The following is a 57,671-nucleotide window of genomic DNA, read 5'->3' on the forward strand; positions in this document are numbered from 1 at the left end:
TCCAATAAAAACAAGCATAAGAACCATTGCGAAAATTAATGCGGTTGTAGAGAAATTAGCCGGAAGAATAAACATTAAAGTAATAAATACAGGCAACCAAAGTTCCAAAATTGATGATTTGAAAGTAATAGGAACTGCTCTAGTTTTAGACAAATAACGCGCTACAAAAATAAACAAAACCATAGATGCCAACGTCGATGTTTGAAACGTGATTCCTATGAACGGTACTTGAATCCATCTGCTGGCATTAGCACCTGCAATTACTGTACCTTTAATTAGTGTATATGCTAATAATACCCAAACAACGTATAAAGCTCCTTTTGAAATAGCTTTAAAATAATGATAAGGCACTTTGTGAACAAAATATATTATTGCAAAACCAATACAAATATGTGCCAAATGTTTCACCAAATAGCCCAACGTATTCCCAGTTCCGTGGCCAATATAAGCCAAATTACTACTAGCACTAAAAACAGGCATAAACGAAAACAGCGCTAATAAGGCCACAAATGACCATATTACCCTATCCCCTTTTAATTTGTTTACTAACTGTTTCATTCTTCATTTTTGTTTAAGGTTAATCAACTTAACTAAAAAACTTTTTATAGACTCTTTACCGCTTGTTTAAATTGAATACCTCTGTCCTCATAGTTTTCAAACAAATCAAAACTAGCACAAGCTGGCGACAATAAAACCGTATCTCCTTTTTCTGATAATCGTTGTGCCATTTTCACAGCATCATTCATATTCGTAACCTCAATCATCATATCGACCACATTTCCAAAAGCATCTATGATTTTTTTGTTGTCTACACCAAGGCAAATAATGGCTTTCACTTTTTCACGAACTAATGACATTAATTCGTTATAATCATTTCCTTTATCAACACCACCAACAATCCAAACAGTAGGTGTATTCATACTATCTAAAGCAAAAAAAGTAGCATTTACATTCGTTGCTTTTGAATCATTAATATATTGAACGTTCTGGATTTTTAAAACTTTCTCAAGACGGTGTTCTACTCCTTGAAAATTAGAAAGACTCTCACGAATTGTCGCCTTTCTTATTTGCATTAATTTTGCCACAGAGGTTGCTGCCATTGCGTTTTTCATGTTATGTTTTCCTTCTAAAGCAATGTGTTCTGTGTCCATTGTAAACTCTTCTTGGTTAATTTTTATTTCCATTTTATTGTTTTTTATATACGCTCCTTCGCTGAAAATTTTAGTCAATGAAAAAGGAATTAATTTTGCTTTTGTTGTGTGCGTTTTGAACCATTCGTTTATTGCTTCATCATCCGAATCATATATGAGGTAATCGTCCTCCGTTTGATTCATCGTAATTCTAAACTTTGCATCAATATAATTTTCATATTTGTAATCGTATCGGTCTAAATGATCCGGACTGATATTCGTAATAATCGCAATATGCGGTTTGAAATTTACAATTCCGTCCAGTTGAAAACTACTCAACTCCAGTACATAAGAATCGTATTTATTATCGGCAATTTGCCACGCAAAACTCTTTCCAATATTCCCACCCAATCCTACATTTAACCCTGCTGATTTTAACAAATGATGTGTGAGCATGGTAGTGGTTGTCTTTCCATTACTACCGGTAATCCCTATTATGGTTGAATCTGTAAAAGGAGCTGCAAATTCAATTTCAGATACTATTGGAATTCCTTTTTCAATAAGCTTTTTCACTATCGGAGATTTATCTGGAATTCCCGGACTTTTCATCACCACATCCGCGTTCAAGATTAAATCTTCGGTATGCTTTTCCTCTTCCCACGCTATTCCATTAATGATAAGAACTTCTTTGTAATTGCCTTTTATCTTTCCAAAATCAGATACAAAAACTTCATATCCTTTTTTCTTACCCAGAATAGCAGTTCCAACACCGCTTTCGCCTCCACCTAAAATTACTAGCCTCATACTATCTTAATTTTAAAGTAACAATTGACAATATGGCCAGCATGATGGCAACAATCCAAAATCGAGTTACTATTTTACTTTCATGATATCCTTTTTTCTGATAATGATGATGCAAAGGAGACATTAGAAATATTCTTCGGCCTTCGCCAAAACGTTTCTTGGTGTATTTGAAATAACTTACTTGAAGAACCACAGATAGATTTTCGACAAGAAAAATTCCGCATAATAAAGGAATCAGCATTTCTTTTCGAACGGCAATTGCAAGAACTGCAATGATTCCACCAATAGTCAAACTTCCTGTATCGCCCATAAATACCGATGCCGGATACGAGTTATACCAAAGAAATCCAATCAATGATCCCACAAATGCGGCAATAAATACTGTCATTTCCCCAGAATTAGGGATGTACATTATATTCAGATAATTGGAGAAAATAATATTTCCCGATACAAACGTAAATATTCCCAGCGCGAGCACTGAAATTGCCGAGGTTCCTGCTGCCAAGCCGTCAATACCGTCTGTTAAATTGGCACCGTTAGAAACTGCTGTAATGATAAAAATCACCACTGGAATAAAAATCAGCCAAGCCCATTTTTCATATCCTTCACCTGTCCATGCCAATAATTCCGCATAATCAAATTCATTATTTTTAAAGAAAGGGATTGTAGTCGCAGTGGATTTTTCTTCCATTGGCGCAGGCATAATCACTGTTTCTGTTGGCACTTTAAAAACATCCGATGTAGAGGTATCCGTACGAACCGTCACACCTGCATGAAAATAAAGAACTATACCCACAATTAAACCCAAACCTACTTGTCCTACAACTTTGAATATTCCTTTTAAACCTTCTTTATCTTTCTTGAAAATTTTGATATAATCATCTATAAAACCAATTGTTCCCATCCAAAGTGTGGTTACAATCAACAAAACAATATAGATGTTATGCAATTTTGCAAAAAGCACAACTGGAACCAGAGTCGCAAAAATGATAATTAATCCGCCCATTGTTGGCGTACCCGCTTTTTCGTTTTGACCTGCTAAACCAAGTTCACGAACGGTTTCTCCTACTTGTTGTCTTTGCAAAAAACGAATAATTCTTTTTCCATAAATGGTTGACAAAAGCAAAGACAGCAAAAATGCTAATGCCGATCTAAAAGTGATGTACTGAAAAACACCTGTTCCAGGAACATCTAATATTTTGTCTAAATATTCAAATAAGTAATACAGCATATTTTTCTATTTATGGAGTTGATCTAAAATTTCTTTAACTATTTTCATATCGTCAAAATCATGACGAATACCATTTATTTCCTGATACGTCTCATGCCCTTTTCCAGCAATTAAAATAATATCATTCGGCTGAGACAATTGACATGCCGTTTTTATAGCTTGTTTTCTATCGGTTATGGTCAATGTTTTTTTATAATTCTGAGGGGCAACACCTATTTCCATTTCATTAATAATAACTTCTGGATCTTCATTTCTTGGATTATCCGAAGTGAATATCGCTTTGTCACTTAAATCAGATGCAATGCCAGCCATGATTGGTCGCTTGGTTTTATCTCTATTACCGCCACAACCTACAACCGTAATTAGTTGTTCATTTTTGGTACGAATGTCATTGATGGTTTTCAGTACATTTTCTAATGCATCTGGTGTATGCGCATAATCCACAATTGCCGTAATATTTGAAGCAGAAACAATAAATTGGAAACGTCCAGAAACACTTTCTAAATCTGACAGTAAACGAAGTACCTCCAAACTTTCCATTCCAAGTTCAATCGCAGTTCCATAAATAGCCAATAAATTATAGGCATTAAATGTTCCGATTAATTTTACCCAAACTTCATTTCCGTTTATTTTTAACAACAAACCTGACAATTGATTTTCCAGGATTTGTGCTTTATAATCGGCATACGATTTTAAAGCGTAAGTCAATTTTTTGGCTGCAGTATTCTGCAACATGACCTGCCCATTTTTATCATCAATATTGGATAATGCAAATGCCGTTTTTGGCAAATTATCGAAAAATGATTTTTTTACATCTCTGTATTCTGCAAAAGTTGGGTGATAATCCAAATGGTCGTGAGACAAATTGGTAAAAATTCCACCTACAAAATGCAATGCTTCCGTTCTTTTTTGATGAATCCCATGAGAACTCACCTCCATAAAACAGTATTCAACCCCGTTCTCAACCATTTCATTTAAATAATGATTTATCGTAATCGAATCTGGAGTCGTGTGTGTCGCTTTGTATTCTATTTCGTCAACCAATATTTTAACTGTCGAAAGTAATCCTACTTTAAAACCTGCTTTTTTGAACAATTGGTACAATAAAGAAGCAATGGTCGTTTTACCGTTTGTTCCTGTTATTCCAACCAATTTCAAGTTTTGAGATGGATCTCCAAAATAATTTGCAGCCATAAATGCTAGGGCTGAATTCGTATCTTTTACCTGAACATAGGTAATTCCTTTAGCAATAATTTCTGGAAATGTATCGCATATAATAGCAACTGCTCCTTGCTGAATTGCTTTTTCAATAAAATCATGACCATCCGAAATGGAACCACGAATAGCAATAAAAACATCATTGGACTCGATTTTTCTAGAATCAAAATCCATTTTATTAACAGTAATATCCGTCGAACCTTTTACTGCTTCAATGGCTACTTTATACAATATATCTTTTAGTATATTCATGATAATTCCAATAGTATAGTTGTGTTTTTCTGAATATTTTGACCCGCCTGAAGGGATTGTTTTTTCACTTTTCCTACTCCTACGGCTTTTACTTTTATTCCTAAATTTCCCAATAATGCTACCGCATCCATACCTGACATTCCTTTAACATTTGGAATTGTTTTTTGTTTATTTTGAGATTTCACATAGAATGAATCGTAGTTATTCTCTTGTTTAGGTATCTTTCTATTTAAATTTTTAATCTCATTTGTTGAAGGCGCATCGGTAAATATTTTTTGTGCAATTCTCTTAAAAACTGGGCCAGCTACATCAGCGCCATAAAAATTATTAAGAGCCGTTTTTGGCTTATGTACTACAACTATACAGGAGTATTTAGGCTGATCCGCAGGAAAATAACCCACAAAAGAAGAGGCATAATACATTCCTGATCTACCACTTTTCCCATAATTAACCTGAGCAGTCCCTGTTTTTCCTGCCATTGAAAAATCTTTCGAATACAATTTTGAGCCAGTACCTTTTTTAACCACATTTTCTAAAACTGCTTGTAGTTTCAAAATAGTTTCCTGTGAGCAAATCTTTGGATTCAATACTTCTTTCTCGTATTTTTTGATGGTTCTGTTCCATTCTTTGATTTCAGAAACAAACTGAGGCTTTACCATTTCACCATCATTAGCAACTGCGTTATAATAAGCTAATGTTTGCAATGGGGTAATATGGACTCCATATCCAAAAGCCATCCAAGGCAGTGAAATTTTCGACCAATTTTTATCACTTGGTTGCGGAATATAAGGTATGCCTTCCCCTTTGATGGAAAGTCCTAAAGTTTTATTTAATCCAAAATTATTAAGATGATTTACAAATTGTGAAGGATTATTCTTGTAAGCATCATAAACTGCTTGAACCAAAACAGTATTAGATGATAGTTCGAAACCTCTTGCCAATGAAATTTTTCCATAACCCCCTTTATGGGAATCTTCCACTTTTTTCCCAGAATACATAACCACTCCGCCTTTACTGTCATAAACTGAACTGGTATCCGCTTTTTTATCTTCAAGAAGCGCCATCAAATCAGCTAATTTATAGGTAGAACCTGGCTCATGAGATTCCGCTACGGCATAGTTTGTGGTTTCATAATAGGTTCCGTCGCCAGCTCTTCCTAAATTAGAAATTGCTTTCACATGCCCGGTTTTTGTTTCCATAACAACAACACAACCATGATCTGCTTCATATAATTCTAATTGTTTAAGTAAAGCGTGATGCGCAATATCCTGAATATAAACGTCAATTGTAGATATGACATCATACCCGTCTTGAGGATCTACTTCATTAATATCACGGATAGGCTTCCACTGCCCTTTTGCTATTTTTTGCTTTAAAATCTTACCATCTTTTCCATTCAGATATTTTCTAAAAGCCCATTCGATTCCTTTTCCATCGAGTGATTCACCATTAGAAGTCCGTTCATAACCTACAGTACGCTCAGCAATTTTACCAATAGGATGTTCCCTTATTGTTTCTTGCTCAACAATAATTCCTCCCTTGTAAGCTCCAAGATTAAATAAAGGAAAGCCTTTAATTTTTACATATTCTGTATAACTCAAGTCTCGCGCTACCAGATAATATCTATTCTTATTTGCTCTCGCTTTTCTTAACTCATTTTCAAAAAAATTAGTTGATTTTCCCAAAAGTTGAGCCAATGAATCTGACAATATTTTTATGTTTTTTTCAAATGCTTCTGATTTAGGCGCAACCGCATCAAAACGAATTTCATAATTTGGAATTGATGTAGCTAAAAGACTTCCATCAGCAGAATAAATATTCCCTTTATTTGCAGGGATAACAAAATTTCTAACGGTTCTTTCTTTAGCTAATTTTCTGTAATAATCCCCTTCAACCCATTGAAGATTTGTTAACTTAACAGCAATAGCGATTGCCATCAAAAAGATAGCAAAAGCGACCAGATAAATTCTGTAGGATATGTATTTATCTTCTACTGCCATATTTTTTTAAAAAAGTTTTTTTCTTCTTCTTTTGATACTTTTATTTTTACTGGAGGAACTGTTGACGGAAATATTTGTTTTATTTCCATTTTCTGAGAAACAGTTGATTCCATCTTTAGCTTCATTAATTCAGAGCGTCTGTCTACAAATTCTGAACGCAATTCTTTTACTTGATTCGTTAAATCCGAGATCATAAAAACCTTCTGCTCAAAACGCTGTGTATTTGCAATCATAACAATAGCCAAAAGAATAACAAAAACGATAAAACGCCAATTCTTCATGGCATCATCGTCAATAAGGAATCGCGCTTTTAATATACTGTATACTCTCTTTTTCATTTTTTCCTCTTTACAAAAATCAAAAACACAAATTACTCTACAATTCTATTTTTTCAGCAATTCTTAATTTTGCACTTCGTGCCCTATTATTTAGTTTAATTTCTTCTTTATCTGGAACAATTAATTTTCCAATTGTTTTAAATGGAACTGAAAAATTTCCAAAAAAATCACGTTCAGGTTCTCCTTCGAACATTCCGTTTTTCATAAATCTCTTTACCAACCTATCTTCTAGTGAATGGTACGATATCACGCTTAACCTTCCGCTGGGATTTAATATTTCTAAAGACTGTTCTAAAAACTCTTTCAAAACATCCATTTCTTGATTCACTTCAATTCGAATGGCCTGATAGATCTGTGCCAATATTTTATTTCTAACTCTTTCAGGTAAATATCGCGCCAAAACTTCTTTCAATTCATCTGTTGTTTTGATTGACTGCTCCTCTCTGGCTTCTATAATTGTCCTTGCTAATGCAGGTGCATTTTTCAATTCACCATAATCCAAAAACACTCTTCTTAAATTCGCTTCATCATATTCATTGACAACTCGGTAGGCATTCAAATCATTTTTCTGACTCATTCTCATATCCAACCCAGCATCAAAACGAGTTGAAAAACCTCTTTCGGCAACATCAAACTGATGTGAAGAAACCCCTAAATCAGCTAAAATTCCATCAACACTTTTCACTCCATAAAAACGCAAAAAACGTTTTATATGCCTAAAGTTTTCATTGATGAGAACAAACCTTTCATCGGGCAAAGCATTCGCTAAAGCATCTTCATCCTGATCAAAAGCAAACAACTTTCCGCTTGGCCCAAGTCGTTTTAAAATTTCTTTCGAATGACCTCCTCCACCGAAAGTTACATCTACATAAATGCCGTCAGGCTTAATATTTAAACCATCTACTGATGCCTGAAGCAAAACCGGATTATGATATTCCATTGTTGTCGTCATTTAAATTCCCCATTACTTCTTCCGCTAAATCCGCAAAATCCATATCTTCACCACTTATTGATTTTTCGTATAAATCTTTATCCCAAATCTCAACAATATTAACAGCTGAAGAGAACACCACTTCCTTAGCAATGCTTGCAAAAACCACTAAATCTTTAGGCACTAATAAACGTCCTAATGCATCAATCTCGACCACTTTTACCCCAGCGGTAAATCTGCGTATAAAGTCATTGTTTTTTTTAACAAATCGATTTAATTTATTGATTTTTTGCATCATCAAATCCCACTCCTGCATAGGATACAACTCCAAACATGGCTGAAAAACGGAGCGCTTCAAAACAAAACCGTTTTGAAGAGAAGTGGCCAACTGCTTTTTTAAAGGCGCTGGCATAAGCAGCCTCCCTTTAGCATCGACTTTACATTCATATGTTCCGACAATTGTATCCAAGAAAAAGTATTAAATGGTGTAGAGCAAAAATATAAAAAATATTACCACTATTTACCACTATATACCACTTTGTTAATAAGTTTAACCACTTTTGGACAAAAACCCTTAATTTTTGGACAATCAGAACGTTAGCTCTCTTTTATTTCTTTGTAAGAAAGATAATTATATAAAAAAAAGACACAAAAACATAACGGATTATAGATTAAAAATGCTATGAATAAAAGTCGGAAAATCCAAAATAAGAACTCAAATATTAAAATAAAGCCATTTCATTTTTTACATCAATCAGTATATTTTACAATTAAAAATTGTTGTAAAAATTCATTTTTATTTATTAAATCCTATATTTGTCGAAATTGAAATCCGGATTCAAAAAAAATGGAAAAACACTATAAAAAAGAAGGTAGATACAGCTATTATGAAGCTGGTGAGGGAACTCCGATTGTCATTTTACATGGACTTATGGGAGGACTTAGCAACTTTGACGCGGTTGCAAATTACTTTTCTACAAAAGGATATAAAATAATTATTCCAGATTTACCTATATACACTCAAAACATTTTAAAAACAAATGTAAAAAGTTTTGCAAAATACGTTAAAGACTTCATCACTTTCAAAGGGTTAGACAGGGTTATACTTTTAGGAAATTCATTGGGCGGCCATATTGCCTTATACCATACTAAAATGTACCCAGAAAAAGTGGCTGGACTAGTAATAACAGGCAGTTCCGGGCTTTATGAAAGTGCCATGGGCGACAGTTATCCAAAAAGAGGCGATTATGAATACATCAAGAAAAAAGCTGAAGATGTTTTTTATGATCCAAAGATAGCTACCAAAGAACTTATTGACGAAGTATACGAATCTGTAAATGACAGAATCAAATTGATAAAAACATTGACGATTGCAAAAAGTGCTATTCGTCATAATATGGCAAAAGACTTACCAAAAATGCATGTTCAAACCTGCATCATTTGGGGAAAAAATGACAAAGTTACTCCGCCGGATGTTGCGGAAGAGTTTAATAAATTATTACCTAATTCTACCTTGTATTGGATTGACAAATGTGGTCATGCGGCCATGATGGAACATCCTGAAGAATTTAATCGTTTACTAGAAGAATGGTTGATAAAAACTAATTTATAAACCCTTTAAAAAAAGGTTTTTTCACATACTAAGAATATGAAAATAAATACTGCCGAGTTCATAATTAGTAACTCAGATGTAACCAAATGTCCGAAAGACTTTTTGCCGGAATATGCTTTTATTGGTCGCTCAAATGTTGGTAAATCTTCTTTGATCAACATGCTAACGAATCATAAAAAGTTAGCTAAAACATCCGGAAGACCAGGAAAAACACAGTTAATTAATCATTTCTTGATTAATAATAATTGGTTTCTTGTAGATTTACCCGGTTATGGTTATGCCAAAGTATCGAAGAAAACAAAATCTATTTTTCAAGAATTCATTACTGATTATTTTGAAACTAGAGAACAATTAGTTTGTGCATTTGTTTTGATTGACATTCGTCATGAAGCACAAACCATAGATATCGAATTTATGTCCTACATGGGAGAAAGCGAGATTCCTTTTTGTATTGTTTTCACCAAAGCGGATAAAATTAGTAAGGTAAAAATTGACTCTCATATTGCAGCATACAAAAAGAAAATGTTTGCTAATAACTGGGCCGAAATGCCACACTATTTTGTTACCTCTGCGACTGAATCAACCGGAAAAGAAGAATTACTAAGCTATATTGACGAAGTAAATCAAGAGGTTTTCAAGAATAACAGTCAGTTTTAGAAGTGTTTTAAATCAAGAGAAAAACAAAGTATGCATAAAAAAACCATTATTTCTTTATTAAAACAGTAGTTATTTTAGTAGTTTTTATTTCTTGCAAAAGCAATACGTACATTTTAACCAACAACAATTATAAAACAGGAGTTGACTTTACAAAAGGCAGATGGCTTTTAAACCAATTAGATTGTCCTGGCACTAATATCGAAAAACTCAATGAGGAGGCGATTGTTTTCTTTAAAAAAAATTTAAATGATCGTTATTACTACAGAGAGAATACCAGCGGCTTATTAATTCCCTATCAAATACCATTAAATCCTAGTAAACAAAAACTCAAAGAATTAAAAATAGGAACAGGTTTTGATTTTTTCATCAATATATCTTCTAAAAAAAATAAAGACGAACTTAGCACTTTAGGATTATATGAAGATGAAAATTCAAGAGGTAAAAACCAAAGTGAAGTTAGCTTAGAAATATATGATTTAAATCTTCAAGAAATTATTTATTCACAAAGAGCCATTGGCACTGAATCCGCAACAAAAGAAAAATCAGTTTGGGAAACTAAAAAATCTAATAAATTGATTGATAATATTTCTTTTCACAGAAGCTCGAATAAATTAATGATGGGCTCTTTAAAAAAAATATTAAAAGATTTAGAAAAAAAATCTATTACAAACTAAAAAAAGGAGCTTATTAATTATAGCTCCTTTTTTTAAAAACTACTCTATTTTGTCAACTCTAGTTTTTCTGCAAAATAATCACAGAAATCTTTCATAGTATCCGCCATTTTTTCATCATCTGTAGCACGCTTGAAGGTTTCAGACATAGCTACCAAAGTCTGGTGAAAGAAAATTTTCATTTCATCAACGGGCATATCTTTTGTCCATAAATCAATTCGCATACTTTCTTTTGCTTTGCTATCCCAAATAGACAACATGATAGCCTTTGCCTCTTCCTGCTCTACTCCGCCGTCTTTGGCAGACCACATTAATTTTTCTGGAACACGGTTTTCATCTAATTCGATTAAAAACTTAATTTCTGATGTATTTTTATTTGACATTACTTTTTAGGTTTGTATTTTGATTTCAAAAATATTTCTTTTGCATCTGTTTTTAATAAATCAGGAACAGGCACCTCATTGTTTTCCATGTAAGAACGCACCATTTGCCAACCAATCCAAGCACCAACCTGTCCTGGAGATTCATTATCAATTTCTAAATAAAATTTAGAAAATGGAGCTGGATTTATAAATCGTGTTATTAGTTTTTGATCATCACTATACAACATCTCTTTTTCAATAAAGTAACGCCACATGTAACTTTCATTTTCTTGACACCATGTAATTTGCTCAGGAGTATACCCCATTTTTTCTGCATCACTGTAATTTGGCAAAAACAAATCTTTTAAATACAATTGCTTTCCCTGATAAATCATTTGACTTAACAGATCTTTGTCAGTAACTGGTGGTATTTTCCGTGATGAAAAACTTGAAACAATATCCGGCATAATCTGTTTTTGCTCAAAATTTTGTTTGATATAATTGGGAAACTGATAAAATTTATGGTTTTTTCCTAAATACAATTCAAGCGAAATAATAACCAGACTATCCGCATAAATAGCCTTGTTAGTATAATCCATTTCAGAGATTATGGTAATCACTTTTGGAGTTTTTGTATTAGGAAAATAATATTTTATATGTTTAAAAAGCAATTCTAATTCCGATTTAACAGGTTCAAAATCAGCATATTTTTTTTGGACCTCTGTATAAACTTCTCTCCAGATTGGATCTTGCATTTTATTTAACCAAATACTATTATCATTTCCCGCAGGAAAAAAAAACGGAAAAGCTGATTTTACTTTTTCTAAATCCTTTGGGGGAGTTTCAAAAAATATTTTATCAAAACGTTCAACCTTCAATTCTAAAGGAATTGCCGTGACAGCATTTTTTGTTTTATTTTTCTTATCGCACGATAAAAAAAAGAGACAAAAGACTACAAGAAATGGATATATTTTCATATTTATTAATTAAATTTGTTTCCAAAGAATTAAAGGAAACGAATGCACAACTAATTGATTTTGCAAATATACATTCCTGCTTTTTAAAACGTAAACTATTATGATTAAAAAAAGAACAATCCAGGTTGAAAAAGTAAATGCGCATATTGTGAATTGGTTGAAGACGTATGCCGAAAATGCAAAAGTAAATGGATTTGTTATCGGGATTTCTGGCGGAATCGATTCTGCAGTTACCTCAACACTATGCGCACAAACAGGGTTAAAAGTTTTATGCGTTGAAATGTCCATCCATCAAGCGCAAAGTCACGTAACTCGTGGACGCGAACATATTGAGCAATTAAAAAACAGATTTCCAAACGTAACCAGTATTGAAGCTGATTTAACCTCCGTTTTTGAAACTTTTAAAAAAGCAGTACCCGACGATTCAGACACTTGTAAACTAAATTTATCCCTGGCAAATACTAGAGCTAGGTTAAGAATGACTACTTTATATTACTTCGCAGGCTTACACAGCCTTTTGGTTGCCGGAACAGGCAATAAAGTTGAAGATTTTGGGGTAGGTTTTTATACTAAATATGGCGACGGCGGAGTCGATTTGAGCCCGATTGCTGATTTAATGAAATCCGAAGTATATCTCTTAGGTAGTTATTTAAAAATACCGGAGTCCATATTAAAAGCATCACCAACAGATGGTTTATTTGGTGATGACAGAACTGATGAGGATCAGTTAGGAGCCAGTTATGATGAACTAGAGTGGGCTATGTTAGAAAATGAAGCGGGGAAATCCGCAAATGATTTTTCAGGAAGAGAAAAAATTGTTTTCGATATTTATAAGCGATTAAATACTATTAATCAGCATAAAATGATTGCAATTCCCGTTTGTTTTATCCCAAAAGAATAAAGAAATCACATTTTATATTGATTTACAATTAATTACAGAATTTATTTATTAATTTTACAATTCCAAATAACAAATAATTCTAAAAAATTTAAAATCATGATTAAAGTATGTATAGCCGATAATTATCCTGTTGTGCATTTTGGAGTAAAATCTTACTTTAAAGATAATGCAGAGATCTCAATAGTTGCCAATGTTGGTAATTTTTTGATGGTACGGGATATCCTTCAAACAAAAGAAATTGATGTATTAATATTAGACTTGGAACTGGAAGGTCTTTCCAGTATTTTTGAGGTCAAAGCACTCTTAAAAAATTTCCCAAAAACTAAAATTATTATCTTCAGTGGTCTTTCTGAACAAATTTATGCGCCAAATGCCATAAAAGCCGGAGTTTCTGGCTTTGTGCATAAATCAGAGAAATTAGAAACTTTAGGTCAATCGATTATTAAAGTCCACCAAGGAAAAATAATCATGAATGAGACCGTGAAGAAAAACTTAGCTTTAATTGCTAAACAAAGCAAAAGCGAACGTTTATACCGCAAACTTTCCAATCGAGAAGTTGAAGTTTTACGCTATTTAAGTGATGGAAAAAAGAATCATGAGATTGCTGATATCCTGAAACTTAATGAAAAAACTATTAGTACGTACAAATTACGATTGCTAACAAAACTGAATGTTACTAACTTAGTAGATTTAGTAAACAAAGCAAAAACTTTAGAGATCGTTTAATACCGCGACATAACTCTCCCTAATTTTTTTGAAAAAGAATGGATTAATACATTATAATCCATAACCATAGACAAAGGCTCTGTATTATCTGAATCAACTTCAGATGATAGAGAGCTTTTTAATTCTTCGATGATTTTGCCCACCAAATACCAACGTAAAGTCAAAATAGTCTCCGAAACATCCTGTCCTATCGTATCATTTTTTGATTTCGGAAAAATATTCTGTCCTACCCAATCGTGCAACACCACTCGTTCATCCTCCATCAAAATATCAGTTACTTCTTGTGCAAAATCAACCTGTAAGCGCATTAAATACTGCTCTAAACTAAAACTTTCGTTGTGATGATAATAGTTAATTAAATCATTAAATATATCTCTAAACAATGGATTTGCCAATTCTACTTCATCCTCTTGTAAACTGAGATAGATTCGTTGATATACTTTATACTCTTTCTTTTCAGTTACAGTTTCTATTTTCCCTTCTTCATTTGTTCTCAAGAATGTATCTTCAAACTCTTCATCTTTGTTTCCGTATAACAAAAGAATCTCAATGATTTTTCTTTCCAGACGATATAAAATATCTACTTTTTCTGCATCAATTGGATTTTCGTTTTTTACAACTTCAAAAGCTTGTTGTTCCTGTTTTTGTTTTTTTCCAACTTCAGCAACATCTTTTTGAACTAATTGCGCCAAGGTACTTTGTAAAACTTGCTCCGAAATATCCATAATTCGGGAACATTCCTGAATATAAATTTCACGCTGAATTCTGTCCGGAATTTTCGAAATGCTGACAACCATATCCCGAATCAAATCCGCTTTTTTTATCGGATCGTTTTTGGCTTCATTCATCAAAAGCGAGGCTTTGAACTGAATGAAATCTTTAGCATTATTCTCTAGGTATAAAACTAAATCTTCATAGGATGTTTTCTTGGCAAAACTATCCGGGTCTTCTCCGTCAGGAAATGTACATACTTTTACATTCATTCCTTCTTCAAGAATCAAATCGATTCCTCGAACTGACGCCCGTAAACCGGCCGCATCTCCATCAAAAAGTACCGTTATATTCTTTGTTAGTCTATTGATTAATCGAATTTGGTCGGGTGTCAAAGCTGTTCCTGAGGAAGCCACAACATTTTCAATTCCAGATTGATTGAACTGAATTACATCCGTATATCCTTCGACTAAATAACAATTATTCAACTTAGCAATGGATTGTTTGGCTTGAAAAATACCATACAATACTTTACTTTTGTGGTAAATATCACTCTCGGGTGAATTCAGGTATTTTGCCGCTTTTTTATCATTGGTAAGAATCCTTCCTCCAAAACCCAACACTCTTCCTGACATACTTTGTATTGGGAACATCACACGTCCTTTGAACCTGTCAAAAGGCCTGTCATCACGGGGAATTGTGAGCCCTGTACTTTCCAGAAATTCTAATTTATATCCTTTGCCTAATGCTTCTTTGGTAAAAGCATCCCAAGCTTCCGGTGAATATCCTAAACTAAATTTCTTTATAGTTTCATTGGTAAAACCACGTTCTTTAAAATAAGAATAGCCAATAGCTTTGCCTTCTTCAGAGTTTAAAAGTGTATCATGGAAATAGATTTTCGCAAATTCCGAAACCAAATACATACTTTCCCGAACATCCGTATTGGCTTTCTCTTCATCTGATTGTTCCGTTTCCTCAATTTCAATATTATATTTTTTAGCTAAATAACGAATGGCTTCCGGATACGTAAATTTTTCATGTTCCATCAAGAAAGCTACAGAATTCCCTCCTTTACCAGAACTAAAATCTTTCCAAATTCCTTTGGCAGGAGAAACCATGAACGATGGGGAACGTTCTTCAGAAAATGGACTTAGCCCTTTGAAATTACTTCCTGCACGTTTCAAGTTTACAAAATCACCGATAACCTCCTCTACTCGGGCAGTTTCGAAAACAGTATCAATAGTGGCTTTTGAAATCAATTTTTTTTTTTAAAGGTCAAAGTTACAAAGTTTAATTTTACAAAATTATCTTAAAAACAAATAAAATTTAACTGTAATATAAACAACTGAACATGTAAAAAATATAGTAACTAACTTAGAGAAGAAATATCTTATTTTATAACTAAAAGTAACCCCAAGAATCCATTAATTTTTTACAAACTTTTATTTATGCCAAAATAAGCGTTACTTAGTATCTGATAGCCCCAAATCACGTACGCAATTTGTTGCCACATAATTAATTACTTACTTAAAAAAACCTATGCCTTTATTACAGAATAAAAAAAAATAAGGAAATTATTTGATAACATGGATTTTCAGCAAGAATTTAATAGTATTCTATTATTTGTATCGGAAATATGTGAAATCCCTTGTGTCTTTATATCATTAATTGATTTAACTGGCCTAACTGTAAAAGCAAAAATAGGCTTAAATCTTATGCCTATCTCACCTAAGATATTAGCATTTAATGAGAATATTATTCAGCAAAATAAAATTAAAATCGTTTCAGATATTAATAATGACGTTTCTAATCAATCCGAAAACTTAGTAGATTTTTTCGCTGGGCTTCCAATCTGTCTTAATGAAAATCTAGTTATCGGAACTATTTGTATTATGGGCACTAAACCGAAAGAGCTTTCCTCAATACAATTAAAATATCTGGATCATGCTGTACAACAAATTCAATCTTTATTGCAATTACATATTGAAAATAAGGAATTACAAGAAACAATCAAACAGCAAGAAAATCAATTTCAACTGACTATAGATAATTCAAATGAAATTATCTACGAGATCAATTTAGAAGGAATAATTAACTATGCCTCAAACAACTGGACAAAATATCTGGGTTATGATATTAAAGAGGTCTTAGGCAAAAGCAACGCTTCCTTTTTACACCCTGAAGATTTAGAAAATTGTATTAATTTTTTAGATAGAGTCATTAAAACCGGAGAAAATGAAGGGGAATTAATCTATAGAATTCTGCATAAAGAAGGGCACTATGTTTGGCATGAAACACGTTTGAAATTATCCCTAAAAAATGGCTCTCCATTTTTTATAGGAAACTGTAGAGACATTACTGAACATATTGAGGTCCAACAGAAGCTACTGCAACAAAAAGATTTCTATGAAACCATATTAAATAATTTACCAACCGATGTTGTAGTATTTGACTCTAATCACAAATACATCTATGTAAATCCAATAGCAATCAAAAATGAAGAGTTGCGCAAATTTATAATTGGAAAAGACGATTTTGAATATGCACAACATATGCAACGAGATCCCTCCATCGCTAGAAGTAGAAGGGAAAAATTTCTTGCAGCACTTCAAATAGAGAAAACCTTGCTTTGGGAAGAAACTTTACATTCTGAAGTTGATGGTATTACGTACCATGACCGAAAATTTACTCCAGTTTTTAATAATGATGGAAGTTTTAAAATGATGATCGGTTTTAGTGTTAACATCACTGAAAGTAAAAAAATTCAAGAGGAAATTCTCAAAAGCCGACAACTAACTGCCAGTATTCTCCAAAACGTAGCTGTTGGGATTTTAGTTCAAGGACCACAATCAGAGATTTTAGAAAATAATAAAGCAGCTTGCGAAATGTTAGGACTTACGGAAAATCAACTTCGTGGTAAAACCTCTTTTGATGATACATGGAAAGTAATTCACATAGATGGTTCACCTTTCCAACCCGACGAACATCCTGTTCCGCAGGCGATACAAAAGTTGAAACCAATAAATAATATTGTCATGGGTGTGCATCGTCCAACGTATAATGATTTGGTTTGGTTAATGGTTGATGCCATACCTGTATTTGGAGATCTTAATGAATTACTCTATGTAATATGCTCTTTTAATGATATAACTGCACAAAAAAAAGCAGAAGATTCCTTAAAAATCAGCAATGAGCGCTTTACCTATTCCAGTAAAGCTACTTCAGATGCGCTTTGGGATTGGAATATGATTACGGATGAAATATTTGTAGGAGAAAGCTATTCTATTCTTTTTGGACATCAATTTGAGAATAACATTATAACAGGTCAAGAATGTGAGAATTATATTCATCCAGAAGACAGAGAAAACTATTTTGCATCTGCAGAAAAAGCCGTAAATACAGATGTTTATAGATGGACAGAAGAATACCGTTATCTAAAATCAGATAAAACTTATGCCTTTGTAAAAGACAAGGCCGTTATTATACGAAACGATGAAGGTAAGGCAATCCGAATGATTGGAGCCATGCAAGACATCACGAAAGAGAAGAAATTAAAAGATGAATTACAGCAAAGTGAGGAACAATTTAAAGGAGCTTTTGAGAATTCAGCAGTAGGAATGGCTTTGGTTAATGTATATGGTTATTATACAGAAACGAACGTAAGACTTTGTAAAATGCTTGGTTATTCCAATCAAGAAATGAAATGCCTGAAATTCCAAGAAATCACTCATCCCGAAGACTTGACTGTTGATTTGGATTATAAAGAAAAATTAGACACCGGAAAGATATCTAACTTCAGTTCAGAAAAAAGGTTCATTCATAAAAATAATTCTATCATATGGGCACAGATGTCTGTTTCGTCAGCAAAAAACAATAAGAATGAAATTAAGTATTATATCGTCCAGGTAATAGACATTACCGAAAGAAAAAAAATCGAAGAGGAAAACAAAGTGTTAACTGATGAAAATAACAGGAATAAAACTAGTCAGTTAAATGAGGCGAAGAGTCTTTATCGTCTATTAGCAGATAATACGGTAGATTTAGTTTGTTTACATAACGCAGATACAACTTTTAAGTATATTTCACCATCAATACAAAATTTGCTAGGGTATTCTTCCGACGAATTACTAGGAAAATTTCCTTTGGATTATGCTCATCCAGAAGATAAAAATTATCTTGAAAAAAAAATGGATAATTTCCTCACCCTGAAAACGGATGAACTAGTAATTGCAAGATTTAAAAAAAGTAACAATGAATATATCTGGATTGAAATAAAAACAAGTTTAATCTTAGAGAACAAAGTTCTAATTGAAATTCAAACAAGTTCAAGAGATGTAACTTCTAAAAAAATAGCCGAAGAAGCAATTGAGAAAGCACTTGCAAAAGAAAGAGAATTAAATGAATTACGCACCAATTTAGTATCCACAATTTCTCATGAATTCAGAACGCCTATGACTACAATTAGAACTAGCGCGGAATTAATATCTATGTATTTAGAAAATCAAAATGTAGTAAACGGAAATCGTTTACAAAAACGAGTTACTATTATTACTGAGGAAATCGATCGAATTGTTGAACTAATGAATGCTGTATTAACTATTTCTAAAGAAGATTCCGGAAAGACTAATTTCAACCCTACATCATTTGATTTGAAAGAGTTTTGTCTTGAAATAGTTGACAATAACTATTTAAATAATCTAAATCTTCCAATGGTGATTACAAATTTTAATGGCTCAACTTTCACAGTTAATGCTGATAAAAAGCTAATGGAATATGCTATTCTTAATATTTTAAATAATGCTTTTAAATATTCCGAAAAATCTGCAAAGGTAATTCTTAATCTTTCTTCAACGAGTGATACAATTGTCCTTGAAATTATTGATTTTGGTATCGGTATTCCTAAAGAAGACCACGTTAAATTATTCAACACTTTTTTCAGAGCAAGTAATACCGATGGTTTTCAAGGAACTGGTTTAGGATTATATATCGCTAAAACATTCACTAAAAAAAATTCAGGAACAATTGCATTAGAAAGCGAATTAGGAAAAGGTACAAAAGTAACCATGAAATTTCCTTTAAACAAATAATTAAAAACGATGGCTAGAATATTAATTATTGACGATGAACTAAGACTGAGAGAAACTATTTGCGAATTACTTTCCTACGCCGGTTACGATGTCCTTGATGCTCATGACGGAATTGAAGGATTAGAAAAAGTCAAGCAATTTATACCTGATCTTATCCTCTGCGACATTATGATGCCTATTCTTGACGGATACGGATTCATGGAAAAACACAAAATTTCTGATTACTCTGATATCCCAGTGATCTTTCTTACTGCCAGAATAGAACTTAAAGATCAAAAAAAAGGTGATGCTTTAGGAATTAAAGCATATTTAAAAAAGCCATTTATTTTTAAAGAATTAAAAAGTATCATTGAATCAGAATTAGCAAAAACTTCTAAATCAAACAGATAATTAATAATTTTTTATTCTTACTTGTAATTATGCAATGTGCTTTTTAAAGTTCTGGTAATAAAATTCAAATCCCTGTTTAACTTTGGTTTTTAATATTGTAGAAGCTGGAAATTTAGAAAGAAATCTTTTGGTAAAGTGAAGGTTTTCTTTATTGATGATTATTTAGTTAAAATCGTAATGAGTTTTATTTATAAGTAATCTATAAGAATTATTCTCTATGCAACTCACTACAAAAATTAGAATTAGTCCTAAAATTAAAGATACCATTATAGTACTTAAATATAAAGATTATAAAACCACAACATAAAATAAAATCTAAAATACTAGTACTATAATATTGGCTGTAAATTCTCTATTTTTTATTAATCTACTATTTGAAATTTGATTTAAGGTGATTACAGCATGACAATTTTTAAAAGTTACTTTTGACTCTGAAATTACAAAAAGAGAATTTTTCTCTAAAAATTTTTTCGTATTTTGTTGTATTTGTGCTCATATCTCTCTAATTGGATTAAATTTAAAGAATCTTACCAAAAACAGCTTACACCTACTAAAGTATAGTTCATTGCCCCAAATAAACATTTAAATAAGCTGCTTGGTAAGAAGTACCCCAAATCTTTTATAAAAATAGATTCTGAAATTATATAATACTCTATTTTTAGTTATAGCTTAAAAAAAAGTACTAATAATTTATATCCCAAAAAAAGTCAACTATTCTTTTTAGAAACTAAACTCTCCTTTATAATAATATTTATACATATACCCTATACTCTTAGCTAAAGAGAAATTCCCACAATAAAGACAACTACAATTAATCCGATTCCAATAACAAAGAGACTAAACACAACTATATTATTTTCCGTTACTGTTTCCTTATTATCAGGAAACAATTCCTTTAAATCATCCCAATCAAATTGTGATAGTCTTGTTTTAAGTTTCATTAAAAGATCATTTAAAATTCTAAACATTACATTTTTTTGAAGAAAACTAATCTATTTCTTTAGAATTGATTTACTTATTACTTCTGATTTAAAGAAAAGAGCCAATAATTTAAAATCAAAAAAAAAACACTCTTTTAAAAGAGTATTTTTTTTTAAAATTATTTATTCAGCTTGTCTTTACAAAATTTAAAGCAACGATTGTTTTTCATTTTGGATTGATTTTATATAATCCCGAGGAGTTACATTAAGATATGATTTAAAGCTGGTAGAAAAATAAGAGAACGAGTTGAATCCCGTTTCATCGACTAAATATTGTACATTTCTTTCTCCTAAATCAATGAGTTTAATAGCATATTCTAATTTAAACTCTCGTACATATTGACTCGCATTTTTATTAGTGAGTTTCCTCACTCTTTTATCTAATGTTGATTTACTTATGAAAAGCTGACTTGACAATTCATTCATATCAATTTTTGATTTTAAATATTTAACTAGAACTTCATTTAACGAGGTTAAAAAATCTTTTTCAGATAATTTAATAGTAACTTTTGAAAACGGATCAGGAACATATTTCTTTTCTATATTATTTTTAAGTTCAATCACATTTTTTATTTTATAGACCAATTCCTTCACTTTAAAGGGTTTCATTATAAAATCATTTACTCCATTTTCTAACTGCTTAAATTTTATATTATCATCCATATTAGCAGTAATTATAATAAACGGAACTGTTTTAAATTTAATGTTTTTCTTGATTTTTAAAAATAGTTCTTCGCCACCCATAATAGGCATCATTAAATCACTTATAATGACATCAGGAATGTTTTTTTGAAAATATAGTAAAGCTTCTCCCCCATCTTTTAGCCATTTTACATCAAAATCACTCAGAATCAATAATTCTAAAATTGAATTTCCGAGCGCTTTATCATCTTCAATTAATACTATTTTTATTTTTTGATTTCTCATTGTACTAAACTAATTATTTACATTTTAACTTATTGATTTTTTTATTTAAATTATAAGTACTTGTATTCCTCCAAAATTAAAATTAAAATACCTTTATTTTTTTTTAATTTCTTCAAAAGAATTCAGGCTTATTTATTATTTCTTTTTATAAAAAACATAATTTAAGTAATTTAAACATTAGTAAATCAATGAAAAATATTTTATTGAGCATTTCAAAAGCGAATAATCATCTTTTAAAAGAGGATTCAATCGACGATGCATTAAATTTTTGTATTACTGATATTGGCAAAACCCAAGAAATTGACAGATGTTATATTTTTAAAAATCGAAATGATAATGACGGGCTAAAACTTTACTATACCCATGAATGGTGCAATAACGATATTGAACCTTACATTGATAGTCCAAATCTGAGCGGCCTTACTTATGATGCTTTCCCGGGACTTTATGAAACATTAGTAAAAAACGAACCTCTTTATGGACTTGTAAAAGATAGTAAAAATGATTATTTCCGGGAACTTATGGAAATGCAAGGCATAAAATCCTATTTATTCACTCCAATCTTTTCCAACAATCTCTTTTGGGGATGGATTGGTTATGATGATTGCAAAACGGAAAGAAAATGGGCGAATGAAGAAGTATATGCCTTACATGCCGTTTCTAAAAATATTGGGCTCCGACTCAATCAAGACAAAACCATTTTAAAATTAGAAGCTACTTTAGAAAAATTTGACTTCTACATGAAAGGTTCTAATCAAGCTATGTGGGAATTATATATTAGCACCAATAAAAATGTTTTTTCCTATAATTGGGTAAAAATATTAGGTTACACAAACGATGAGATCACAGATGATGCTGAATTTTGGAAAAACAGTACTCATCCTGAAGATTTCCTGAAAATTGCAATAGATTTAGAAAACTTCATATCTGAAAAATCCCTTAATTATTATGGAACAGCAAGAATGATTCATAAAGATGGACATACTGTTTGGGTAAAATATTCCGGTTTATTAAAAAAAAACAAACAAGGTAGACCCATAAAAATTATTGGAACCTATATCGACATCAGCGAAATTAAAGAAAAAGAAAAACAACTGGAGTTGTCAGAAGAAAAATTTAGATTTATTGCCGAAAACACCACTGATTTAATTACACAACATTTAAAAAATGGAGATTATAGCTATGTTTCAAATTCTTCAACAGAAATTATCGGATACACCCCAGAAGAATTAATCAATAAAAGTCCTTGGGATTTTATTCATAAAGATGACTTACCAAAACTTCAAAAATATCATAATAGCAGCATCAAACATTTACAAACTGAAATAATTACATATCGTTATAGAAAAAAAAACGGAAGTTACATCTGGCTAGAAAGCACATTCAAGGCTATTTTTGAAATTGAAAATCAGTTTGCAAAAATTCAATCCTCCAGTAGAGATATCAGTAAAAGAATAAAAGCTGAAAAAAAAATTAAAACAGCGCTATTAAAAGAAAGAAAATTCAACGAATTGAAATCTAATTTTGTAGCGATGGCATCCCATCAGTTTAGAACACCTTTAACTGTTATTTATTCTAACGCAGAACTTATTGATATTAAAACAAATAGTTTTGAAAAAGAAGCAACTAATAATCTGGAATCCATCACTTCAAGAATTAAAACTGAAGTGGACAGAATGACTCAGTTAATGAACAATATTTTAATTTTTGGGGAATATGAGTCCACAAATATTAAAAAAAATATAAAGTCCATTGATTTCGAAAAATTCATTGAGACATTAATCAGTACTTATTTTAATAATTCTAATGATGGGCGAAAAATTGAATTAGAAATCGAAGGTAAAAAACAAGTTCTTTTTACTGATGAAACATTAATGGTGCACATTTTAACAAACTTAATCAGTAATGCATTTAAATATTCTGCAGGTAGACCTAATCCGCTTTTAGTCATAGCCTATTTGGCGAACGAAATTGAAATAGAAGTAACTGATTTTGGAATTGGAATTCCCGAAAAAGAAATTCAATATCTTTTCACCTCTTTTTTTAGAGCTTCAAATACAAATACCATAATTGGTTCCGGTCTGGGTTTAGCTATTGTAAAACAATTTACAGATTTTTTAAACGGAAAAATCGAATTACAAACCAAAGAAAATTTTGGAACAAAAATAAAATTAATTTTCCCTTATGAACAAAACTAAAATTCTCTTAGTTGATGACGAAGTAAGTTTAAGAGAAACTATTAGCGAGTTGCTTATCATTCAGAATTACAACGTCAAATCTGCCTGTAATGGACAAGAAGCATTAGACTTTTTAGAATATTGGATACCAGACTTAATTATTTGCGATATAATGATGCCGGTTATGGATGGTAGTACATTACTTGAATTAATAAAAGATAATAATTCTTTGAACTCTATACCCTTTATTTTTTTGACTGCAAAAAAAGAAAACAATCTAATGAGAAAGTGTCTGTTGGACGGCGCTGATGATTACATAGCTAAACCATTTAAAATAAGAGAATTAATATCTATTATAGAATCAAAGATAGAACGATTTGAAAAAATAAAGAATTCTCATAGTAATTTATATCTGGGTAAAAAAAAGGTTTTTTTACATGAAATCAATACACCACTAAATGGAATTTTAGGACCTATTGAGCTTCTAATGGAAAATCAAGAAAAACTAGACAAAAAAGAAATATCCGCATTTTATGAATCGATTAAAATATCGGGTGAGCGACTAAATAGAACCATGCAAAATATAATTTTTTATCAAAATCTTAAAAACAACTCCATCGAATTTGACCCTAATTCGAGTTCTGAAATATTAAATGCATTTTTAAAAACAAAAGAAAAAATTTTTAAGATTTATGAAGGGCAGGAAAAAAGAATCAGTTTTGAAATTGATAAAGCAATAATTAAATTTAGTCAAGAGCATTTGGAATTCATTTTTTTTGAATTAATAGACAATGCCTTAAAATTCTCTTCAAATAATAAAATCATTATTGTTTCTGGTGAACAGTTTAATAATGAATATTATGAATTGGTAATTAGAGATTTTGGGATTGGTTTAAGTGAACAAGAATTAAATAAAATTGGTGCTTCTCAACAATTCAATCGGGAAAAAAGAGAACAACAAGGGTTAGGATTAGGACTTTTCTTAAGCAAAATTATTATAAAAAAATCAGAGGGTGTTTTTACCATCATTTCAAAAGAAAATGAAGGGACTACAATAAAAATATTCCTCCCTTTATATAAAAACTACAAATCTTGACTAAAATTATATCAATAATAATAAAAGCGCCTTTTTCAAAGCGCTTCTCAGATTAAAAAACTAACTCAAACAATTTTTAATTGAAATCAAAACGAAGCCCTAAAGAAACATTGTTTTGTTTCACTGCATTGTCTTTAAACAAAGGATTCAAGTCGTATTTCAAGTACAAACTAGTGGATTTATATCCAATATAAGAACTCAAACCATAGATAAAATTACTGGCATTAAAATCCCCTTTGGTTCTTTCAGTAGCTTTCAAATCATTGTCATCATACTTGATAATTTGCTTTGATTTCAAATTGATTCCTGCATAACCACCTATTCCAAAACGAACACTTTGATGCGTTCTGAAAAATGGTTTATCCTCTTTCATTTTTTTACCCGAAAAATCAAACTCTAAATGAACTGGCGCCACTAAATATATATTTCTGAAACGAGAATCACTGATATCAATAGGATTAACCGCCAGATTAGTTTGATTACCATTGATTACAAAAATGCGATTATCAGTAGGTCGAAGATTATTGTACATTACAGACAAGCCGTATTTAGCATGAAGCAAATTGTTGTTTTTTGCAATTCTGCTGTTATAAGAAACGCCTAATTCATAAAAATGAGAACCTAAATACCTGAAATCTGATTTTTCGACACTTTTATTGGTTACCACATTATTTAATCCCGCAGCAAAAACCACCTGACTTGTAGTTCGTTTTGATTGTCGATCTTCTTTGTCTTTTTGGCCGTTGTAAACTTTCATTGAGGTAATGTTAATTTCTCTTTTATTCATCCCAATGGCATCATTGCTACCTCCTATAATTATACTTGTACCGCCACTTTTGTTTCCTTTTTCTTCTTCAAACTTACCATCAACTTTATCTTGAATTAATTGATTTAATTTTCCTTCTTCAATAGCAACTTTTTTATCGATATTAGCTGCACGTTCTTCTGCTTTCTTTAATTTAAGTTCATCCGCTTTTTCTTTAGAAATAATTCCTTTGACAACATCTTCATCTATTAGAGCGATTTCGGCTTTCAAAGCTTCTTTTTGACTGTCAGTTATTGTTTTAATTTCATCAGAAATTGCTTTCGCTCTTGTTTCAAATGAAATTACCTTTTGTTCTCTTCCTTTAATCGAACCCGTTTCAGTAAAGGAATCATCAACTACTTCAAGCGTTACGTCCTTAAACCAAATTTGACCTGTTTCATCTAATAAAACGCCATAAGAAATTGATGTTGCTTCTTGAGGAACAAATAAAACCACTTCATATTTTGTCCAGTCAGCGGTTCCTTTTATAGCTCTTTCTCCCATGTTATCAAAAGAGAGAACAGCAGCGGTATAATAATCAACACGCATCCAAAGTCCAGCCCAATATTTTACATTTTCACTTTTTACATAACCCGTCATTTTAACTGTTTTCCCTACATACAAATCAGATTTGATGGTTTTCATAATATTTCCAAAACCATTAATCTTCTTTTTAATTGATTTGATTGTTAAAACATTTTGATTGGCAAATTCAGGAGTTTTATCAAGACCTATTTCATAACTCCCTGGCACCGTTTGTTTATAACTCCAATCTAATGGAAATTCTAATTCTTGAGCATTTACTTTAGCTACCATAGCAACCAACAGTAATAGTGTAAATAAAATAATTTTTTGCATGATTTTCGTTTTTTGATTGATGATTGATTTTTATTTATTATTCGTAATTTCTATTAACTAAAACTGTTTTTATAGCATTAAAATTTTTATTGAATTTGTCCAATGCAGATTTTTTAAACGATTGACTTAATTCGCTTTCAGCATTTGACAATAAACTGTTTGGATTTACCGAAATACCTATTCTAGTATTTTCAATTGTTTTATCAGAATCTTTTGTTTCAAATTTAGTATTACTAACCTCTGCTAATAATTTTTCTGCTGAAACGTATCTATTGCTAATTGTTTCTGGGTAATTCTTGTTTTCAGAAGAATTAACTATGGGGTCATTCTTTTTTGCTAGAGTGATAATTGCAACTTCCTCCTCTTTCGTATTAAGTTCCTTTGACTGCTTTTTTTGAATAGTATTGTCAGCAGTAACTTCATGCTCCTTAAATGTTGGTTTTTGAATTTGGCCAAGCAAAACAGTTTCATTGATTATTTCTGGCTCATTTAAATTATCCCTATCAGTTTTTTGTTCCAAAACTACCGGAGTATCTTTATTTATTTTTACAGTTTCAGAACTATTAAAATAAACTGTTCCTATCAATAGAAATCCAACAAAACTTGCCGCCATAAACAACCAAGGAAACTTTGTTTTTGTTTTTTGCTTCGCCTGTTCGCTATTGCTCGGGTCAGCCGCCGTAAGCATCGCATCCAGTTTACTCCAAGCCATTTGTGATGGTTTGATCTCCCTAGAATTCAACTGCTCTTTGAACTGTGTTTCTAATTTATTCGGTTCCATACTCGTAATTTTTTAACGTATTAATCTGCCCTTGCAACATTTTTCTGGCATGTGATAATTGCGATTTTGATGTTCCTTCCTTAATCCCTAACATACCTGCAATTTCGTGATGTTTGAATCCTTCAATAGCATATAAATTGAAAACCATTTTATAACCATCCGGCAAATTATCAATCAGAAATTGAATATCGTCTATTGAAAATTGGCTTTCGATGTTGTTGAAACTTTCTTCAAAATAGATTTCATCTTCACTATATTTTAGCTTTTTTTCAACTCGAATAAAAGAAATACATTCATTGACCATGATTCTTCTAATCCAACCTTCGAAACTTCCTTTGTGCTGAAAATTCTTCAGATTGGTAAAGACTTTCATAAAAGCAGTAATCATAATATCTTCGGCCTGATGGATATCTTTTATGTATTGGCGGCAAACGCTTAACATTTTTGGAGAAAACTTGGTGTAAATCTGCTGTTGCGCCTGCCGATTGTTTTCGACAGCTAACTGGATTAATTCATTTTCTTCCTGATGTAAGTTGATTACTTTCAAAATCTTTATAAAGTGTTTCTATAAGTATAGACGATTGACTATGCAAAAAGGTTGCATCTTGAATAGAAAAATTTTTGATTTTATAAATTTAAAATCAAAAAAAAGTCAATAAATTCAATAGGTAACGAGAGAAAATTATTTGAAAAAATAATTATTTTTTTCTTTCAATCACATAATTTACCATTAAAATAAGTGCTTCTTTAAACTCCGAATCAGAATAACTATCTAAAAGCAAAAGTGCTTCTTGCTGGAATTCTATCATTTTTTGTTCTGCATAAAGCAATCCATTATTATTTTTCACAAAAGCAATAACTTCTTTGACGCGTTTTTTATCTTTATTATGGTTTTTAATGGAATTGATAAGCCATGTTTTCTCTTTTGAAGTACACGTATTTAAAACATGAATAAGAGGCAGCGTCATTTTTTGTTCTTTGATGTCAATTCCGGTAGGCTTACCAATGGCATCATCAGTATAATCAAATAAATCATCTTTTATTTGAAAAGCCATCCCGATGAGTTCTCCAAACTTGCGCATGTTTTCTACCTGAACTTCATCTTCGATAACGGATCTTGCGCCCAGAGCACAACAGGCAGCAATAAGTGTCGCTGTCTTTTTTCGAATGATTTCGTAATAAACATCTTCTGTGATATCAAGTCTTCGGGCTTTTTCAATTTGAAGTAATTCGCCTTCACTCATTTCGCGTACAGCGACAGAAATAATTCGTAGTAAATCGAAATCTCCATTATCAATGGAAAGCAACAATCCTTTGGACAATAAATAATCACCCACAAGTACTGCAATTTTATTTTTCCAAAGTGCATTTAGGGAGAAAAAACCTCTTCTGCGATTACTATCATCCACTACATCATCGTGAACTAATGTCGCCGTATGTATCAGTTCGATAACACAAGCACCACGATAGGTTCTTTCGTTTACTATTCCGGCTGAAACCATTTTGGCAGTCAGAAAAACGAACATAGGACGCATTTGTTTTCCTTTTCTGTTGACGATATAATACGTGATTCTATTTAACAAAGCCACTTTTGAAGTCATCGATTCATAGAACTTTTTTTCAAAAAGTTCCATTTCATTGAAAATGGGCTGTTTTATTTGTGAAGTAATGTTCATTTAGAATTCAAAGATACTATTTTAATAAAATAGTTTATATATTTTTTAACTAAGAGTTTAAAATAACAAGTGATTTTTTTGATTAATTTTATACAAATGATCATACAAAAATTGTATTACCTACAGACAATTATTGTTTTTTAAATCCCTACGAATACCCAATATACCCCAATTAGTTAGAAACCGTTTTATTAATACTAAAAACCTTTAAATTATTAGAGGACTGCACCGTTATTTTAAGCATATAATGAAATCAAATAATACAATTGGATTAAATTTAATTATTAGTATAAATTAAAAATTATGTATCATGAAAACAAAAATTTTATCAGGTATGGCATTTATATTGCTGAGTTTTTTTATCAGTTGTGATTCCAATAATAATGATAATGATCCTAATCCGTCTCCGGTACTGACAACTGCGGATGTTGCGATTGAATCAAAAATTGATGTCGCTATTGATGATGTGGTATTCATTGTCGAGGACCAATATACCGCTCAACAAAATTCATCCAATAAATCCAGCGCCACTTCAAAAGGATTTTTACCCACCTGCGCAACCTTTACAACAGTATTAGCAGATGGAATTTGGACTAGAACAATTGATTTTGGAACGGAAGGTTGTTTACTTCCAAATGGAAACCTAGTGAAAGGAAAAATAATTATTAGTTTTTCTACTGATTTTACCAGTCCCATAAGAACCATTTCCTATACTTTTGTCGACTTTTATCATAACAATAAACTTCTTCAAGGAAACAAAACAATCACCTACGAATTGAAAAGCACGGCCTTACTAGCTGAGGTTCATCCCGTAATGACTTTTACTGTTGATATGAAAATTACCTTTGATGACGGCAGAATTTATACAAGAACAGGCACAAAAGTTAAAGAAGCCGTTGAGGGAAATGGAACACCACTTATCTGGGATGACAATGTTTTTTTAGTAACTGGAAACAGCACAACAACTTTACCTGACGGGACCATCATAGTAAAAACAATAACCACCCCTTTGCGTTACGTAATGACTTGTAATTTACCATTTCCGGTGAGTGGAGTTGTTACGATCACTAAAAATGATTCTGAGAGAGTATTAGATTTTGGAACCGGAGCATGTGACAATCTCGCAACGCTAACAATTAATGGTGTTACAACCGAAATTACTCTTCAAAAATAACAGCTGTTTTTTATACCAAAAAGCATTAAGATCGTTTTCGGATATCTTAATGCTTTTTTTATGCTTCTTTATTGGCGAGTTGTCCGCAAGCGGCATCAATATCTTTTCCGCGGCTTCTTCGGACTTTGACCACAATTCCGCTTGCTTCTAGTGCTTTTATGTACGCATTAATTGATTCTTCGGAAGCTTGTTGAAATTCTCCATCATCAATTGGATTGTATTCAATAAGATTCACTTTGCAAGGAACATATTTACAGAACTTCACCAAAGCATCTATAGAAGCTTTATTATCATTGATGTCTTTCCAAACGACATATTCATAGGAGATTTTACTTTTGGTTTTTCGGTACCAATATTCTAATGATTCCCGTAAATCTGCCAAAGGAAAATTAGCACTAAACGGCATAATCCGAGAACGAATTTCATCGATTGCTGAGTGTAACGAAACTGCTAATTTGAATTTCACGTCATCATCTGCTAATTTCTTAATCATTTTAGGAACTCCCGAAGTCGAAACCATAATACGTTTAGGTGACATTCCCAATCCTTCCGGAGATGTAATCATTTCGATTGCCTTCAAAACATTGTTATAATTCATAAGAGGCTCTCCCATTCCCATGAAAACAATATTCGATAACGGATGATTGTAATACAAACGACTTTCTTTATCAATGGCAATTACCTGATCATAGATTTCAGCCGGTTCCAGATTTCGCATTCTTTTTAATCGCGCTGTTGCGCAAAAGTTGCAATCTAAACTACAACCCACTTGACTCGAAACACAAGCTGTAGTTCTTGTATTTGTAGGTATCAAAACCGACTCGACCACCAAACCATCATGCAAGCGAACAGCATTCTTCACGGTTCCGTCCTCACTGCGCTGCATCGTATCCACTTTGATGTGATTTATGACAAAGTGCGTTTCCAGCATAGTTCGTGTTCCCTTAGAAACATTGGTCATATCCTCAAAACTATGTGCGCCTTTGCTCCACAACCATTCGTAAACCTGGTTCCCACGAAAGGCTTTATCGTCATTAGCAACGAAAAAATCACGTAGTTGTTCTTTTGATAAGGCGCGTATGTCTTTTTTCTCGATTTCCATGGTGCAAATTTAATGACAATTTTGAATTATATTGATTTTTTTTAACCCTCAAATTTATATTTTGTAACTTTGTTTTTCTAATAGTAATAGACATGGGACTTCCAGAATTAAAACAGAAAATTCAAATGCAAATTGAAAATGCCGATGAGCGTTTATTGCGTATCGTTTCTTCGGTTTTTGATAATTATTTGAATGAAGTTGTTTCTTACGATGCAAAAGGAAATGCCTTAACACTCTCGGAATATCGTAACAAGGCTGAAGAAGGGTTGGAAGATATTAAACACAATCGATTAATTTCTCAAGAAAATCTCATTGAAGAAATGAAAACCTGGAAAAATGAGTAATCCTAATTATGCGATTTTCTGGACTACAAATGCAAAACTTGATTTAAAAGATATTTATCTTTCGTTAAAACAAAACATTTCTCCTCTTGTTGCCACCAAAATAACTAATGAAATTTTCGGAAGTTTAAATTCAATAATTTTTCCTGATCAATTTCAAATTGACGACTACAGAATTGATTGCAGAAGAATTATTATCCGTATTTACAAAATACTTTACCAATTACATGACAACACAATTTACGTTGTTAGAATATTCAATACTTTTCAAGACCCAATAAAAAGTTTAAAATAATGCATTTCATTTCCCAAGAATTAGAAGATTATATCGAGCAACATTCCGAAAAAGAACCTGCTTTACTGGCCGCGCTGAACAAAGAAACCTACCAGAAAATTCTGCTTCCGCGAATGTTGAGCGGGCATTTCCAAGGTCGGGTTTTGAGTATGTTGTCAAAATTGATTCGGCCTGTGAATATTCTTGAAATTGGTACTTATACCGGCTATTCAGCATTGTGTTTGTGCGAGGGCATGCAAGAAACCGGACAATTGCACACGATTGATATCAAAGAAGAATTAGTTGATTTTCAAAGAAAACATTTTGACAAATCACCTTGGGGAAAGCAAATTTTCCAGCATTTAGGAGAAGCAGTTGACATTATTCCAACACTGGACATCAAATTTGATTTGGTTTTCATTGATGCCGATAAAGAAAACTACCTCAACTATTTTGAATTGATTCTTCCAAAAATGAATAAAGGCGGTATAATATTGTCAGATAATGTGTTGTGGAGCGGGAAAGTACTGGAACCGCTGAATCCTAAAGATTTGAGCACAAAAATATTACTGGAATACAATCAGTTATTAGCAACGGATCCAAGAGTAGAAACGGTTTTACTACCTATTCGTGATGGATTGACAGTGAGTAGAGTTCTTTAGTTTAGGATATTTCTATTGAAAAACAAATGCCCTAGCCCTCATGGAAGCGGCATCCTTTTTCTTGTTATTCTGACCTAAGGAAGAATCACAAGAAAAAGATACAGCGTAGAGCAGGAAAAAGCTCTTGAATAATATTAAATTATTCATATAGGAAAATATTTTTGTTGTGCTATTTTGTATACTTTATACATCAAAAAACCAGAAGTAAGTCCGAACAAATAGCCTGATACAATGTCTAATGGATAATGCAATCCCAGATAAATTCTACTGTAAGCAAAAATCAAAGGCCATAAGAACAAGAATCCAAAAAATTTGATTTTATCCTTAAAATTAAAATACAAAAATGCCGCAACTGCCATTGAATTTGCAGCGTGCCCAGAGAAAAAACTAAATGAACTTCTCGACTGGACTACTCTAATAAAGGAATTAATTTCAGGATTATTACAAGGCCGTAATCGCTGGAATCCATTTTTGAAGAGATTAGTGGTTTGATCCGTAATGGTAATTAAAACAGCTACAAACAATAATAAATAGAGTGTTTGTTTTGCTCCCAGTTTTTTAAAAATTAAATACAATAAAAGCAAAAAAAACGGAACCCAATTGCTTTGTCTAGTAATAAATAACCAGAATCCATCAAAAGTTTCAGAACCTAAACTGTTTAAAAAAACAAACAATTCAATATCAAGAGACAATAGTTTCTCTAACATTACATCTGACGTTTTATTGGCCCTGTAATGTCTTCTATTACTTCTTTAGTAGTTTCAATTGGAGCGGTTGTATCTGCCAACAAGCTGTCTTTGGCTTTATTAATTTCTGAAGTAATGTTGCCGGTTATATCAGTAAATTGAGATGTATCGCCTAACAAATTATCTTTCGCTTTATTAATCTCGGATGTGATATTTCCTGTCATATCACTCAATGATTTTGCATCAAAACCATTTGCCTCTGCGCCTTTTTGAATTTCGCTTTTGATATCGTTAGTTGCATTTTTCAATTGTGCCATTGCTTTACCCATTGTGCGGGCAATTTCAGGCACTTTATCTGATCCAAAAAGCATGAGTACAATAAACATGATAAAAATTAATTCTCCTCCTCCTATACCAAACATATTTTATATTTTTTATTGTTACAAAGATATCAAATTTTGAATCTTTGCCTTTTAATTATTTCATAAAAAAAAAGACTCTTTTCAGAGTCTTCCTTTTAAATATTTGTTTGTTTAGTCGAATTTAGACTTTACTTCTTCTTTCGGCCAAGTATTATTTGTCACATCGATATCCGCGGTTTCTAACTTTGGATCTACTTGGATTTTTTTGATTGCTTTTTCAGTTGCATATACTTTCTTAGCAGTATCGTTGTTTTTTCTCCAAATTTGAGCTGGATATTTAAATGTTTCTTTTGAATCATCATCGTACGTTAACTCAACAATAAGTGGCATTATCATCCCTCCCGGCTTATTGAATTCTACTTCATAGAAATATTTAGGCGATTTTAATTTTGTTTTTTCATCAGCTGTAAAGTTTTTGTTTACATATTCCGATAATAGATTCATATCTGAAATGGCTAATGCTTTCTTATCTTTAGATGATAATTCTTCGCTAGTCCCAGGAACTAAATACACGAAAGGTCCTTTTTCCTGACCAAAACGTCCTCTTCTAACGACAGCATCTTTTAGTTCTTTAGTTGCAGCCTCAGATACGTAATATTGTTTTACTTCTTTCACACCGATATCTACAAAATCAGTGGAATAAAACCATCCTCTGAAAAACCAGTCTAAATCTACTGCCGAAGCATCTTCCATCGTTCTAAAAAAGTCTTCCGGAGTAGGATGCTTGAATTTCCATCGGTTTGCATATACTTTGAAAGCGTGGTCAAACAATTCTCTTCCCATGATCGTTTCTCTAAGAATATTCAAACCTGTTGCCGGCTTACCATAAGCGTTTGCACCAAACTGAACTATGGTTTCAGAGTTAGACATAATAGGCTCCAAGAATTTTTGATCGCCGCTCATGTAAGGAACAATTTTACTTGCAGGACCACGACTGGAAGGGAAGTTTGTTCCCATTTCTTGTTCAGCCATGTATTGCATGAAAGTGTTCAAACCTTCATCCATCCAAGACCACTGACGCTCATCAGAGTTTACAATCATAGGAAAGAAATTGTGTCCTACTTCATGCACTACTACTCCTATCATACCATTTTTAATACGCTCACTAGTCACTCCTTTTTCGTCAGGACGACCGTAATTCCAACAAATCATTGGATATTCCATACCTTGATCTTCCGCAGATACTGAAACAGCTTTTGGATAAGGATAATCAAATGTGTGTGCAGAATAACTTCTTAAAGTATGCGCTACAGTTCTTGTTGAAGTTTCTCCCCACAAAGGATTACTTTCTTTAGGATAAACTGAAATTGCCATTACCGTTTTCTCACTTAATTTAACTGCCATGGCATCATAAATGAATTTTCTGGAAGTAGCAATACCAAAATCCCTTACGTTTTTAGCACTGAATTTCCATGTTTTCTTCTTGTCAGAAAATCCTTTTTCGTTTGCTTCTGCTTCCGCTTGTGTTACGATAACAACTGGATTATCGTATGATTTCATAGCTAATTCATATCTTTTCACTTGCTCCGGAGTAAACACTTCGCTTCTGTTCATAAGCTCTCCTGTTGCTTCCATAACGTGATCTGCAGGCACGGTGATATTTACATCAAAATTTCCAAAAGGCAACGTAAATTCTCCCGTTCCCCAAAACTGCATATTCTGCCATCCTTCTACATCATTATAAACCGCCATTCTAGGATAGAACTGAGCAATCACATATAATTTATTTCCGTCTTTTTCGAATAATTCATATCCTGAACGACCGCCTTCTGCTCTATAATTGTTGATATTGTAAGACCATTTGATTGCAAAAGAAAATTTTTCTCCGGGTTTCATTGGCGTTGCCAAATTGATACGCATCATCGTTTGATTGATCGTATACGACAATGAATTTCCTTTGGCATCTTTCACAAACTCGATGTTGAATCCACGATCCAGTTCTTGTTTCAAAAATTTATTAGCAAAATTTCCTGCCGGAAAAACCTGCTCCATTCTTTGGCTTTCTGCCAAAGGAGTTTGTGAGTTTTTAGCAGCTTGATTTTGGTCTAACTGCACCCATAAATATTCTAAAGTGTCAGGGGAATTATTATAATACGTAACGGTTTCTGAACCGCTTAATCTAGAATTTTTGTCGTCAAGCTCAATGTTGATTTTATAATCCGCTTGTTGTTGGTAATAAGCCGGACCTGGAGCTCCTGAAGCCGTACGAAACATGTTAGGCGTGGCTAACAAATCATACATTTGACTAAACTTGTTCGTGTCGTACTTTCCGGTTTGTTTTGGCGCGACTGGAGCCGTTTTTTCCTGTGCAAACAATAATGCCGGGAAAAACAATAATAAAGATAATTTTTTCATAGGTGGAAATCTGGTTATTTCAATGCGTGAAAATAATAATTTTAAGCAGATACATCTACATTTATTAATATTTTAACACTCCCTTGGATGAAGACTCCGTAAAAAGTAATGTATTTTTGACTCCCGAAACATTGAAATGCATAATATTTTGTTGTTCAGAATTGCCTTCGGTTATTACGGCATTATAAATTTCCAACGTATTTATTTTTTGAATTTCTTTCATACTTAAGTAACATATAAGTACATCGCCTTCCATTTCTTTGCTTAAAAAATGTATGGGCTTCGTTTGACCATTGACCTTAATATAAAATTTTTCGCTGAAGTATTTTTTCAAAAGAGTGACATCTTCGACAGTTTCATTATCTGAACCTAAATTGATTTTCTTACTATACTTTTTTCCAACGGCGGCATTTAAATCGTCTACAAATATGCGAGTGGTTAACTGAAGCATTTTCTTATCCGGAGCGTAATTTACCTGATATAATGCCACATAAAATTTATGAACACTAAAAGATGTTAACGTTAATAATAGTAACCCAAAAAAAGTAATTAAGATTGTTTTTTTCATTCGAAGATTCTATTTGTTTTTTATCGGAAAATGGTATCGCCATTCTTCAATCTTAATTTGTATTCTGGAATCATGGCGATTTCATTTTTCAAAAGTAGTAATTCTTTTAAATTCTTCGTTCTTGGTGATTAAAAAATCAATTAGTAAAAACTCATCTTCTTCTTTCAAAAGATTTTTTGATTTTGGATCACTTTCGCAATAATCCAGAAAAAGACCAATTTCTTCCGTTTTCAACTTCAAGGTATTGGTAAAAAAATAGCGATCCAACCCTTTCGAAACCGTTTCGGAAAAATCTACTTGCGCATTCAATCCTGCTTTTTCGGCAGAATCTTTTTTAAACACTTTAGAAACCATTTTGAATATTCTAACAAAATCCATTCCGTTTTCTATGGTTCCATCTGAAGGAATGGTTCTGTTTATCGGTGAAGATTTCGCATCATCCGTAAATTGTATGTCTACAAATTTCTGAGTGTTCCCTATAACTGGCTTTATATCCGTTTTACCTTTTACAATTACTTCTTTCAAAAGCGTAGTTTGCGTTTCTAAAGCAACAACAAACAACGGTTTTGAGAAATCTTTTTCCTGAAGCACTATTTTCTTAGATTTAAAAGAAGGACTTGAAACCAGCAAAGTATCTTTGGCTTTAGCCAAAATATCAAAGAAACCTTGATTGCTGATAAAAGTTCTCGTTTTCGAATTCAGATTAAAAACATAACCGTTATCCACCAAAGTTAAGTCATTTACAAACTGACCGTGCAGTGATTTTCTGTTTTCGTTTTGCCCAAAAGAAAGTTGGCAAAAGAAAAGTAAGCTAAGAATTTTTATTGTCGTTTTCATCTCGATTTATTAAGTTTTGTATTTTATATCCCAGTCAATTCTCATTGTTTTAGTATGTCTTTGTATTCTTGTGCCAAAGCTACCATAAAAAACGAAGTTCTTTCTTCATTTTTGGATTCTAAAACTTTCAAAAAATTATCATTTTCTACTATGAAATATTTAAAACCATTTACGTAATCACTTGCAATTCCCAACTGAACTGTAAAGTATTCTTGATTGTACAATTCAGAAATCAATTTGATATAGTTTTCTTTTTTCTCCAATACAACTAATTTCTTAAGCCGTTTCGTTCTTCCATTGATCTTATTAATCAGCGGATCGAGTGGCATCGACCCACCTAAAAGATTCAATAGTTGTATAGGCTTGAGATCTCCAGCAGTTCTTAACCTTCGTTCTGCCGGACTATATTTCACCGGGTCTTTAGTTACAACACCCAATGAAAACGCGTTAATTTGATTCTTATTGACAATCACCTCTTTCAATTCTATCGTCTTAGACTCCATATAGATTGACAGCATTCCAAGTTCAAAGTCATTAAAACTGATTGTTTTCTTAAACGTTTTAAGATCTATAGCACTGAAGACCAATATATCATTGGCTTTCGCCAAAATAAAAAACGCTCCAGAACTATTTGTTTGCGTTATCTTTCCGTTTGTTAAATTTAAGATATTTATTCCATTTACACCAACAGAATCTACTCTGATTTTTCCCTGCAGCAACTTTTCATCCAGAGTTTGTCCAAAAGAAATTTGGCACAGTAAAAATAATATCCCCGATAAAATGCTATTGATTTTCAAAAATTATTATTTCGTTATAATTCTCAGCAAGTTTCACAATTAAATACATAACCAATGTCTTGTTTTTATCTCTAAGTGCGTTTGCAAAAGCAGCATCATCCACGCAATAATATTGGAATCCTTTTATGTAATCCGGTGGTATTCTTAATGTTTCCGTGTAATATTTATCTTCAAAAAGCATATCAATTCTAGCCAAAAGCTGTTCTTTTTTTTCTACAATAATTTCCTTTTTCAACATGGCTTTTCTCCCGGATATCGTATTCAATAGCCCGTCAATTCCGCCACCAGAAGTTGCTGTATATAATTTCCTTTCAGAAGGTGTGTACTTCTTTTGACCATAGGGAATAATGCCTAAACTCTCCGCAGTAATAGATGATTCATTCACTATTACTTCTTTCAAAATAATACTTTTAAGAATCATCAGGACCGTAATAACTTCCCCTAATAAATCCTGTTTGTTAATTTTCCTTCGGACACCTTCTAAATTTACGGCTGTGAAGACTAGAATATCGCCTTCTTTTACGGGGATTGTAAAAAAACCACTAGCATCTGAAACCGTTGCTTTTTCTGTTGACACATTTACAACGTTAATGCGATCCACTGCAACAGAATCTGAAGTTATTTTTCCTCGAATTTCCTTAGTAATATTGGCCTGCCCAAAGACAACTTGAACCAATAAAAGGACTATAAACTGTAGCGTATTTTTAATTTTCACTGGCAATTATTTCTTTATACTTTGTTGCTAATTCTCCTATCAAAAAAGTGGTCATTGTAACATTTTTAGATTTGAGAACAGTCACAAATCGTTCATTTTCGACACTGTAATACTCAAATCCCTTGACATATTCAGCCGGTATTTTTAATGTACTAACAAAATAATCCGTGGTAAACAGATTCTCCAATTGTCTCAAATAGGATTCTTTCTTCTCGACTTCAAGTTCTTTTTTCAGCATTTTCGTTCTTCCCGAAAACCAATTCAATAATGGATCTGCCGAAATAGATCCTCCCATCATGCTACCCGCATTAGCACTAGCATTAAGATGACTGGCAGTATATAACTTTCGTTCTGCAGGCGTGTAGATTTTTTGACCTTTAGAAACAATTCCTAATGAGACTGCATTAATCCTATTTTGAACAATCACCTCACGCAATTGATTCACAATAGGCGTCACTTTCACATAAAGAATTCCTTGAGCAAAATGATCTTGTGTCAAAAGTAATGTAGTTTCCTTGAATTGCGATGCCGAAAACAACAACGTATCTCCCACCGTTGCCTGAATCGAGAAACTACCTTCTTGATTTGTAATGGAAGCCTTCTCTGTTATTTTATTTATGACATAAATACCTTCCAAAACCGAAACATCAGCAGTCACTTTTCCGTTCAATTGCGTTCGGGAAGCTTCTTGTGACCAAACATTTGTCGCAACAAAAGCCAAAAATAAGTACACAAATCTAATCATCTCTTTGAAAGCCATTATTGACACCTCGTAAAAGTATCTTAATGCATTCCAAATTAATTACTAATGGGTTGGTAAAAAAATGTTAATTAAAAATTTGAAATAAAAAAGACTGATTTAATACCTTTAGCACAAATTATCCACAAAAATGAAAAATATACTAATCGCAAGTACCTCTACGCTTGCAAACGAGAATTATCTGGAGTATTTATTACCGGAATTGCAATTGCATTTTCAAAACTGCAATACGATTCTTTTTATTCCTTACGCCAGACCTAGCGGTATTTCGCATGAGGAATACACCACAATGGTACGCTTGGTTTTCGCCAAAATAAATAAAAAAGTAATCGGAATTCATGAGTTCGAAGATGCTGCATTAGCTGTAAAAAATGCAGAGGGAATTTTCACGGGAGGAGGAAGTACATTTATTTTAGTATCACAATTATACAAAAACAATGTTATGGAAATTCTTTCAGAAACAATAAAAAACGGAACGCCTTATTTAGGAACAAGTGCTGGAAGTAACATTTGCGGATTAACAATGCAAACATCAAACGACATGCCGATAGTTTATCCGCCAAGTTTTAAAACTCTAGGATTAATTCCTTTCAATTTGAATCCCCATTATTTAGACCCAGACACTACTTCGACACACATGGGCGAAACTCGTGAAACCAGAATAAAAGAGTTTCATGCTTATAATTCAGTTCCCGTTTTAGGGTTAAGAGAAGGAAGCTGGCTGGATGTAAAAGGTGACACAATTACTTTGAAAGGAAATTTGACCGCACGATTGTTTCGACAAAATCAAATTCCTGAAGAATTAGAACCTAGAACTGAATTGAATTTTGTAAAATAATTTTGCAAAATCTCCAAAATAAAAAAGCCGAAACAATTAAGTTTCGGCTCTGAAAAGCGAAAGACGAGGCTTCCCGTATCTCTTCGTTCACGGGATATCCCGAAGCTTCGGGACTCACACAACCTTAAAATAAAAAACCTCAAACAAAAGTTTGAGGTTTTTGGAGCGAAAGACGAGGCTCGAACTCGCGACAACCAGCTTGGAAGGCTGGAGCTCTACCAACTGAGCTACTTTCGCATTATAACAGTAAAATAAAATTTCAAAGTAAAACTTGAAACTTAGAGCGAAAGACGAGGCTCGAACTCGCGACAACCAGCTTGGAAGGCTGGAGCTCTACCAACTGAGCTACTTTCGCATTAACAACGGTGCAAATATAATTAATAAGTTTGCTTCAATGCAAGTTTTTTTCTTAAAAAGTCGCAAACATACTCCCACAGTCTCTTTTAATTTAAGAGATTCAAATCATAAAGAATTTAATATGAAAATATTATACCTTTATAGTAGTACAAAAATATTTAAAAAAAATATTGTCAGAGGAGTAATAAAAAGCACTTTTAGAAGTATTTTGAGCAAAATAAGCAATCAAAATAACTAAACTATACAGATGAAATTGACTATTGAACAAACCTTATGCCCAATAAAAGTTTGTTTAAAATAAAATTGCGTTGGTAACTGAAATGATTTGTCTCTCTTTTAAAATGAATACATAAAACAGAACTAATTGAAATAACAAAAGACCTAAAAAGCAAACGCTACTAAAAAAAGGTCTCGAAATTGAGAAAACACTTTCAATAGAAATGATTTGTAAACATGATGTAACAGCTAAGAATATAAGTGATGAATAATTTATTAATGATTATGTTACTGTCTGCCTTTATTAGTTGTAAAAAGGAAGCATTAAAAAGCGAAGTAATCTTGAAAGAAGAGATTGTAAAACCTCATGTGCAACCGGAAGGAAAACCAACCAACATTGATTCTGCTATAGTAATTTCGCTGCATAACAAAGTGCTCAAGGATTTTTACACATCTACCAATTACAGAACGGTCTGGCAATCAGAAGAAAAAAGAAAAATAATTTTAGGACAACTTCTCAAATCAGATGAAGAAGGATTAATTCCCGAAGATTACAACGTAAAAACATTATTTGATTTCGAAAAAAAAGCAACCACTCTGGATTCTGTAGATTTGGCAAAATATGATATTTTACTGACCTCCAGTTTGCAAAAATACATCTCGCACCTCACTAACGGAAGACTGAATCCCCGAAAATTATACAAAAACTGGGACTTGAAAGAAAACTATATTGACTTAAATGCAACTGTTGCCCAATTACTTAAAACCGATTCCTTAGCTTATAAAATAGAGCAGTTGAAACCCAATCATATCGTATACCAAAGATTAAAAAAAGCACTCCAGCAAATTAATGCTTTTCCAAAAGATGATTTCAAGCCGATAAAATTTACAAAAATAATAACTCCGAACGACACAAATCCTTCAATGATTACCATCAAGAAACGGTTAATTTATTGGAAAGAACTGCAACCTAAAGACAGCCTTTCTCCGTTTTATGATGAAGAAACCGCAACGGCCTTAAAAAAATTTCAAAGTCGGCACGGTTTAGCCGTCGATGCAAAAATTGGAGCAGGAACAATTACGTCCCTTAATTTTTCTAAAAATCAGCGAACACAGCAAATCATTGTAAATCTGGAACGCTGGAAATGGTATCCAAAACAAATGGGAAAGGAATACATCATCATTAATATTCCTGATTACAAGTTGACATTGGTTAAGAATAATGATACGCTGAGAACACACAGAGTTATTGTGGGAAGAGCAAAAAGAAAAACACCGGTACTGAGTTCTAAATTGACACAAGTAGTTTTTAACCCAACCTGGACGGTTCCACCAACAATCCTGAGAGAAGATGTAATCCCTGCTATTTTAAGAAGTCGAAGCTACTTGACGCAATCAAATATTAAGGTTTACGATAGTAATGGAAGAATTGTAAGTCCTTATGAATGGCAATTATCTCAAGCTAAAACGTATCGATATGTACAAAGTCCAGGTACTTTCAATTCGTTGGGCATGGTGAAAATCATTTTTCCGAACCGTTTTTCAGTTTACTTACACGATACAAATCACAGGGATTATTTTGATAAAATTGATCGTTCATTAAGTTCCGGTTGCGTCAGAGTAGACAATCCATTAGAATTAACAGAATATATCCTGAATGACGAAGTAAATTGGAATCTGGGAAAAATCACAGAAACTTTACAGAATGAGAGAACGAAATTTGTAAAAATCAAAAAAGAAATAGGCTTCCATCTACTATATTGGACCGCTTGGAGCGAGAACAACAAATTGATTTTCAGGGATGACATTTACAATCTTGACGCTAATTTGTACGATAAATTACGAAATTGATTTTGCTCCAAATTTAGAAGCTCTCGAAGGATGATAAATAAAGAAACATGATTTGTCCTTGATGGCACTGATAATCTCTTTAGATAATTCAGCAGGAACAGCAGGACAGCCTTGACTTCTTCCTAATCTGTGGTTGTTTTTAATAAATGAATTAGAAACATAATCCGCAGCATGCATTACTACACCTCTAGCTCTTGCGTTATCATTTACTCCTTTTTCTAAACCGTCTAAACGAAGTGACATTCCGTGTTTGCCATTATAAATTTCACCTGTGGAATAAAATCCAAGACTACTTTTATACGATTCGGCTGCATTTGAGAAATTAGATGCATATTCTTCACCAGTATTTCTTCCGTGGGCAACAAGAGAATGATACAATACATCTCCAGTGATTAAGTCAATTACCCAAAGTCTTTTGGTATTAGAAGATAATCTAAAGTCGATTAACGTTAAGATGTCTTTTTTGATTAATCCTTTTTCTTTCAACGAATAATATCCTTTTAAGGCAACTGCAAAACTTTCCAATTTTGGTAAAGCAAATTTGTCAGAATGTAAATTATTGTAGGCTATTTCAATTTTAGTCTCAACACTAGTTTCTAACACCTTAGCATAAACTACTGGTTTAACATTCTTTGGTTCAGAGAAACTTATTTTACTTGGAGATAATGAAGCAAGCATAAATAAAACAGTAGGAAATATCGTATAAATCATTGATTTTCTTTAAGTTATAGATTAATTCGGGGTTGCAAACGTACGCCAATAAATAGGAATCAAATCGCATTTAACAAAACTTTAGTTTTACAATAACGAAAACTACGACTAATTATTGAGTGAATAATCATAAAAAAGGCAATTTCTATGTTAATTTTTCTATTTTTGTTCATATCCAATCCCAATTTATGTCAAAATTATATTCTACAGGTCTATTTTTTTTAATATTCTTTAGCCATACTGCTTTTAGCCAAAAAAAGACACTTCAAGCAAAATCCATCACAGAAAACATAACAATCGACGGTAAGATTAATGAGCAAATCTGGGAATCTGCATCGATTGCTTCGGATTTTATCATGTTTGAACCTGACAATGGAAAACCTATAAGCAATGATAAAAAAACAGAGGTAAAAGTATTGTATGACAACAATGCGATATACATATCGGCATTACTTTTCGACAACGAACCCGATAAAATTCAACGAGAAATTACCAATAGAGATGTTTTTGGTGTTTCGGATCATTTCTCGGTTTACCTCAATGGTTTCAATGATGGCCAACAAGATTTCAGGTTTTTTGTAAGTGCGGCAGGAGTTCAAATGGATTGTTTAGCAACAGAGGATTATGAAGATTTTACGTGGGACGCCATTTGGGACAGCGAAGTGACAATTACTGAATTTGGTTGGGCTGTAGAAATGAAAATTCCTTACGCTGCTTTGCGATTTTCAAAAGCTGACAAACAAACTTGGGGACTAAACTTCATGCGCGAAATCAAGCGTGATGTACAAAAATATACTTGGAACAGGATTGACACTAAAATTGGCGCTGTTATTCCACAAGCAGGAATTCTTCAGGGAATAGAAAACATTCAAACTCCTACCCGACTTTTCCTGATTCCGTATTCATCTGCTTATTATCAACAAAGTGATATTGGTTCTGACACCACTTTAAAAGCGGGGTTGGATATAAAATACGGCATCAACGACTCCTTTACATTAGATGCGATTTTAGTACCTGATTTTGGACAAACAAAATTTGATAATGCTATTTTGAACTTATTACCTTTCGAGCAGCAATTTGCTGAAAACAGACCTTTTTTTACCGAAGGAACTGATCTTTTTAATAAAGGAGGTTTATTTTATTCCCGACGTATTGGCGGTGGTTCAACTACAGAATTACTTCTTGGCGATCAGGAAGAAATTACTAATTATCCGAGCACGGTAGATTTATTGAATGCCGTAAAAATATCCGGACGTACCGAAAAAGGCTTGGGAATTGGATTCTTGAATGCCGTTACTGAAAAAACGAGAGCTACTATTTTAAACAATGACACAGGAGAAATCAGAAAAGAAGTAATTGAACCTTTGACAAATTATAATATGTTTGTTTTAGATCAGCGTTTTAACCAAAACTCATCTGTTTCTTTTGTAAATGCGAATACAACCCGTAATGGCGATTTCAGAGATGCAAATGCTTCCGCATTATTGTTCGATTTGAACACAAAAGATAATAAATATAATTTGTATGGGGATTTCAAATACAGCGCTATCAAAGCAATTGAAGATTACGATGGATTTAAAACAGAAATTGGATTTGAAAAAACAAGCGGGAAATATAGGTACGGGTTTTCTGGAAAATATCTTTCAGAAAACTACGATGTGAATGATTTAGGAATCAATTTTTATTCTAATTACCATAATGCCTATGGACATGCAAGCTATAGAATAGTGAATCCTACCAAAATTTTTAATACTTTCAGATTAAATGAATATGTAAATTTTGAAATAGACAACACTTCCGGAAAATTACAGACTGGTGCTTTCGGGACAGAAATTAAAGCAACAACATTAAATAATGACACTTTGGAATTTGTAGCTGAACTTTCACCATTCAAAACATTCGATTTTTACGAGCCTCGTGAATATGGAAGATATGTATTTCTTCCAGAAAAAATGATTGCCATACTAAATTTTACCTCAAACGACAACAATCCTTTTACACTAATTATCCAACCTACTTTTACAAAATACAATGAGAGTGGTAGAAATAATTATGGTTTTTATTTAGGTCCAAAATACCGATTCAACGACAAATTTTCTTTATCCTTCGCAGCAGAATACACCAATATGAAAAATGATCGTGGCTGGGTTGACTTTGATGATACTGGAATTATATTTGCAGAACGCAATCGAGAAATCCTTCAAAACGATTTTACCGGAAAATATGCGCTGAACAACAAAATGACGATTAATTTAACGGCTCGCTATTATTGGTCGTATTCTAAAAATCATGAATTTTTCACCCTGCAAGATAGCGGCTATCTAATTCCAAACACAGCTTACGCACAAAACAAAGACCGGAATTTTAATTCCTGGAACTTCGATTTATCCTATTCATGGTGGTTTGCACCGGGAAGCGAAATCTCAGTTTTGTACCGTAATTATGGACTACAAAGATCTGACATTGTTGAAAAAAGAGTATCCAAAAATCTTGACAACATCTTCAAAAGCGATCTAACGAACGTGCTTTCTGTAAGCATTCGCTATTTTATTGATTACAATGCCGTGAAAAATAAATTTTAATTTTTTAATCAAACTGTAACATTCGATTGAAAATGTAGTCTATTAATCCAAACTATTGTGTGGATTGGTGATTTGTCCCTTTGAAACTATTTTGGTTTTTTTTAATTACACATCAATCAACCAATCAATCGTTTTATGAAGAATTATTTATTATTTTGTTTTCTGCTACTGTCTGCTTTTGGCTACAGCCAAAAAAAAGTCTTACAAACGAAATTCATTTCAGAAAAAATTGAAATTGACGGAAAATTAGACGAAAACACCTGGCAGACAGCTTCAATAGCGAATGATTTCATCATGTTTGATCCAGACAATGGCAAAGCAATTCCAGAAAACAAGAGAACAGAAGTAAAAGTTTTATACGATAATGACGCTGTATACATTGGAGCCATTATGTTTGATGAAAATCCAGAGAAAATTTTAAGAGAAATTACCCAAAGAGATAATTTTGGTACTTCTGACCTTTTTGGTGTTTTTATAAATGGTTTTAATGATGGACAACAAGATTTTCAATTTTTTGTAAATGCTGCTGACGGTCAGGCCGATTGTATTACCACAGATACCAATGGGGAGGATTATTCTTGGGACGCCGTTTGGGAAAGTAAAGCCGTAATTACGGATAAAGGCTGGGTAGTAGAAATGAGAATTCCATACGCTGCACTGCGTTTTTCTGCCGAAAACAAACAAACTTGGGGGCTCAATTTTTTTAGAGAAATAAGACGAGACCGACAAAAATTCACCTGGAACTTCATCGATTCAAAACTAGGAACATTTACCCAACAAACTGGAGTTTTAGAGGGAATAGAAAACATAAAACCTCCTACCCGACTTTTTCTTCTACCGTATTCTTCGTTTTATGTAAATGCTGACTCGAAACAAAAAACATACGGAACGCTCAAAGGCGGATTGGATTTAAAATATGGAATAAACGATGCTTTTACGCTGGATATGATTCTAATTCCTGATTTTGGACAAACAAAATACGATGATCAAATCCTAAATTTAGGACCATTCGAACAACAATTCAACGAGAACAGACCTTTTTTTACGGAAGGAACCGATTTGTTCAGCAAAGGGAATTTGGTTTATTCGAGACGAATTGGAGGAAACCCAATCAATTATCCTACCGCAGCTGCAAATGAAGAAATTATTGATAATCCCGCTAGTGTAAATCTTATCAATGCCTTAAAAGTTTCTGGAAGAACCAAAAATGGATTGGGAGTTGGAATCTTAAATGCTGTTACCGAAAAAACAACCGCAACTATTAGAAATAACGATACACAAGAAATGCGAAAAGAAGTCGTTGAACCATTGGCAAATTACAATGTTTTAGTTTTAGACCAGCGCTTTCGCAAAAATTCCTCCGTTGCGTTTGTAAACACGAATGTGACCAGAAATGGAAGTTTTAGGGATGGAAATGTGACCGCATTAGTTTGGGATTTGAATACCAAGAAAAACACCTACAACCTTGCTGGTGATTTCAAATACAGTTATATCAATGATGTTGAAGATAAAAAGGGGATTAATTCCCAATTAAATTTCTCTGAAACCAGTGGCAAATTCCGTTATGGCGTGGGGGCTGACATCACAACGAAAGATTTTGACAACAATGATTTAGGAATCAATTTTGAAACTAATTATTACAGTTTATATGGTAACACTAGCTATCGAATCCTAAATCCGACGAAGTATTTTAACACTTTCAATGCCAGAATTAATGCTTATTCGCAATTTCAAAAAGAAACTGGTAAAATACAATCCGGAAATATCAACTTTCAGATTAATTCTAATAACAAAAAAAATCATTACTTTGGAATAGGAATAGATGCTAATCCAGTAGAGACCTACGATTATTACGAACCGAGAACCGCTGACAGATACGTTATAAGACCTACTAAAATTGGTGGATTTATATACATTTCGACCAATTATAACAATAGTTTTGCCATTGATTTTAACCCTTCATTTGCTATTTTTGATGAGTCAGGAAGAAATTCCTATGGGTTTTCTCTGGGTCCAAGATATCGTTTTAATGATAAATTATCACTGAATTACAACTTCAATTTTTTCAGACAAAACAATAACAAAGGGTACATTGACAGTATTAATGACGACATGAGTTCGGCTACGCCAAATACTATAATTTTTGCGAATAGAAATGTAATTACCTATTCCAATACGCTTTCTGGAAAGTATTCGCTGAATAGCCAGATGACATTTAATATTTCGTTACGTCATTATTGGTCCTACGCCGAAAATAAAAATGCTTTATCATTAGAACAAAACGGCAGACTTATGGATTTTGCAGGATACGCAGACAACAAAAACTCAAGTTTTTATTCCTGGAATGCTGATTTGTCTTATACTTGGTGGTTTGCGCCAGGAAGTCAGGTTTCTGTTTTGTATCGAAACAATGCTGGTGCTTTTGAAAGAAACATCAATAAAGAGTTTAGAAACAACGTCACTAATTTACTGAATAACGATGCATTGAGTCATGTTTTCTCGATAAGTGTACGCTACTTTATAGATTACAATCAGGTTAAGAATAAATTCTAAATGCATTAATTCTAAAAAAGACAGCTATCCACAACAAAATACTCATTATTTGTTATTGTTAGCCACTGAATACATAATAGTGATTTTGACTCATTCGAACATTTTTAGAAATACTTTATCTTTGTTTAAAATACAGTACAATGAACAAAAAAGTAATTCTTATGATTTTGGACGGTTGGGGAAAATCTCCTGACCCAAAAGTATCAGCAATTGATAATGCCAATGTGCCATTTATTAACAGTTTATATAGAAATTTTCCAAGCGCTCAACTTCGAACTGACGGTTTAAATGTTGGACTTCCTGAGGGACAAATGGGAAACAGCGAAGTAGGACACATGAATCTTGGCGCCGGTAGAATTGTCTATCAGGATTTAGCCAAAATTAATCTTGCCGTTGCACATGACACTTTAGCAAAAGAGCAAGTTTTAGTTGATGCCTTTACGTATGCAAGAATAAACAATAAAAAAGTACACTTTTTAGGTCTGGTTTCAGATGGTGGTGTACACTCTCATACTTCTCATTTACGCGGCTTGATCGACGCGACACAACAACACGGATTACAAAAAGTTTTCGTTCACGCCTTCACGGATGGTCGTGATGTAGATCCAAAATCCGGTAAACATTACATTCAGGATTTACAGGATTATATTGCTAATACTACCGTAAAACTGGCTTCGGTTGTGGGACGTTATTATGCAATGGACCGAGACAGACGCTGGGAAAGAGTAAAACTCGCCTACGATTTATTGGTAAACGGAATTGGAACACATTCAACAAATGCAGTAGCTTCCATCGAAGAAAGTTATGAAGTTAATGTAACCGATGAATTTATTCATCCAACAGTTATGGTGGATGAATATGACCAACCATTGGCCACAATTGAAGAAGATGACGTGGTTATTTTCTTTAATTTCAGAACGGACAGAGGAAGAGAACTAACGGAAGTATTGACGCAAATGGATTGTCATGAACAAAACATGCACAAACTCAATTTGTATTATGTCACGCTTACTAATTATGATGAAACCTACCAAAATGTAAAAGTCGTTTACAACAAAGATAATATTACGGAAACTCTTGGTGAGGTTTTGGAGAAAGCCCACAAAAAGCAAATTCGTATTGCCGAAACGGAGAAATATCCTCACGTGACTTTCTTCTTTTCTGGTGGAAGAGAACAGCCTTTTATTGGCGAAAGCCGCATCTTAAAAAACTCTCCAAAGGTTGCTACTTATGATTTGCAACCGGAAATGAGCGCCTTTGAATTGACAGATGCTTTGGTTCCCGAATTGGAGAAAGAAGAAGTAGATTTTGTTTGTCTTAATTTTGCCAACGGTGATATGGTGGGACACACCGGAATTATGAGTGCAGCGATAAAAGCCTGTGAAGCGGTTGATAAATGCGTTGAAAGAGTAATTACCACAGCATTAGCCCATAATTATACGACCATTGTAATCGCTGATCACGGAAACTGTGAAACTATGATTAATCCTGACGGAAGTCCCAATACAGCACATACTACAAATCCAGTTCCAATTATTTTAGTGGACAAAGACCTAAGAGTGATTCATGATGGAGTTCTTGGCGATATTGCTCCTACTATATTGGAATTGATGGGAGTGGAAAAACCCGAGGTAATGACTTGTCATTCTTTACTTTAAATCAAATTCGGCATCGATATTTTAACTAAAAGCTACTCTTTTTCCGAGTAGCTTTTTTTATAAATAAAAGTTAAAATCTCATTATTGATAGTAATACTATTATATTTGCATAAAATATTATCGGTTATGAACATTATACTATCTCATTTAAAAATACAAGTCAACGAAAAAATCTACGTTAAGGATCCGGAAACGTCTCCTTTAGGTAAAAAAATTGTAGAACAAAGTATCCTTTTGATAGACGAAATTGGATTCGATAATTTTACATTTAAAAAGTTGGGAGAAAAAATTGGTTCCAATGAAAGCTCCATTTATCGTTACTTTGAAAACAAACATAAATTATTGGTGTATTTATCCTCTTGGTATTGGAGTTGGATGGAATATAAACTGGTTTTTGCTACGACAAATATTTTAGACCCAACCGAAAAACTCAACAAAGCAATCACTATCGTAACTGAAAAAGTTACTAATGACACAAGCACAGAGCACATCAATGAAGCTATTTTGAATAAAATTATCATTGCTGAATTCACAAAAACTGTACAAACAAAAGAAGTGGATCAAGAAAACAAGGAAGGTTTTTTTCTGATTTACAAAAGAGTAATTAATCGAATTGTAGGTATTGTAAAAGAAGTCAATCCAGAATATCCTTTTGCAAAATCACTAGTTTCTACTATTGTTGAAGGGAGTTTGCACCAACATTTTCTAACAGAACATCTAAAAACGATTACCGATTGTAATGAATCCGTGAGTACCACTGAATTTTATCTAAATCTTACCACGAATGTCCTTCGATAAACTAAAAAAACTACTATGACTCCATTAAAACGTTTTTACAACTTACTTGAATTAGATAAAAAAGATGTTTATCAAATATTTTTCTATGCCATTTTTGCCGGATTAATAAGTTTGTCGTTACCGCTTGGAATTCAAGCAATCACTAACTTTATACAATCCGGAAGAGTGAGTGCTTCTTGGATCGTTTTAATTATTTTAGTGGTTTTTGGTGTCGCATTAGTTGGAATTTTATCTTTAATGCAACTCCGCATCACCGAAAATTTACAGCAAAAAATATTTGTTCGATCCTCCTTTGAATTTGCAGCTCGTTTGCCAAAAATAAAAACGGATCAATTATACAATTCGTATCCACCGGAATTAGCCAATCGTTTTTTTGATACAATGACCATTCAAAAAGGAACTTCAAAACTTTTAATCGATTTTTCGGCAGCACTCTTACAAATCGTTTTCGGCTTGATTCTACTGTCTTTATACCATCCCTATTTTATAATATTTGGAGTTTTACTATTTCTTCTTCTGTATTTCATATTCCGCTTTTCATATAAATCCGGATTGGAAACGAGCTTAAAAGAGTCTAAATTCAAATATAAGGTGGCCAGCTGGTTGCAGGAAATGGCACGAAATAATTTCAGTTTCAAAAATGATCTCAACTATAATTATGGTTTGCAAAAAAACAACAATCTTGCCAGTGACTATTTGAATTATCGGGAAAAACATTTTAAAGTTATCCAAAGACAGTTCACCCAATTGATTATTTTTAAAATCATAATAACTGCTAGTTTGTTATCGATAGGAGGATTTTTAGTTTTGTCACAGCAAATGAATATCGGGCAATTTGTGGCTGCAGAAATTATTATTTTATTGGTTATTAATTCGGTCGAAAAAATAATAATCGGACTGGAAACATTCTACGATGTACTGACTTCTATTGAAAAAATTGGACAAGTAACCGACTTACAATTAGAGGAAGACACTACTTTTAAAAGCGACACTTGCTATACCAATATTTCATTAGAAACAGAAAATCTTACTTTTAAGTTCCCGGATTCCGATAAAGAAATACTGAATACTATTTCATTAAAAATTGAACAAGGAGAAAAAATAGCAGTTGAAGGTGAAAACGGTTCCGGAAAAACAACGTTAATCCGAATATTATCCGGTTTATTGCAACCTACAGCTGGTTCTTTTTACATCAATGATGATACGTTTAGAAAAATCAACCTGAAACAATACCGCTCCCAAATTGGCAGTATTATTCAAGGCGAAACACCATTTGAAGGAACCCTGTTAGAAAACATCACCTTCAATGACAACTCAGTGAGCACCGAAGATTTAAAATGGGCGATTGATGGGGTACAACTTTCATCATTCATAAAATCTTTACCAAAAGGACTGGAGACGCGCATTTTCCCAGAAGGAAAACAATTATCCTCTTCCAATGCACAAAAAATGCTGTTGGCAAGAAGCATCATTCATAAGCCGAAAATACTTTTTTATGAGGATCCAACGGATATGATGGATGAGAAAGTGGCGAATGAAATTATTGATTTCATCACTTCCGAAAAAAATAAATGGACGATTATCGTTTCTTCAAAAAATCCATATTGGAAAACCAAATGTAATCGCAGCATCACCATGCAAAATGGAGCTATTCAACTTGATTTAAAAAATAATTAGTCATGCTAAACATATCTGATAACAAAACAAAACTGCAACCGCTAGACCGTTACGAGACCGTTAGAAACCTGACTAATAGACCGCATTATAGGATTTTAAATAAAATTATAGCAGGCGTTTCAATAGTAGCTTTAGTGGCGCTTTTTCTCCCTTGGACACAAAATATTTCAGGAACTGGAAGTGTGACAACATTAAAACCAGACCAAAGACCACAATCTATTCAGAGTGTTATTTCTGGCCGACTTGAAAAATGGTATGTTCAAGAAGGTGATTTTGTCAATAAAGGCGATACAATTCTGTTTATCTCTGAAATAAAAGAGGATTATATGGATCCCAATTTAGTAGAAAACACCCGAAACCAAATGAATGCTAAGAAACAATCTTTACAATCGTATGGTTCAAAAGTAAGTACGCTTTCCGGCCAGATTCAAGCCATTGAAAGGGAAAAGGTCTTAAAACTGGAACAAGCACAAAATAAAATCAAACAATCTCTTTTGAAAATAAAGAGTGACAGTATGGATCTTGTTGCTGTAAAAACCCAGCTAAAAATAGCCAATACACAATACGATCGTTCCGTTCAGCTGAATAAAGAAGGACTGAAACCACTTACTGATATTGAAGAAAAAAGACTAAAATTACAAGAAGTAGAAGCTAAAATTATCACGCAGGAAAACAAATACTTAACCAGCAAAAACGAGTTTATCAATGCAAAAGTTGAAATAAACAGAATAAGCGCGGAATATGCAGAGAAAGTTTCGAAAGCCAATAGTGATAAATATACAGCACTCAGCAGTCAGTACGACACCGATGCTCAGGTGAACAAACTCGAAAATCAATATGCAAATTACAGCATTCGTAATGGCATGTACTACATCAAAGCATCGCAAAGTGGCTATATTAACAGGGCGTTACAATCCGGTATTGGAGAAACCATAAAAGAAGGAACGCCAATTGCAACTATAATGCCATCCGAATATGATATAGCGGTAGAAACATTTGTAAACCCAATTGATTTACCTTTATTAACCAAAGGAGAAAAAGTTCGGGTTTGGTTTGATGGCTGGCCTACGATTGTATTTTCAGGATGGCCTGATATGTCTTATGGAACTTTTGGTGGAGAAATTGTTGCTATTGAAAATTTCATCAGTGAAAATGGCAAATACCGCGTATTAATCGCTCCCGATAAAAAAGAAGCCAAATGGCCGAAACAATTAAGTATAGGAGCCGGAGCGCAAACTATTGCTTTGTTAGACAATGTTCCAGTTTGGTTTGAAGTTTGGAGAACGTTAAACGGATTTCCGCCAAATTATTACAAACCAACGACCAAAACCACAAAAGAAAAGAAATAATGAAACACGTATTTTTAGCGCTTATATTCTTTGGTTTTTCTGTAACTGCTCAAGAAATGGCATCAAAAGAACTTACCTACACCGAGTTTCTGGGGTATGTAAAAAAATACCATCCACTGGTGAAGAATGCCAACTTGGAAATCAATAAAGCGCAAGCTAATTTGATGATGGCTCGCGGTGGTTTTGACCCAAAAATTGAGGTAGATTTCAGCAAAAAACAATTCAAAGACAAGGAGTATTATTCCATTTTAAACAGTAGTTTCAAAATCCCAACTTGGTATGGAATCGAGATTAAAGCCGGCTTTGACAATAGTGAAGGCGTATATTTGAATCCACAAAACACACTGCCCAATCAAGGATTAACTTCGCTGGGCGTAACCGTTCCGCTTGGACAAGGTTTGTTTATCAATCAAAGGATGGCTGATGTTCGAAAAGCAAAAATGCAAATGCAATTGAGTCAGGCAGAACGAAAGCTGCAGGCTATTACAGTTTTATATGATGCTTCTTTGGCTTATTTTAATTGGAAGAAAAACTTCAATGAAGTGCAATTGTACAAAGAATACAACAAGAATGCACAAATAAGGTTCAAGGGAATTCAGTCGTTAATCAAACAAGGTGACAAACCTGCAATTGATAGCGTTGAAGCGGGGATTATTATAAAAAACCGCATTTTAAATCTTGAAGATTCTAAGCTCAAATTGGCTAAAGCCAAATTAGAACTTTCTAATTTTCTTTGGTTGGAAAACAATATTCCATTGGAAATATCCGATGAATTGATTCCCGAAACGCAATTAGAATTCACGATTCAGGAAAGTTTAAAAACCAATGATTTATTGAATACAGATTTCTCCATCAACAATCACCCAAAAATCAATGCATTGCAAAGCAAGATTGACATGCTAAATGTGGAAAAAAAATTAAAGGCTAATATGCTTTTGCCAAAAATTGATATGGGTTATTCTTACATATCAGAACCTAGTTACATTGATAATTATCAGTTTGAGGATTATAAAATTGGATTGGATTTTTATTTTCCTTTGTTCCTTCGAAAAGAACGCGGTAGTTTGAAACTGGCAAAGTACAAAGTACAGGAATCCGAATTTATATTGGATTTAGAAAAAGTACAATTGACCAATAAAATCAATGCCCAAAGAATGGAAATTGAATCCTTGCTAAGACAAAAAGAGTTAATAAAAGGATTGGTAGAAGATAATCGCACGATGTTAAATTCAGAGGAAAGATTATTTTCTTTTGGTGAAAGTTCATTATTTTTAATCAATACCAGAGAGAATAATTTAGTAAGCGCGCAGCTTTCAAAGATAGCTTTAGAGAACCGTTTTTACATTTCAAATTCAGAGCTTTTTAAAATAATGGCCAATCCGGATTAAATAATTTATAAAATCGTACTTTTGCAAACTGAAAAACAAGAATTATGATTATTGTAAAATCACGTGAAGAAATAGAATTAATGCGCGAAAGTGCGTTGATCGTATCAAAAACATTAGGAATGATTGCTTCTGAAATCAAAGAAGGAGTCACTACTTTATATCTGGACAAATTAGCAGAAGAATTCATTCGTGATCATGGAGCTGAACCAAGTTTTCTTGGATTATATGGCTTTCCAAATTCACTTTGTATGAGTCCGAACGCTCAAGTGGTTCACGGAATTCCAAATAACAAACCATTAGAAAGTGGCGACGTAATCTCAGTAGATTGTGGTGCTTATAAAAATGGATACCATGGCGATCATGCCTATTCTTTTGAAATTGGCGAAGTCGCTCCGGAAACCAAAAAATTATTACAGGTAACTAAAGAATCTTTGTACGTAGGAATACGAGAATTAAGATTAGGAAACCGTGTTGAAGACGTAGGAAATGCAATTCAAAAATATACAGAATCGCATGGTTATGGTGTAGTTCGTGAATTAGTAGGTCATGGCGTAGGACAAAAAATGCATGAAGATCCTGAAATGCCTAATTATGGTAAAAAAGGAAGAGGAAAACTTTTTGTAGAAGGAATGGTTGTGGCTATTGAACCCATGATTAATTTGGGAACCCGAAACATAAAACAACACAAAGACGGTTGGACAATCACGACAGCTGACGGAAAACCAAGTGCCCATTTTGAGCATGATGTTGCCATTATTGATGGAAAACCGGAGATTTTATCGACTTTTGGATACATCTACAAAGCGTTAAGAATTGTGAGTAATGAAGAAGATGAGTTTAGACAAACACCTTTGGTTCTGTAATGAAAAAACTTTTTAAACTTATACTCAATACTATTCCTCGTCCTTTATTAATTAGGCTGAGTTATGTAGCTCGTCCTATTATCGCTTTTTCATTAAGAGGAACTAATTTCACCGATCCAATCGACGGAAAAAGCTTCAAATCGATGTTGCCTTATGGATATGAAACACAACGCAACAATGTGCTTTCGCCAAGTACACTTTCCCTGGAAAGACATCGCTTATTATGGTTGTATTTGAATGAAGAAACCGATTTTTTTAAATCTGAACTAGTTTCAGATTCTTCTTTTACGAATACTAAAAGAATTAAATTAAGAGATGCTGAAACAAATTCAGCATTAAAAGTACTGCACTTTGCGCCGGAGCAAGCTTTTTATAAATTGTTTCGAAACCAAAAAAATCTCGATTACACGACAACCGATTTGTTTTCACCGTTAGCGGATGTAAAAGCTGACATTTGTAATTTGCCTTTTGAAGACAATCAATATGATGTTATTTTGTGCAATCATGTTTTAGAACATATTCCGGATGATACGAAAGCCATGCAGGAATTGTATCGGGTTTTGAAACCTGGCGGAATGGCAATTTTACAAATTCCACAAGATTTATCCAGAGCGACAACTTTTGCCGATGATTCCATTACGGATCAAAAAGAACGCGCTAAAATCTTTGGTCAATACGATCATGTCCGTATTTACGGTCGCGATTATTTTGATAAATTACGAAGTATCGGTTTTAAAGTAATTGAAGAAGATTACACTAATAAAATTGCACCCGAATTAGTAGAGAAATACTGTTTAGCCAAAGGGGAAATCATTCCCGTTTGTTTTAAATAGTTAGTG

50 protein-coding genes and 2 tRNA genes (1 of these 52 only partly in view) are annotated in these 57,671 nt (G+C 32.9%); 23 read left to right on the forward strand and 29 right to left on the reverse strand.

Features of this window, described 5'->3' with window-relative positions; translation table 11 throughout:
- The 8 genes in view from BMX64_RS01530 to mraZ are tightly spaced (at most 44 nt apart) and all read right to left on the reverse strand, a layout consistent with a single transcriptional unit that may run on beyond the window.
- Positions 1–558: the 5' end (the start) of an FtsW/RodA/SpoVE family cell cycle protein gene (locus tag BMX64_RS01530; RefSeq protein ID WP_091165282.1), read on the reverse strand. The gene continues 732 nt to the left of window position 1, outside the view; the window shows 558 of its 1,290 coding nt (coding positions 1–558); it begins with the start codon at positions 556–558; its stop codon lies beyond the left edge, outside the window.
- A gap of 44 nt (positions 559–602) precedes the next feature.
- Positions 603–1,934: a UDP-N-acetylmuramoyl-L-alanine--D-glutamate ligase gene (gene murD, locus BMX64_RS01535; RefSeq protein WP_091165285.1), complete on the reverse strand. Its 1,332-nt coding sequence runs from the start codon at positions 1,932–1,934 to the stop codon at positions 603–605.
- Position 1,935: 1 nt separating this feature from the next.
- Positions 1,936–3,165, reverse strand: a complete 1,230-nt coding sequence (mraY, locus tag BMX64_RS01540) for a phospho-N-acetylmuramoyl-pentapeptide-transferase (protein ID WP_091165288.1) — start codon at positions 3,163–3,165, stop codon at positions 1,936–1,938.
- Positions 3,166–3,171: 6 nt separating this feature from the next.
- On the reverse strand, positions 3,172–4,635 hold the full coding sequence (locus BMX64_RS01545; protein WP_091165292.1) for a UDP-N-acetylmuramoyl-L-alanyl-D-glutamate--2,6-diaminopimelate ligase: 1,464 nt from the start codon (positions 4,633–4,635) through the stop codon (positions 3,172–3,174).
- Positions 4,632–6,635 (reverse strand): penicillin-binding protein, encoded by a 2,004-nt coding sequence (locus BMX64_RS01550; RefSeq protein ID WP_091165295.1) that lies wholly within the window; start codon positions 6,633–6,635, stop codon positions 4,632–4,634. The genes BMX64_RS01545 and BMX64_RS01550 overlap by 4 nt, the downstream gene beginning before the upstream one ends.
- Positions 6,626–6,973, reverse strand: coding sequence for an FtsL-like putative cell division protein (locus tag BMX64_RS01555; protein ID WP_091165299.1), 348 nt, complete (start codon positions 6,971–6,973; stop codon positions 6,626–6,628). The genes BMX64_RS01550 and BMX64_RS01555 overlap by 10 nt, the downstream gene beginning before the upstream one ends.
- A 37-nt stretch (positions 6,974–7,010) precedes the next feature.
- Positions 7,011–7,925: a 16S rRNA (cytosine(1402)-N(4))-methyltransferase RsmH gene (gene rsmH / locus BMX64_RS01560; protein WP_208858950.1), complete on the reverse strand. Its 915-nt coding sequence runs from the start codon at positions 7,923–7,925 to the stop codon at positions 7,011–7,013.
- A complete protein-coding gene (mraZ, locus tag BMX64_RS01565) occupies positions 7,900–8,373 on the reverse strand; it encodes a division/cell wall cluster transcriptional repressor MraZ (RefSeq protein WP_091165302.1) in 474 nt (157 codons plus the stop codon). The genes rsmH and mraZ overlap by 26 nt, the downstream gene beginning before the upstream one ends.
- A 378-nt stretch (positions 8,374–8,751) precedes the next feature.
- Between mraZ and BMX64_RS01570 the strand changes: the two genes are divergently transcribed.
- Both BMX64_RS01570 and yihA read left to right on the forward strand, forming a co-directional pair.
- Entirely contained in the window at positions 8,752–9,516 is a 765-nt protein-coding gene (locus BMX64_RS01570) for an alpha/beta fold hydrolase (RefSeq protein WP_091165306.1), read from the forward strand.
- Between the two features lie 36 nt (positions 9,517–9,552).
- Positions 9,553–10,173 (forward strand): ribosome biogenesis GTP-binding protein YihA/YsxC, encoded by a 621-nt coding sequence (gene yihA, locus BMX64_RS01575; RefSeq protein WP_091165309.1) that lies wholly within the window; start codon positions 9,553–9,555, stop codon positions 10,171–10,173.
- A 718-nt stretch (positions 10,174–10,891) separates the two neighbouring features.
- Here the strand turns inward: yihA and gldC are convergent.
- Positions 10,892–11,227, reverse strand: coding sequence for a gliding motility protein GldC (gene gldC, locus BMX64_RS01580; RefSeq protein ID WP_091165314.1), 336 nt, complete (start codon positions 11,225–11,227; stop codon positions 10,892–10,894).
- Positions 11,227–12,183 carry a gliding motility lipoprotein GldB gene (gene gldB, locus BMX64_RS01585; RefSeq protein ID WP_091165318.1) on the reverse strand — a complete coding sequence of 319 codons (957 nt, stop codon included), beginning with the start codon at positions 12,181–12,183 and terminating at the stop codon, positions 11,227–11,229. Before gldB ends, gldC begins: the two co-directional genes overlap by 1 nt.
- Before the next feature lie 100 nt (positions 12,184–12,283).
- Between gldB and nadE the strand changes: the two genes are divergently transcribed.
- Both nadE and BMX64_RS01595 read left to right on the forward strand, forming a co-directional pair.
- Positions 12,284–13,084: an NAD(+) synthase gene (gene nadE, locus BMX64_RS01590; RefSeq protein ID WP_091165323.1), complete on the forward strand. Its 801-nt coding sequence runs from the start codon at positions 12,284–12,286 to the stop codon at positions 13,082–13,084.
- A 96-nt stretch (positions 13,085–13,180) separates the two neighbouring features.
- Positions 13,181–13,810, forward strand: coding sequence for a response regulator transcription factor (locus BMX64_RS01595; RefSeq protein ID WP_091165328.1), 630 nt, complete (start codon positions 13,181–13,183; stop codon positions 13,808–13,810).
- On the opposite strand, the gene dnaG is transcribed toward BMX64_RS01595, so the two are convergent.
- Entirely contained in the window at positions 13,807–15,780 is a 1,974-nt protein-coding gene (gene dnaG, locus BMX64_RS01600) for a DNA primase (RefSeq protein ID WP_091165330.1), read from the reverse strand. The two genes, BMX64_RS01595 and dnaG, sit on opposite strands and share 4 nt — an antisense overlap.
- Positions 15,781–16,236: 456 nt before the next feature.
- On the opposite strand from dnaG, the gene BMX64_RS01605 reads away from it, so the two are divergent.
- The gene (locus BMX64_RS01605) at positions 16,237–19,608 is read left to right on the forward strand and encodes a PAS domain-containing sensor histidine kinase (RefSeq protein ID WP_167543009.1); all 3,372 of its coding nucleotides are present in this window, start codon (positions 16,237–16,239) and stop codon (positions 19,606–19,608) included.
- Between the two features lie 9 nt (positions 19,609–19,617).
- On the forward strand, positions 19,618–19,998 hold the full coding sequence (locus tag BMX64_RS01610; protein ID WP_091165336.1) for a response regulator: 381 nt from the start codon (positions 19,618–19,620) through the stop codon (positions 19,996–19,998).
- A 776-nt stretch (positions 19,999–20,774) separates the two neighbouring features.
- Here BMX64_RS01610 and BMX64_RS15630 read toward each other — a convergent pair.
- A complete protein-coding gene (locus BMX64_RS15630; protein WP_167543010.1) occupies positions 20,775–20,939 on the reverse strand; it encodes a hypothetical protein in 165 nt (54 codons plus the stop codon).
- A gap of 186 nt (positions 20,940–21,125) precedes the next feature.
- Positions 21,126–21,905, reverse strand: coding sequence for a response regulator transcription factor (locus BMX64_RS01620; RefSeq protein ID WP_091165343.1), 780 nt, complete (start codon positions 21,903–21,905; stop codon positions 21,126–21,128).
- A 188-nt stretch (positions 21,906–22,093) separates the two neighbouring features.
- Here BMX64_RS01620 and BMX64_RS01625 point away from each other — a divergent pair, with 188 nt between their 5' ends.
- Together BMX64_RS01625 and BMX64_RS01630 are read left to right on the forward strand one after the other, a co-directional pair.
- Positions 22,094–24,103 carry a sensor histidine kinase gene (locus tag BMX64_RS01625; protein WP_091165346.1) on the forward strand — a complete coding sequence of 670 codons (2,010 nt, stop codon included), beginning with the start codon at positions 22,094–22,096 and terminating at the stop codon, positions 24,101–24,103.
- Positions 24,090–25,178 carry a hybrid sensor histidine kinase/response regulator gene (locus tag BMX64_RS01630; protein ID WP_091165349.1) on the forward strand — a complete coding sequence of 363 codons (1,089 nt, stop codon included), beginning with the start codon at positions 24,090–24,092 and terminating at the stop codon, positions 25,176–25,178. Before BMX64_RS01625 ends, BMX64_RS01630 begins: the two co-directional genes overlap by 14 nt.
- A gap of 76 nt (positions 25,179–25,254) precedes the next feature.
- On the opposite strand, the gene BMX64_RS01635 is transcribed toward BMX64_RS01630, so the two are convergent.
- The 4 genes from BMX64_RS01635 to BMX64_RS01650 form a co-directional block, all read right to left on the reverse strand.
- Positions 25,255–26,841 carry a hypothetical protein gene (locus BMX64_RS01635; RefSeq protein WP_143056043.1) on the reverse strand — a complete coding sequence of 529 codons (1,587 nt, stop codon included), beginning with the start codon at positions 26,839–26,841 and terminating at the stop codon, positions 25,255–25,257.
- A gap of 37 nt (positions 26,842–26,878) precedes the next feature.
- Positions 26,879–27,622 (reverse strand): hypothetical protein, encoded by a 744-nt coding sequence (locus BMX64_RS01640; RefSeq protein ID WP_091165358.1) that lies wholly within the window; start codon positions 27,620–27,622, stop codon positions 26,879–26,881.
- Positions 27,609–28,169 carry an RNA polymerase sigma factor gene (locus BMX64_RS01645; RefSeq protein WP_091165362.1) on the reverse strand — a complete coding sequence of 187 codons (561 nt, stop codon included), beginning with the start codon at positions 28,167–28,169 and terminating at the stop codon, positions 27,609–27,611. The genes BMX64_RS01640 and BMX64_RS01645 overlap by 14 nt, the downstream gene beginning before the upstream one ends.
- 151 nt (positions 28,170–28,320) lie before the next feature.
- Positions 28,321–29,298, reverse strand: a complete 978-nt coding sequence (locus BMX64_RS01650; RefSeq protein WP_091165366.1) for a polyprenyl synthetase family protein — start codon at positions 29,296–29,298, stop codon at positions 28,321–28,323.
- Positions 29,299–29,608: 310 nt separating this feature from the next.
- Here BMX64_RS01650 and BMX64_RS01655 point away from each other — a divergent pair, with 310 nt between their 5' ends.
- The gene (locus BMX64_RS01655) at positions 29,609–30,472 is read left to right on the forward strand and encodes a hypothetical protein (protein WP_091165370.1); all 864 of its coding nucleotides are present in this window, start codon (positions 29,609–29,611) and stop codon (positions 30,470–30,472) included.
- 58 nt (positions 30,473–30,530) lie between these two features.
- On the opposite strand, the gene rlmN is transcribed toward BMX64_RS01655, so the two are convergent.
- Positions 30,531–31,574 carry a dual-specificity RNA methyltransferase RlmN gene (rlmN, locus tag BMX64_RS01660; protein ID WP_091165374.1) on the reverse strand — a complete coding sequence of 348 codons (1,044 nt, stop codon included), beginning with the start codon at positions 31,572–31,574 and terminating at the stop codon, positions 30,531–30,533.
- 92 nt (positions 31,575–31,666) lie between these two features.
- Between rlmN and BMX64_RS01665 the strand changes: the two genes are divergently transcribed.
- The 3 genes from BMX64_RS01665 to BMX64_RS01675 are packed head-to-tail and all read left to right on the forward strand — an operon-like array spanning position 31,667 to position 32,851.
- Positions 31,667–31,918 (forward strand): hypothetical protein, encoded by a 252-nt coding sequence (locus BMX64_RS01665; RefSeq protein ID WP_091165377.1) that lies wholly within the window; start codon positions 31,667–31,669, stop codon positions 31,916–31,918.
- Complete coding sequence (locus tag BMX64_RS01670; protein WP_091165381.1) at positions 31,911–32,210, forward strand: type II toxin-antitoxin system RelE/ParE family toxin; 300 nt, start codon at positions 31,911–31,913, stop codon at positions 32,208–32,210. Before BMX64_RS01665 ends, BMX64_RS01670 begins: the two co-directional genes overlap by 8 nt.
- A complete protein-coding gene (locus BMX64_RS01675; protein ID WP_091165383.1) occupies positions 32,210–32,851 on the forward strand; it encodes an O-methyltransferase in 642 nt (213 codons plus the stop codon). The genes BMX64_RS01670 and BMX64_RS01675 overlap by 1 nt, the downstream gene beginning before the upstream one ends.
- Positions 32,852–32,994: 143 nt before the next feature.
- Here BMX64_RS01675 and BMX64_RS01680 read toward each other — a convergent pair whose 3' ends face one another.
- From BMX64_RS01680 to BMX64_RS15635, 8 genes are all read right to left on the reverse strand, one after another.
- Complete coding sequence (locus BMX64_RS01680) at positions 32,995–33,558, reverse strand: phosphatase PAP2 family protein (RefSeq protein WP_091165385.1); 564 nt, start codon at positions 33,556–33,558, stop codon at positions 32,995–32,997.
- A complete protein-coding gene (locus BMX64_RS01685; RefSeq protein WP_091165387.1) occupies positions 33,558–33,959 on the reverse strand; it encodes a twin-arginine translocase TatA/TatE family subunit in 402 nt (133 codons plus the stop codon). The genes BMX64_RS01680 and BMX64_RS01685 overlap by 1 nt, the downstream gene beginning before the upstream one ends.
- A gap of 111 nt (positions 33,960–34,070) precedes the next feature.
- Positions 34,071–36,314, reverse strand: a complete 2,244-nt coding sequence (locus BMX64_RS01690) for a M1 family metallopeptidase (protein WP_091165390.1) — start codon at positions 36,312–36,314, stop codon at positions 34,071–34,073.
- Positions 36,315–36,378: 64 nt separating this feature from the next.
- Positions 36,379–36,882, reverse strand: a complete 504-nt coding sequence (locus tag BMX64_RS01695; RefSeq protein WP_091165392.1) for a DUF6702 family protein — start codon at positions 36,880–36,882, stop codon at positions 36,379–36,381.
- A gap of 81 nt (positions 36,883–36,963) precedes the next feature.
- Entirely contained in the window at positions 36,964–37,719 is a 756-nt protein-coding gene (locus BMX64_RS01700; protein WP_244273198.1) for a BamP family beta-barrel-assembly machinery protein, read from the reverse strand.
- A 41-nt stretch (positions 37,720–37,760) separates the two neighbouring features.
- On the reverse strand, positions 37,761–38,516 hold the full coding sequence (locus BMX64_RS01705; protein ID WP_091165394.1) for a peptidase associated/transthyretin-like domain-containing protein: 756 nt from the start codon (positions 38,514–38,516) through the stop codon (positions 37,761–37,763).
- Positions 38,503–39,231, reverse strand: coding sequence for a peptidase associated/transthyretin-like domain-containing protein (locus BMX64_RS01710; protein ID WP_091166519.1), 729 nt, complete (start codon positions 39,229–39,231; stop codon positions 38,503–38,505). The genes BMX64_RS01705 and BMX64_RS01710 overlap by 14 nt, the downstream gene beginning before the upstream one ends.
- The gene (locus tag BMX64_RS15635; protein ID WP_244273200.1) at positions 39,221–39,991 is read right to left on the reverse strand and encodes a hypothetical protein; all 771 of its coding nucleotides are present in this window, start codon (positions 39,989–39,991) and stop codon (positions 39,221–39,223) included. Before BMX64_RS15635 ends, BMX64_RS01710 begins: the two co-directional genes overlap by 11 nt.
- Positions 39,992–40,121: 130 nt before the next feature.
- Between BMX64_RS15635 and pepE the strand changes: the two genes are divergently transcribed.
- The gene (gene pepE / locus BMX64_RS01720; protein ID WP_091165397.1) at positions 40,122–40,829 is read left to right on the forward strand and encodes a dipeptidase PepE; all 708 of its coding nucleotides are present in this window, start codon (positions 40,122–40,124) and stop codon (positions 40,827–40,829) included.
- A 161-nt stretch (positions 40,830–40,990) separates the two neighbouring features.
- On the opposite strand, the gene BMX64_RS01725 is transcribed toward pepE, so the two are convergent.
- Positions 40,991–41,066 (reverse strand) — tRNA-Gly (locus BMX64_RS01725).
- 45 nt (positions 41,067–41,111) lie between these two features.
- Positions 41,112–41,184: transfer RNA gene (locus BMX64_RS01730), tRNA-Gly, on the reverse strand.
- A gap of 482 nt (positions 41,185–41,666) precedes the next feature.
- Here BMX64_RS01730 and BMX64_RS01735 point away from each other — a divergent pair.
- A complete protein-coding gene (locus BMX64_RS01735) occupies positions 41,667–43,253 on the forward strand; it encodes a L,D-transpeptidase family protein (RefSeq protein WP_091165401.1) in 1,587 nt (528 codons plus the stop codon).
- Here the strand turns inward: BMX64_RS01735 and BMX64_RS01740 are convergent.
- Positions 43,242–43,964 (reverse strand): murein L,D-transpeptidase catalytic domain family protein, encoded by a 723-nt coding sequence (locus tag BMX64_RS01740; RefSeq protein ID WP_091165404.1) that lies wholly within the window; start codon positions 43,962–43,964, stop codon positions 43,242–43,244. The genes BMX64_RS01735 and BMX64_RS01740 overlap by 12 nt on opposite strands.
- Positions 43,965–44,152: 188 nt before the next feature.
- Between BMX64_RS01740 and BMX64_RS01745 the strand changes: the two genes are divergently transcribed.
- The 9 genes from BMX64_RS01745 (at position 44,153) to BMX64_RS01785 (ending at position 57,665) form a co-directional block, all read left to right on the forward strand.
- Positions 44,153–46,546 carry a DUF5916 domain-containing protein gene (locus BMX64_RS01745; RefSeq protein ID WP_091165407.1) on the forward strand — a complete coding sequence of 798 codons (2,394 nt, stop codon included), beginning with the start codon at positions 44,153–44,155 and terminating at the stop codon, positions 46,544–46,546.
- Between the two features lie 135 nt (positions 46,547–46,681).
- Positions 46,682–49,099, forward strand: coding sequence for a DUF5916 domain-containing protein (locus BMX64_RS01750; RefSeq protein ID WP_091165408.1), 2,418 nt, complete (start codon positions 46,682–46,684; stop codon positions 49,097–49,099).
- Positions 49,100–49,239: 140 nt separating this feature from the next.
- Entirely contained in the window at positions 49,240–50,757 is a 1,518-nt protein-coding gene (gene gpmI / locus BMX64_RS01755; protein ID WP_091165411.1) for a 2,3-bisphosphoglycerate-independent phosphoglycerate mutase, read from the forward strand.
- 126 nt (positions 50,758–50,883) lie between these two features.
- A complete protein-coding gene (locus BMX64_RS01760) occupies positions 50,884–51,555 on the forward strand; it encodes a TetR/AcrR family transcriptional regulator (protein ID WP_091165415.1) in 672 nt (223 codons plus the stop codon).
- Positions 51,556–51,570: 15 nt separating this feature from the next.
- Positions 51,571–53,232 (forward strand): peptidase domain-containing ABC transporter, encoded by a 1,662-nt coding sequence (locus BMX64_RS01765; RefSeq protein ID WP_091165419.1) that lies wholly within the window; start codon positions 51,571–51,573, stop codon positions 53,230–53,232.
- 2 nt (positions 53,233–53,234) lie between these two features.
- A complete protein-coding gene (locus tag BMX64_RS01770) occupies positions 53,235–54,581 on the forward strand; it encodes an HlyD family secretion protein (protein WP_091165422.1) in 1,347 nt (448 codons plus the stop codon).
- A complete protein-coding gene (locus tag BMX64_RS01775; RefSeq protein WP_091166520.1) occupies positions 54,581–55,969 on the forward strand; it encodes a TolC family protein in 1,389 nt (462 codons plus the stop codon). Before BMX64_RS01770 ends, BMX64_RS01775 begins: the two co-directional genes overlap by 1 nt.
- 44 nt (positions 55,970–56,013) lie before the next feature.
- Positions 56,014–56,832 carry a type I methionyl aminopeptidase gene (gene map, locus BMX64_RS01780; RefSeq protein ID WP_091165425.1) on the forward strand — a complete coding sequence of 273 codons (819 nt, stop codon included), beginning with the start codon at positions 56,014–56,016 and terminating at the stop codon, positions 56,830–56,832.
- On the forward strand, positions 56,832–57,665 hold the full coding sequence (locus BMX64_RS01785; RefSeq protein WP_091165428.1) for a class I SAM-dependent methyltransferase: 834 nt from the start codon (positions 56,832–56,834) through the stop codon (positions 57,663–57,665). The genes map and BMX64_RS01785 overlap by 1 nt, the downstream gene beginning before the upstream one ends.
- The last annotated feature ends 6 nt before the right edge of the window (positions 57,666–57,671 follow it).

Origin of the sequence: Flavobacterium sinopsychrotolerans (assembly GCF_900110375.1) — a bacterium.
Classification (GTDB): domain Bacteria; phylum Bacteroidota; class Bacteroidia; order Flavobacteriales; family Flavobacteriaceae; genus Flavobacterium; species Flavobacterium sinopsychrotolerans.

What these genes read in the sequence shown, in the direction of transcription:
- yihA (WP_091165309.1), top strand. Translation starts at nt 9,553, where the DNA reads ATGAAAATAAATACTGCCGAGTTCATAATTAGTAACTCAGATGTAACC.
- BMX64_RS01765 (WP_091165419.1), top strand. Translation starts at nt 51,571, where the DNA reads ATGACTCCATTAAAACGTTTTTACAACTTACTTGAATTAGATAAAAAA.
- gpmI (WP_091165411.1), top strand. Translation starts at nt 49,240, where the DNA reads ATGAACAAAAAAGTAATTCTTATGATTTTGGACGGTTGGGGAAAATCT.
- BMX64_RS01700 (WP_244273198.1), bottom strand. Translation starts at nt 37,719, where the DNA reads ATGAAAACGACAATAAAAATTCTTAGCTTACTTTTCTTTTGCCAACTT.
- BMX64_RS01690 (WP_091165390.1), bottom strand. Translation starts at nt 36,314, where the DNA reads ATGAAAAAATTATCTTTATTATTGTTTTTCCCGGCATTATTGTTTGCA.
- map (WP_091165425.1), top strand. Translation starts at nt 56,014, where the DNA reads ATGATTATTGTAAAATCACGTGAAGAAATAGAATTAATGCGCGAAAGT.
- mraY (WP_091165288.1), bottom strand. Translation starts at nt 3,165, where the DNA reads ATGCTGTATTACTTATTTGAATATTTAGACAAAATATTAGATGTTCCT.
- BMX64_RS01665 (WP_091165377.1), top strand. Translation starts at nt 31,667, where the DNA reads ATGGGACTTCCAGAATTAAAACAGAAAATTCAAATGCAAATTGAAAAT.
- pepE (WP_091165397.1), top strand. Translation starts at nt 40,122, where the DNA reads ATGAAAAATATACTAATCGCAAGTACCTCTACGCTTGCAAACGAGAAT.
- gldB (WP_091165318.1), bottom strand. Translation starts at nt 12,183, where the DNA reads ATGAAAATATATCCATTTCTTGTAGTCTTTTGTCTCTTTTTTTTATCG.
- murD (WP_091165285.1), bottom strand. Translation starts at nt 1,934, where the DNA reads ATGAGGCTAGTAATTTTAGGTGGAGGCGAAAGCGGTGTTGGAACTGCT.
- BMX64_RS01635 (WP_143056043.1), bottom strand. Translation starts at nt 26,841, where the DNA reads ATGCAAAAAATTATTTTATTTACACTATTACTGTTGGTTGCTATGGTA.
- BMX64_RS01685 (WP_091165387.1), bottom strand. Translation starts at nt 33,959, where the DNA reads ATGTTTGGTATAGGAGGAGGAGAATTAATTTTTATCATGTTTATTGTA.
- BMX64_RS01555 (WP_091165299.1), bottom strand. Translation starts at nt 6,973, where the DNA reads ATGAAAAAGAGAGTATACAGTATATTAAAAGCGCGATTCCTTATTGAC.
- BMX64_RS01760 (WP_091165415.1), top strand. Translation starts at nt 50,884, where the DNA reads ATGAACATTATACTATCTCATTTAAAAATACAAGTCAACGAAAAAATC.
- BMX64_RS01595 (WP_091165328.1), top strand. Translation starts at nt 13,181, where the DNA reads ATGATTAAAGTATGTATAGCCGATAATTATCCTGTTGTGCATTTTGGA.
- BMX64_RS01750 (WP_091165408.1), top strand. Translation starts at nt 46,682, where the DNA reads ATGAAGAATTATTTATTATTTTGTTTTCTGCTACTGTCTGCTTTTGGC.
- BMX64_RS01640 (WP_091165358.1), bottom strand. Translation starts at nt 27,622, where the DNA reads ATGGAACCGAATAAATTAGAAACACAGTTCAAAGAGCAGTTGAATTCT.
- BMX64_RS01735 (WP_091165401.1), top strand. Translation starts at nt 41,667, where the DNA reads ATGAATAATTTATTAATGATTATGTTACTGTCTGCCTTTATTAGTTGT.
- BMX64_RS01605 (WP_167543009.1), top strand. Translation starts at nt 16,237, where the DNA reads ATGCCTATCTCACCTAAGATATTAGCATTTAATGAGAATATTATTCAG.
- BMX64_RS01670 (WP_091165381.1), top strand. Translation starts at nt 31,911, where the DNA reads ATGAGTAATCCTAATTATGCGATTTTCTGGACTACAAATGCAAAACTT.
- rsmH (WP_208858950.1), bottom strand. Translation starts at nt 7,925, where the DNA reads ATGACGACAACAATGGAATATCATAATCCGGTTTTGCTTCAGGCATCA.
- BMX64_RS01650 (WP_091165366.1), bottom strand. Translation starts at nt 29,298, where the DNA reads ATGAACATTACTTCACAAATAAAACAGCCCATTTTCAATGAAATGGAA.
- rlmN (WP_091165374.1), bottom strand. Translation starts at nt 31,574, where the DNA reads ATGGAAATCGAGAAAAAAGACATACGCGCCTTATCAAAAGAACAACTA.
- BMX64_RS01545 (WP_091165292.1), bottom strand. Translation starts at nt 4,635, where the DNA reads ATGAATATACTAAAAGATATATTGTATAAAGTAGCCATTGAAGCAGTA.
- BMX64_RS01745 (WP_091165407.1), top strand. Translation starts at nt 44,153, where the DNA reads ATGTCAAAATTATATTCTACAGGTCTATTTTTTTTAATATTCTTTAGC.
- BMX64_RS01770 (WP_091165422.1), top strand. Translation starts at nt 53,235, where the DNA reads ATGCTAAACATATCTGATAACAAAACAAAACTGCAACCGCTAGACCGT.
- BMX64_RS01630 (WP_091165349.1), top strand. Translation starts at nt 24,090, where the DNA reads ATGAACAAAACTAAAATTCTCTTAGTTGATGACGAAGTAAGTTTAAGA.
- BMX64_RS01675 (WP_091165383.1), top strand. Translation starts at nt 32,210, where the DNA reads ATGCATTTCATTTCCCAAGAATTAGAAGATTATATCGAGCAACATTCC.
- nadE (WP_091165323.1), top strand. Translation starts at nt 12,284, where the DNA reads ATGATTAAAAAAAGAACAATCCAGGTTGAAAAAGTAAATGCGCATATT.
- BMX64_RS01655 (WP_091165370.1), top strand. Translation starts at nt 29,609, where the DNA reads ATGAAAACAAAAATTTTATCAGGTATGGCATTTATATTGCTGAGTTTT.
- gldC (WP_091165314.1), bottom strand. Translation starts at nt 11,227, where the DNA reads ATGTCAAATAAAAATACATCAGAAATTAAGTTTTTAATCGAATTAGAT.
- BMX64_RS01550 (WP_091165295.1), bottom strand. Translation starts at nt 6,635, where the DNA reads ATGGCAGTAGAAGATAAATACATATCCTACAGAATTTATCTGGTCGCT.
- BMX64_RS01775 (WP_091166520.1), top strand. Translation starts at nt 54,581, where the DNA reads ATGAAACACGTATTTTTAGCGCTTATATTCTTTGGTTTTTCTGTAACT.
- BMX64_RS15635 (WP_244273200.1), bottom strand. Translation starts at nt 39,991, where the DNA reads ATGGCTTTCAAAGAGATGATTAGATTTGTGTACTTATTTTTGGCTTTT.
- BMX64_RS15630 (WP_167543010.1), bottom strand. Translation starts at nt 20,939, where the DNA reads ATGAAACTTAAAACAAGACTATCACAATTTGATTGGGATGATTTAAAG.
- BMX64_RS01695 (WP_091165392.1), bottom strand. Translation starts at nt 36,882, where the DNA reads ATGAAAAAAACAATCTTAATTACTTTTTTTGGGTTACTATTATTAACG.
- BMX64_RS01570 (WP_091165306.1), top strand. Translation starts at nt 8,752, where the DNA reads ATGGAAAAACACTATAAAAAAGAAGGTAGATACAGCTATTATGAAGCT.
- BMX64_RS01785 (WP_091165428.1), top strand. Translation starts at nt 56,832, where the DNA reads ATGAAAAAACTTTTTAAACTTATACTCAATACTATTCCTCGTCCTTTA.
- BMX64_RS01620 (WP_091165343.1), bottom strand. Translation starts at nt 21,905, where the DNA reads ATGAGAAATCAAAAAATAAAAATAGTATTAATTGAAGATGATAAAGCG.
- BMX64_RS01625 (WP_091165346.1), top strand. Translation starts at nt 22,094, where the DNA reads ATGAAAAATATTTTATTGAGCATTTCAAAAGCGAATAATCATCTTTTA.
- BMX64_RS01740 (WP_091165404.1), bottom strand. Translation starts at nt 43,964, where the DNA reads ATGATTTATACGATATTTCCTACTGTTTTATTTATGCTTGCTTCATTA.
- BMX64_RS01680 (WP_091165385.1), bottom strand. Translation starts at nt 33,558, where the DNA reads ATGTTAGAGAAACTATTGTCTCTTGATATTGAATTGTTTGTTTTTTTA.
- BMX64_RS01610 (WP_091165336.1), top strand. Translation starts at nt 19,618, where the DNA reads ATGGCTAGAATATTAATTATTGACGATGAACTAAGACTGAGAGAAACT.